The organism is Sandaracinobacter neustonicus (genome assembly GCF_006385875.1).
In the GTDB taxonomy this organism is placed as follows: domain Bacteria; phylum Pseudomonadota; class Alphaproteobacteria; order Sphingomonadales; family Sphingomonadaceae; genus Sandaracinobacteroides; species Sandaracinobacteroides neustonicus.
Window position 1 is genome coordinate 55,704 of sequence record NZ_VFSU01000030.1, and the last position, 56,247, is coordinate 111,950.

Below are 56,247 nucleotides of genomic sequence, written 5' to 3' on the forward strand. Positions count from 1 at the left end.
GCACGGCGATCTGCCCGCCGCCGCAGACATAAGCTTCGAAACGCATCGCGCGGTGCACGAAGGGCCGCATTGCTTCGTGGAGGGGCGGCTGCTGGCCGATGGCGCGCTCGTCGCCACGGGAACGGGGCGCTTCCTGATCGGCGCACTGCCCGGCGGCCGCATCGCCGAGCGGCAGGGCACGGCGATTTCCCTGCCGCTCTCCACCGCTGCCGCCTTCGATGATCTGCTGGCGATGCAGCCCGATGGAGAGGGCTGGCGGATCGAATCAGACCTGTCGCTGGTCGGCGCGCGGGCGCTGCCCGCCTATCATGGCGGCTTCGTCGCCGCGGTGCTGGAAGCGGCCACCGCCCGCCTCGCCGCCGGGCATCGCGCCGTCGATATCGACGTGCGCTACCTGCGGCCCGCCCGCGCCGATCTGCCGATGCACATCATCGCCCGCCCGGTGCGCGCCGGGCAGCTGGCCAGCGTGCTGGATGCGGAAATCCGGCAGGGCGACGCCCTGGTCGCAGTCGCCCGCGCCCTGTTTTCCGGTGCCCCGGCGGAACGCGGCATAACGCATCGCTTCGATCAGAGTGATGAGCTTTGCTGATTGGACAGCCTATCACCGAAATGCAAACCTCCCGTGCAATTGTTCCAAGGAAGCGAGGGAGAACGCCATGAACGCCGAAGCCAAATGCCCGATGGGCAGTAAGGCCAGCCGCACCGCGATTGTGCGCAGCATGAGCAACGGCATGTGGTGGCCGGATCGGCTCGATCTTTCGATCCTGAACATGAATTCGCCGCTGATCGATCCGATGGGGCCGGGCTTCGATTACGCTGCCGAATTCGCGAAACTCGATCTGAAATCGGTGAAGGCCGACATCTTCGCGCTGATGACCGATTCGCAGGATTGGTGGCCGGCGGATTGGGGCCATTACGGCCCGCTGTTCATCCGCATGGCGTGGCACAGCGCCGGCACCTACCGCATTTCCGATGGCCGCGGCGGCGCAGGCGCGGGCACCCAGCGCTTCGCCCCGCTGAACGCATGGCCGGACAACGTCAATCTGGACAAGGCCCGGCTGCTGCTGTGGCCGGTGAAGGAAAAATATGGCCGCGCGCTGTCATGGGCGGACTTGCTGATTCTCGCCGGCAATTGCGCGCTGGAATCCATGGGCCTGCAAACCGCAGGTTTCGGCGGCGGCCGGGCCGACGTTTGGGAGCCTGAGAATGACGTTTACTGGGGGCCCGAAGGCGAATGGCTCGCCACCAGCGAAAAGCCCGGCGGCCGCTATTCCGGGGAGCGCGATCTGGAAGACCCGCTCGCCGCCGTGCAGATGGGCCTTATCTATGTGAACCCCGAAGGCCCGGATGGAAACCCGGACCCGATCGCGGCCGCGCATGATATCCGCGAAACCTTCGCCCGCATGGCCATGAATGACGAAGAAACCGTCGCCCTGATCGCGGGCGGCCACACGTTCGGCAAAACCCATGGCGCAGGCGATCCGGCCCATGTCGGCGCAGACCCGGAAGCCGCCCCCATCGAGGCGCTGGGCCTCGGCTGGGCCAGCAGTTCAACAGCGGCGTCGGCACAGACGCCATCACCTCCGGCCTTGAAGTGGTGTGGACGCAAACGCCCACGAAATGGTCCAACCATTTCTTCCGCAACCTGTTCGAAAATGAGTGGACGCTCACCAAAAGCCCCGGCGGCGCGCACCAGTGGGAGGCGGTGAACGCCCCGGCAGATATCCCGGACCCGTTCCTGCCCGGCACATTCCGCAAGCCCACCATGCTCACCACCGATCTCTCGCTGAAGGCGGACCCGGCCTATGAGAAAATCTCGCGCCACTTCTACGAGAATCCGGATGCGTTCGCCAAAGCCTTCGCCGAAGCCTGGTACAAACTGACCCACCGCGACATGGGGCCGTTCTCGCGCTACCTCGGCGCGGAAGTCCCGGCGGAACCGCGCATCTGGCAGGATCCGGTGCCGCCGCTCGATCACCCGCTGGTGAACGCAGGCGACATCGCCGCGCTGAAGGCCGATATCCTCGCCTCCGGCCTCACCACGCAGCAGCTGGTGAAGGCCGCATGGGCCTCGGCTTCCACCTTCCGTGGTTCAGACAAACGCGGCGGTGCCAACGGCGCGCGTGTCCGCTTGTCTCCGCAGAAAGACTGGGCCGCGAATGAGCCAGCCGAACTGGCCGCCACGCTCAGCAAGCTGGAAGCCATCGCCGCCGCCTTCAACGCCAAGGCCCCCGGTGGCCGCAAAATCTCCATCGCCGATCTGATCGTACTGGGCGGCGCAGCCGCCATCGAAGAGGCCGCCAAACGCGGCGGCTTCACCATCAGCGTCCCCTTCAACCCCGGCCGCACAGACGCGAGCGACGCGCAGACGGACGCCCACAGCTTCGCCGTGCTGGAACCCCGCACAGACGGCTTCCGCAACTACGCCGCCGCCTCCAGCCGCACGCCGGAGGAACTGCTGGTGGATAAAGCCCAGTTGCTCACCCTCACCGCTCCGGAAATGACAGCTCTTGTCGGCGGCCTGCGCGTGCTGGGTGCGAACCATGGCAGCTCGAAACACGGCCAGTTCACCGATCGCGTCGGCACCCTCTCCAACGATTTCTTCAAAAACCTGCTGCGTTCCAGCTTCACCCACAGCTGGTCGCAAACAGACGACGGTGCCTATGTCGCCAAAGACCGCAAGACAGGCCAGCCGGGCTGGACAGCCACCCGCACAGACCTGATCTTCGCCTCCAACGCCCAACTCCGCGCTATCGCCGAAACCTACGCCACCGACGATGCCGCCGGGCATTTCGTAGACAGTTTCGTGGCAGCATGGGCCAAGGTGATGGACGCTGATCGCTATGATTTGAACTGAGGGCTGGGCCGGCGGGGGCAGAGCTTCTCTGCCCCCGCCGGCTTTTCGGCTTTTGCCGCTGCCCCCTCCCCCGCTCAGGCTGAGCTTGTCGAAGCCCCATGGGGTCACCCCCTACCTGCTCAGCCGTTGAGCATTCCACGTCCGGGGCTTCGACAAGCTCAGCCTGAGCGGGACGGAAGACAGGCAGGCGATGCCGGTTTGCAAAAGATAGAATCGCCTTTTTTGCCTCCGGCGGGCAGGGAAATGATTTCCCTGCACCCTCAACATTTGCGTTGTGGTCCAACTCCCGCGCCGTGGGGGTGATCAGCTTCGATTGCCTGCGGCGCTACCTTACTCTCTCCCCCTGCAAGGGGGAGAGTTGGAGAGGGGGTGTCACCGCCGGGGCTGATCCGCTGACATCACAACAAGCGCAACAGAAGCGCCGCAGGCCATAACCCCAACCCTCCCCACAACCACATCGTCATCCCGGCTTGATCCGGGGTTCAGCTGCCCTTCGGCAACGCTGGAGCAGAACAGCGGGGCCCCGGATCAAGTCCGGGGCAACGGGTGGAGAACGCAGGGCGCTCCCCAAAGCGCCGCAGGCAATCAAACTCCCAACCTCGCACAAAGCGGAGAGCCCCCACCCCAACCCCTCCCCTGGAAGCGAAGCTGGCGCGAAGCGTCAACGGGAGGGGCTACAAAAAAGTCCGGGGGTGCGAGCGGCGTCACGCCCCTGCCGGGTCCCGGGCAGCGCCCGGGCCGCCGGAGGCCTCCAGCGCCAACGCCCCCCCACTCAATCCGGATCAATAATATGGTTCTCCAGATCCACGCTCGCATCCACTTCGGAGATCGTCCACCCCCGCACCGATGCGCCGACTTCGTGCACCGCTTCGCGGTCCCCGCTGATCAGATAGTGCCAGGCGGGCAGGGGGCGGCCTTCGTCCACCCGGCGATAGGCGCAGGTGCCGGGCAGCCAGTCCAGCTGGCCCACCAGTTCGGGGCGCAGTTGTACGCAATCGGGCACAAAGGCCCGCCGGTTGCGATAGTCGGAGCAGCGGCCTGAGTGGCGGTCCAGCAGGCGGCAGGCGACATTGGTGCGATAGATTCGCCCGCTTTCCTCGTCTTCCAGCTTGTGCAGGCAGCATTTGCCGCAACCGTCGCACAACGCTTCCCATTCGGCGCGGTTCATTTCGCGAAGGGAGTAACGCTCCCAGAATTTCTCGCGCAGCCGGTCAGCCAACGAACCGTTCCAGCATCTGGGCGATGGCTTCCGGCGTGGCGGTGGACCCGGCGATGAACTCCACCGGCCGCCCTTCGGGGTCCATCAGATAGATGATGGCGAGGTGATCGAAGGTATAGGCGTCCGGCACCGCGCCCGGCACTTTGGAGGCATAAACGCGAAATTCCTTCAGCACGGCGTCGATCTGTTCGCGCGTGCCTGTCAGCCCCACGAGTCGCGGGTGGAACTGCGCGGTGAATTCCGCCAGCGCCGCCGGGGTATCCCGCTCCGGGTCCACGGTGATGAACAGCGGCTGCACCTTGGCGGCGGCGGCCGGGTTTTTCGCTTCGAACAGTTTCAGCCCGGCGGCCAGTTTCGCGGTATCCGTCGGGCAGACGTCCGGGCAATAGGTAAAGCCGAAATACATCAGCCGCCACAAACCCTTGTAACTGTCGGAGGTTACCGTCGCGCCGCTCTCGTCGGTCAGCGTGAACGGCCCGCCCACGGCCGATCCGCTCAGATTGCCCTTGGGCGCATCCGCCCCGCCGCGCGGCATCAGGAACAGGGCGATGGCCGCCACCGCCGCCAGTGCGAGCAGGATCAGCGGCAGGGCGCGGAGTTTGGCGGGTGCAGGTGTCGGTTGCTGGCTGTTCATCGGGGGCACATATCCGCTATCCAATCGGGATGCGAGCAGCGCGCGACATCGAGGAAGCAAGATGAACGGAATCAAGGGCAGGTCTGGGCTGGTGATGGCGGCGATTGCGCTCGCACTGGCGGCACCGGCTGCCGCGCAATTTTCCGACGGCTACAATTTTCTGAAAGCCGTGCGAGACAAGGATGTGATGAAGGCCAAGGGCTTCATCGACAAACCCGGCTCCACCATTATCAACGCCCGCGATGGCGACAGCGGCGAAACCGCGCTGATGATCGCCATCAAGCGCCGCGACACGCCATGGATGGGCTTCCTGTTGCAAAACGGCGCCGATCCGAACCTTAGGGATCGCGACGGCAACACCCCGCTGGGCGTCGCGGCGATGAATGCCTTCCCCGATGGTGTGCGGGTGATGCTCGCGTCGCGCGCGCAGGTGGATGGCGCGAACAACCGCGGCGAAACGCCGCTGATCAAGGCGGTGCACATGCGCGACGCCACATCCGTGCAATATCTGCTGAACGCCGGGGCCGATCCGGATCGCACGGACAATCTGGCCGGCATGTCTGCCCGCGATTACGCCGCGCGCGACATCCGATCCGGCCCGATCGGCAAGGCGCTGTCCGAAGCGCCGAAGAAGGGCGAGAAAAAGTCGATGGGTCCCAGTCTGTAAGGCTGAAGCGATGACACCCCCGCGCCCGCTGCCGGAGCTGGACCGCCCCGGCGTGCGGGTGCAGACGCTGGTGCTGCTGCGCTGGGCGGCCATCGGCGGCCAGCTGCTGGCGCTGCTGATCGTCGGGCTGGGCCTTGGCTATCCGGTGCCGTGGATGCCTGCGCTCACGGCCATCGCCGCGTCTGTCGCGCTCAATATCTCGCTGTCCGCCCGTTACCGCTGGGGGGACAGGTTGGATGGCAGGGGCACGCTCGTCCACCTCGGCTATGATCTGGTGCAGCTGTCGGTGCTGCTCTACCTCACGGGCGGGCTGAACAACCCCTTCGCGCTGCTGCTGCTGGTGCCCGTCACCATTTCCGCCACGCTGCTGTCCGCCCAGTCCACGGTGGCGCTGCTGCTGTTCGCGCTGGCACTGCTCGCGGCGCTGTGGCGCTGGCACCTGCCGCTGCCATGGCCCGATGGCGAAGCGATGGAGCTGCCCGCGCTCTACAGCCTTGGCGTGGTCGCTGCGATCGCGCTGGGCATGGTGTTCCTCGCCTTCTACGCCTGGCAGGTCTCGGCCGAAGCCCGCCGCAGGCAGGCCGCCCTCGTCGCCACGCAAACCGCGCTCGATCGGGAGGCGCGGATGGGCGCACTCGGCTCGCTCGCGGCAGCCGCCGCGCATGAACTGGGCGGCCCGCTCGGCACCATCACCCTCATCGCCAGAGACCTGCACGACGGCCTCGCCAACGATCCCGATCTCGGCCCGGATGTCGATCTGCTGCAGCAAGAGGTCCGGCGCTGCCGCGACATCCTCACCGGCATTTCCGAACGCGCCGAAGCCGAAGACCCATTCCCCATCCTGCCCCTTCCGGTGCTGCTGCGCGAGGTGGCCGACACGTTTGAGCCCGCCCGCGTACCGATTGAGATCATCTCCGGCTGGCCGCAGGGGCAGGTGCCCATCGTGCGGCGCGGCCCGGAACTGCTGCATGGCCTCGCCAACCTCATTTCGAACGCGCTGCGCCACGCGGGCAGCGTCGTCCGGTTGGAGGCGGGCAGCACGGCCAGCGAACTGTGGCTTCGCGTTTCGGATGATGGCCCCGGCTTCCCGCCGGATTTGTTGCCGAAGCTGGGCGCGCCCTTCCTCGGCCCCAGCCTGTCCGGCTCAGGCTCCACCGGCTTGGGCATCTTCATCGCCACCACCCTGCTGGAACGCACCGGCGCGCGGCTGGCCTTTTCCAACGCCCCGGAAGGCGGCGCGCGGGTAGACATCCGCTGGCATCGCGCCGATATCGAACTGCCACCAGCGGCCCCCGCCGCCCCCACGGAGCCGAACCCCCATGGCTGAATCCGGCGTTGCCCCCTTGCATGATCCGGAAACCCCGCCCGCCCACGGAATCCTGCTGCTCGCGGATGATGACAACAGCTTCCGCCAGCGCCTTGCCCTCACGCTCAGCCGTCGCGGTTTCGATGTCCGCGCCGCCGCCTCTGCCGCAGAGGCGCGCCAGCTGATGCAGCAGGTGGTGCCCGCCTATGCCGTGCTGGATTTGCGGCTGGGCGACGGCAACGGCCTCGATCTGGTGGCGGAACTCAGGGCGCTGCACCCGCTCACCCGCGTGGTGATCCTCACCGGCTATGGCAATCTGGCAACGGCAGTCGCCGCCGTGAAGGAAGGCGCAATCGATTATCTCGCCAAGCCGGTGGACCCGGAAGACCTGATCAACGCCCTCATCACCACCGGCAGCGAACGCCCCGAACCCCCGGAAGACCCGATGTCCGCAGACCGGGTCCGCTGGGAACATATCCAGCGAGTCTATGAACTCTGTGATCGCAACGTCAGCGAAACCGCCCGCCGCCTGAAAATGCACCGCCGCACCTTGCAACGGATTTTGGCGAAGCGTTCGCCGAAGTAGCGGCTTTGGCGATCAGAGGGCGGGGCGGCTGCGTCCGAAGCGGCGCTGACAGAGAATTGAGTATGCTGTCTGCAAAACTCCTCTATTGTGCGATCTCAAGGAGTCATTATTCTCAATGAGAACTCGAAGATGACCAATCCATTTGATCCCCACAACAACAGCAAGAACGATATCTTTCGGCCTGCATACAAGGATCTCACGCCGGTCCTGCGCATCGCGAAAGTCGAGCTGGCAGTAAGTAGTGTCATCACTTTGATCGCCCTCACCCCCTTGGTCGTGGGTGGGACAAGAATTCCGAGCACAAGTTGCCTTAATTCCGCGGAGCAGAGCTTGTTCGGCGCTGTTCAAAAGGCCAAAATATATTTGTGCTCAAACACAGATAATATAAATTTATTCAATGCATATTTTTTTGCAATGTTAATAATATTTATAATTTCAACAATATTTTATCTAAAATTGGCAAATAATTTTCGAATAAGAATAAAATTTCCTCTAATATTGTTTTATATTATTGGAATTTTTTGTTTTTGGCTTTGGCTCTCCGGTCCGCTATTGGACTTGAGGTCGAAAGATATATTCTACTGGATCCTATTTCCCATCATGATGTCCGTTTGGCATCCAGTTGCGATGGACATATTGTTTCCGGGAATAAGCGAAATCGATCAAACTTAGCAGGGGTGCGTAACATGAGGAATTTTGGGGACAATGTGCTAGTTTCCCTGATCATGCCGTGTTAGCAAGCAGCCCATGCGCCCTGTAGCGGAGCATCACCTCGCCGGCGCTCTCCCCGGCAGGTCGTGCAACCCCTTACGGGCGTGACTTTCACGACCTTTCGCACCAACCTCGCCCCAAACAATCGGGGTGCAGGGGTCCAAAGACCCCTGCCGGGTGAAGGGTGTAGTACCCCTTCCGAAGAGTTCCTTCCCAATCCTAAAACACTAGCGTTTCTGCGGGTTTACGGATAATCCGGCTCCCGGCGGTTCCGATAGGGTCCTGCCGAAACCGGGGTGTTTCGCTACCCCGGGGCTACCCCGGAAGGAGAAACGTGATATGGCGACAGTTATGGAAGAGGAGAGGGTCGAGGAACAACGGGGCCGGGAGCGGCTGACTGACAAGCGGCTCGAAAAGCTGGTTGCGCCACGCGGCGGTCGCCTCGAGATCGCGGACGCTCTCGTCCGGGAGCTTCGTGTCCGAGTGGGCAAGACCGGCAAGAAGAGCTGGTCGATGCTGTACCGTGTCGCCCACGCGGACGGGTCGCGCGGGAAGATGAAGCGGATGAACCTCGGGGTCTATCCGACACTGTCCCTGAGCGATGCCCGCGACAAGGCGCGGGAGGCCCTCGAGGCCGCCGACAAGGGCATCGACCCGGCGGTGGTCCGCGCGAAGGAGATTGACCAGCGGCAGACGCGTACCTTCGAGGTTGTCCTCGAGCGGTACGTCGAATTGCACGTTAAGATGACTACCCGTGACGGCCAGCGCGCTAAGGCGGCGGAGGAGCTCGCCCGAAAAGAGGCCGAGGAGACGGGCACGAAGCCGCGCAAGGTGGGCCGTTGCCCGGCCGAGCGTTTGCTTACTGACCTCGTGGAGCCCAAGTGGCGGGGGCGATTGATCGAGAGCATCCGCCGGGCCGAGGTTATCGAGCTGATTGACGACATCGTATTGGACCGGGGAGCAAATGTCGCCCGTGAGGTCCGCAAGCACCTCGTTGGCCTGTTTAGTTGGGCAATCGACCGGGACCTGCTCGACATTAGCCCGGCGGCAGGGATTAAGCGCAAAGACCTGAAGTACGTTGCCCGGGATCGCGAGTTGTCGATGGATGAGCTTCGCCGTGTGTGGGACGCCGCCGGGGAGGTCGCCTATCCGTTCGGGGACCTAGTGCGGCTATTGATCCTGACCGGCCAGCGCCGCTCGGAGATCGCTGAGCTCGAGCGGGATTGGTTCGAGCCCGATGAGGAGCGAATGTTCGTGATTCCCGCCGACAAGTATAAGACGGGCATCAAGCACGCCGTCCCACTCTCCGCCCCCGCGTGGCGGATTATCGAAAGCCTTCCCCGGTGGAATGAAGGGGAGTTCCTCCTGTCCGGCTCCGGCGGCCGCCGTCCTTTTAGCGGCTTCTCGAAGGCGAAGGCCGCGCTGGACAAGAAGATTGCGAAGCGGGCCGAAAAGGAGGGGCTGGCCCCCTTGAAGCCTTGGACCTTGCATGACATTCGCCGGTCCGTGACCACGCGAATGATCGCCATGGGCATCCGGGAGGAGCACGTCGAGCGGGTGATGGGACACCTAATTCCCGGGGTGGCGCGGACCTATAACCACCACAGCTACCTGCCCGAGAAGCGAGCCGCGCTCGAGAAGTGGGGCAAGCTGTGGAGCTGACCCCCGAAGAGCGCGCGCGCATCGAGGCAATCCGCGACGAGATCGGTCCGGCGCACCCCTACGTGGTGGATGGCTTCCGTGCCCAGATAGGCGGCAAGGTCGATGTGAAGGCGGAGCGCAAGCTAATTGCCCGCGCGCGCGATGTTTGGGCATCGCTCGACCCGGTGACGCAAGACTATGTCCGCTGGATGACCGCCGCGCGCGTGATCGAATTGCTGGCGGCCAGCTCGAACAGCGCCGTTGCTGATGTCGTGCGCGCATTGTCGGACGACGAGCTGGCCCGGTTGACCGGCGAGCTATCGGAGGGCGCTCGTTTCGAGGACAAGGGAAATGGCTTCGAGGAGAGTCCGGGGCCGCTCGACCTCCCCCCAATGCTCGACGAGGCAGAAAACGCACTAAGATTGCCCAGCGGGCGAGCGGAGGAATTGCCCAACCTGCGCAAGGTCGTGGACGCGCTGTGGGACGTTTGGCGACGGGACGTGCCTGTCCGCGCGCCGAAGGTGACAGCCGAGGCAGTCGAGGCCATCGCCGGGGAGATCGGGCCGATGTACGGCCTATCGCTCGCGGAGGCCCGCCGCCGCGTGAGGGTGAGCTTGCGCGAGATAGACGCAAGCTCGGAGCGAGGCTTGCTCCGGTAAGGGGCGGGGATAAGCACCCCTTACCGGATGCCCGCATACCGATAATCGCCTGCCAGTTAGGAAGCCTTCGTACCGGCCCGGAAGCGGCCCAATCGAAGGACGAAGGCGATGGCCCAGACCGAAGAATTTAAGGCTGCTGTCGAGCGTGTGAGTCGGACCTCCGACAAGATCGTGCTCGACATAAAGGGCGTGGTCGAGCTGACCACCTACTCCCAATCCGTGATCTATGACCTCGTGAAGCGGGGCGAGTTCCCGAAGCAAAAGCGCATCGGCCCGAACAGGGTGGTGTGGCTGCGTTCCGAGGTGGTCGATTGGCTCGAGGCGAAGCTGGCGCAGGCCGAGGCCGCATAACCAACAACACCGCCAGTCCCGGAAGGAAAGCGGGCCGCCCGGCCTGAGGAAGCAAACCGGACGGCCCTATCCACCGATTGGATTGGAAAGGGAGACTTTCCGTGAATGAGTATAGCGATGCCGGCTCCGGGGGCGAAGGCTCGAGCGTTGAGCCTAGGCCCTTCGACGAGACCCTGCGCTTCCTTCGCGCGATGCGCCACGATGGGCGCTGCGTGGTCTCCGCCATTGCCCCGGACGGCGGGGGAATAGAGACGCGGACCTTCGAGCTCGACCCGCCGGAGCGGCTCCGCGCGTGGCTCGAGCGCTGGAACGGCAAGCGGAACCTATACTGGACCCCCAACACCGTGAAGGCGACGGCGGACCCGAACAACAAGCCCAGCGAGGCGGACATTGAGCAGCTCGATATGCTGCACGTCGATATCGACCCGGAGCCGGAGGCCGATTGGTCCGAGGAGCGCCAGCGCATCCTCCGAAGCCTCGAGGCCTTCGTTCCCCCGCCGTCCGCTATCGTGGACAGTGGGAACGGGTATCAAGGCTTCTGGCTCCTCGTCCCGGAGGACCGATTGTATGTCGGAGACGGTCCCGACGCGGTGGCGTCCGCGAAGCTCTATAATGTCGGACTCCGCGACAAGCTCGGAGGCGACAACTGCCAGTCGCTCGACCACCTTATGCGCCTGCCAGGCACCCTGAATCTACCGAACGATAAGAAGCGCAAGGCGGGCCGCATCGAACGCAGCTCCTCGGTCGAGCGGGGGCCGGACCAATGATGTACCGGCTTGCGGAATTTGAGGTTGCGAAGCCGGAGCCGAGCGCGGTCTCCGATGCTCCGGGCCGCATCGCCCTCGAGCGCGGTGATGTTGTCCGGCTGACCGAAACCGAAGAGCTCGACCAGTGGAATGTCCCCGGCTGGGCCAAGGCAGTTATCGCGCAGGGACACAATCCGCTCGAGCCCGATAAGTGGGGCGGCGATAGATCGCGCGCGGTCTATGCCGTAGCCTGTGAGCTAGTGGCCCGGGAGGTGCCGCCCGAGCTTGTCGTGGGTATCCTGACAGACCGGGACCTCGGCATCTCCGCGCACATTCTCGCACAGAAGCGGCCGGTCGAATATGCGTGGTACCAAGTGGAGCGAGCGACCGCAGCCGTGGCGCAACGCGGGGAAGCCTTCGCCACCAACGAGGACGGCAAGGTCTACCGCGACCACCAAGGCAACATTCGGCTGGCGCTGCGCAAGCTCGGGGTCGAGCTCCGCCACGACACTTTCGCGGACCGCTCAGTGATCGAGGGGCTCGACGGCCACGGCCCGCATCTCGACGATGCGGCGCTGACCCGGCTGTGGCTCGAGATAGACGAGCGCTTCCGCTTCCGGCCGCAAATCGAGTTCTTTACGAAGGTGATAATGGACACGGCGCGCAATGCGCCCTTCCATCCGGTGTGCGACTACCTCGACGGCTTGCAATGGGACGGCGTGCCCCGGCTAGACCGATGGCTGGTGACTTACGGCGGGGCCGAGGACAACGAATATACCCGCGCTGTCGGAGCACTGCCGCTAATCGCCGCCGCGCGCCGCGTGAGGGAGCCGGGCGCCAAGTTCGACGAGATGCTAATTCTCGAGAGCGAGCAAGGCACGGACAAGTCCTCGGCCCTCCGGGTGCTTGCGGTCCGGGACGAGCGGTTCGCTGACGACCTTCCGCTTAATTCGGACGGCAAGAAGGTGATCGAACAGACCGCCGGCAAGTGGATAATCGAGGCTGGTGAATTGAAGGGAATGCGCAAGGGCGAGGTCGAACACCTGAAGTCCTTCCTCTCCCGGCAGGACGATACGGCCCGGCTGTCCTATGCCCGGCTCCCGGTGATCGTGCCTCGCCAGTTCGTGGTGATTGGTACGACCAACAGCGAGCGCTATCTGCGCGACCTTACCGGCAACCGGCGCTTCTGGCCGGTGCGGGTGGGGCGCTTCGACCTCGAGGCCCTCCGGCGCGACCGGGACCAGATATGGGCGGAGGCGGCCGCGCGTGAGACGGAGGGGGCCAGCATCCGGCTGGATCCATCGCTGTACGCGGCCGCCGGGGTCGAACAGGAAGCGCGGAAGATGGATGACCCATTCGTTGACTCGCTCGCGGCTGCACTCGGAGATCGGACCGGGAAGATACGCGCGGCCGATGTTTGGAAGCTGCTGGGCATCCCCGCAGGGCAGCAAACGCAGGAACAGAACGGCCGACTTGGCGACGCAATGCGCGAAATCGGCTGGGAGCGGGCCCGGCGACGTTTCGGCGGGAAGGGTCTCGAGTACTGTTATACCCGGGGAAACCGTACGCAGACGGAGCGCCGGATAGAGGTCGCCCTCGGCACGGCAGGCTGGTTCGTCGATGACGCGGCCAGCGACCGCGAGGGTGAGGGCGATGAGTTGCCCTACTAGTCCGTTCCCCCAACCGTTCCGGCCCTTGTGGCGAAGAGGGGGAACGGCATTTGGCCAGCTTTCCTTGGCGTTTGCGTGGGGGCGTTCCCCCCGTTCTGGCCGTTCCCCACACCGCCCTATAACCCCCTACGGAGGCCCAAGGCGGAGCCCTCTCTCGCTCTCCTCTCTGTACCTTTTATCGAAGAGAGGGAGAACGGGGGGAACGGCACTCGAAACCGGCGGAAAAGCTGGCGCGAAGGCGTTCCCCCCGGGGAGTACGGGGTGGGGGAACGGGGAGGGTACGCCTCCTCTGTTCGACCTGTTTGGGCTCCCGCCATCCGCCGTTTGCTGCGTTTGTCCCCGCGCGCGCGGGCGCGAGATCGCCCGGCCGCCGGGCGGACCCCGCCCTCTATCGGGGCCAGCTCGATTGCCAGCGCGCCACGTTTCCTGTGCCTGTCCGGCAACCAGCCCCTGCCGGGGGTACGCCGGGGGTAGCGGCCGCCTATTTCTTGTCGCGGTCCGGCTTGGGCTTCGGCGGGTCCGCTGGCTTCTCCCGGTCCCGGGGCGGCTGCGGCTTGACCCCGGGAGAGCGGGGTCCTTCCTGCGGCGTGAATGTTCTCTTCTCGTAATCGTCGGCCATAAGCATCCTTCGTCCGTTGTCCCGGGGCACCGCAAGGGAAGCTCGAGCGCCCGGCCGAACAGTGCCATCGCCACTGTCTCTGCGCAATGGTTCGCCGTTCGTTCCGTTGGCCTCGCCAGCTATCGTTCCGCAATGAAGCTGACCGACCGCCGCAAGAAAGCCTTTCTGGACGAGCTCCGCCTGCACGGCATCCTCGTCCGCGCCGCGCGCGCCGCCAGCCCGCGCGCATCTTCCCGGTACGGGGCTGTCCAGACATTCAAGGACGAGCGCGACCGCGACCCCGAATTTGCCGCGCAGTGGCAGGAAGCAATCGAAGCGGCCGAGGCGAGCATCGAGGCCGAGATTTACCGCCGCGCGCAAATCGGTTGGGAGGAGCCCATCTTCGGCGGCCGCCACCGTGAAAAGATCGTCGGCACCGTCCGCAAGTATTCGGACCGCCTGCTCGAGCTTCGTGCGCGGGCGATGCTGCCCGCCTATCGGGAGACGCACGGCATAGCGGTGAACAAGCAGGTGACGCATACCGTCGATGCTGGTCTCTTGGGCGATGCTGTCGCGAAGGTCGCCTTGCAGATGGTCGACAATCTCCGCCCGCAGCTCCCGGCTCCGGCACGGATAATCGACAATGAGTAGGGACAGCGCCCTCGACCTCCTCGCCTTCGCCGTGGGTTATCGCTTGATGACCCCGGCCGAGCGCCGCGCCCTGCGCATCTCGGTCCTGTACGAGATGGGCGAGGCTGCGCCTGCGACCCCCGAATTGGCCGTCCTTTGGCATGAGGACCGGCTGATTCGGGGCGAGCGGGAGCCCACCACAACTTATGACCGCTGGACGCTGATGCGCGCCCGGGACGAAGCCGCGCGGCCTGCCTTCGACGAACAATTCTGGCGACAGCGCCGGTCCGACCTCGAGGCCGCAGGCTTCGACCCGAAGGAGGCGCGCGACGTGGTCGCCTCGCTGCGCACTTCCTTGGGCAACACCACCACCACCGGAAGAGAAGGAGACGACAATGGGAATTTGGAACAAGCAGCGGCCTGACGGCGCGCAGCCGGACCGCCTGCGCGAGATCGCCGCAGAGAAGGTCGAGGCGGCCGCCCGCTTCTCCGCCGCCATCGCGGCCGCTGGGGAGGCGATGAACGCCCTCTTCGATGCGGACCGGGCATTCCTCGCTGAGTATCGCCAGCGCCACGGCTCCGAAGCGCACTCCGCCTCCCGCCTGACGCACCAGTTCCGGGGTACTCTGTTGGGCGAGCTCGAACTTTCCGCGCCGGACCTCCTCCGCCACCTGAACCAGCCTCGCCAGTCGCGCGCGAAGGCCCAGACGGTGGCCGCCCTGATAGCCCGGCAGGTCGAGAATGACCTGTCCTCTCTCCCCGCTGAAAAGGAACCCGCACAATGACCCTGCCCAAGAAGATGGTCGTGACCGACCTGACCGTGAACGAAATTTCGAGCGTGGACGTGCCCGCCGTGAAGGGCGCAACCGCCGTGCTGTTGAAGAGCGGCTCGGTCGCCATCCGCAAGAACGCGGCCGAGATCGCCGCTGGACAGGCGGAGCCGCTGTATAAGGCCGCTGACTATGCCGACGCCATTATGGTGCGAGCCGGGGAGATCGCGCAACAGACCGGAACCACGGTGAGCAAGGCGCTCCTCGACCACTCCGGCACTGACCCGGTGATTATCGAGCTGGCGAAGGGCGAACGCGCGGCCGAGATGGCAGCGATGCGCTCGAGGCAATCCGCTGTCTTCGAGAAGAGCGCCCAATGGACCTGACCGAAGAGGGCCTATTGGGCTACTACCTGGCCAGCTTTGATGATCGGACCCGGGCGGCGCATTACGCCACGCTGGCCTTCGCCGCCGCGACCGAGCCGACGCGCTGGCCGACAATCCCGATGGTGCGCCGTTTCGCCCGCCTCTTCGGGGTGTCGATGTCCGAGCTCGGGGCTTGGTTTGGGCTGATGTGTCGCATCGACCGGGGCAAGGAGCTCTGGGTGGACGTGCTGCGCAATGCGCCGGGGACGGACGACGCGAAGCGGTTGATGACGAGGAAGCAATCGCGCGCCTTCGGCACAATGCTGGCGATGCTCGAGGTTGCGTGACTGATGGGGTGGCCGAGCTATATCCCGTCCCCCAATCGCCGCCGCGACGTGCACGGGGAGCCGCTCGAGACCGAGACCCGGCCCTGCCTCCGTTGCCGCAAGCCCTTCGAGAGCGAGGGGAAGCACAATCGGCTGTGCGGTCCTTGCGGCAAGCTCGATGTGAGCCCCTACGCGGTCTAGAAGAAGGCCTTGACCAGTGCTGTCCCTACCGTCGCAGCCAAGACCGGAGGAACGGCGTTGCCGACCTGAGTGAACTGGCGAGCCGTTGGGCCAACAAACACGTAATCGTCGGGGAAGGTCTGTAGGCGAGCGCACTCCCGGACTGATAAGGTGCGAGGAATTTCGTGGTGGAGGTGAGACCTTCCGCCACCGTTGGTGCCCCCGGCGATGACGGTCTTAGACGGGCGTGTCGGATCGAGCCTATCGACCCGGCCAAGCTGGTCCCGCTGTCCGTAGCCGAGTACCATATATCTCTGGAGAGACCCCGCCTTGTGTTTCCGGGTTTCGTGGTTCGGCACGTTGTGGCCGGGCAAAACATCGAGGACGCTTCCGCACCCGACGTGCTCTTGGGCTTCGGGGATTACGAACTTGCCGCCAGTACGAGACCCGACAACGAACATCCGTTGCCGATATTGCGGCACTCCGTAGTCCGCTGCCTCGAAGACAGACGGTTCGGCTACCTCGTAACCAGCATCCTCGAGTTGCTTGATTGCCACCGACAATTGTTCCCCGCCGTCGATATCCCTAAGTCCCGGGACGTTTTCGATGAGGAATGCGGCTGGCCTAAACTCCTTGATGAGCGCCACGAAGTCGAAGAGGAGGTTGCCGTTCTTCGCGTGATCGAAGCCCACCCGCTTGAAGTTATCTCCCCATTTCGCGAACCTCTGATTGGCAGCAATCGAGAACGGTTGGCACGGCGGGCCGCCGACAAACAATCCTTCGAACGGCTTCTGAATGAGCGGCTCGAGCGTCGCGATTACGTCCTCGACCTTCGAAACGTCTCCGTCGTGGAACGGCGGCCCGAAGACATTCCACTGCGGCCGGTTCTTGCGCAACGTCCGGCAAAATATCTCGTTGTGCTCGAAGGCGGCCACGTTCTCGAAGCCCAGCGCCTCGAGGCCCAAATCCATGCCGCCACAACCCGTGAAGAAGCTGACGACGGGGATGCCCTTGCCGACCTTCTCGAATGACCGGAGATCGACAGGAGCACCGCCACTCCAGGTACGGGTGCGACTGTCCGAATAAGTGAGATCGTCAAGGCTGAGACCTTCGGCCTCGAGTAGATCGTAAAGATCGACCTCCTCCTTGAGGGCTCTGGCAATGAGGCGCTCCTGTTCTGCGTATGACAGAGCGACGAGCTCCTTAGCGAATTTTCTAGCCAGCATAGCTACCCCACATATTTCCCTTTTGCCTCCTCGTAGACCGCCCGGGCTTCTGCCGCGTCGGAGAAGTCCTTCTTGCCTTGGGCTTTGAGCCATCGCCCGTAATATCGGTGAACAGCTCTGTGACACGTCGGGCAGTTGGCCACGAGGTCGTCTAGAGCGGTCCCCTCTTTAGTCGTACGCGTTCCGGAACAAAGTGGCAACACGTGATGTATATCTAGCACACGTTCTACCCACGGATATTCGTCCGAGGTGTCTTTTTCGCAGAAATCGCACACAGCGGAGGGATAGGCTTCGAAGAAGGCATCGCGCAGCTTTGAGTTGCGTTCGATTTTGAGGTGCGTCCTCTCGACCCGGTTGCCTTCCGCGAAGCCGGCCTCGACCGCATCGCTGACGACGGTGTTGCTATAATCGAGGTGTAGATCGGCGGTTGCCGACGGGAACAGGGCCGCTAGCCGGGCAATCTCTTTGTTACCATCCGGGTCCCTCGGCCCTCCGACCGGATCGAGTTGGTCGAAAACCTCGTGCGCGTCGCTCTTCTCGAGGGAGACGGTGAGCGTGTTCGCCGTCGAGCTTAGATAGGATATTTGCGCGAGCACCCGGCGCAGGCTCTCGATAGCTTGCCGCTTGTTCGTAATGACGGGGTAAGTCTTGTCGATGATGCCGAGAAATGCAGTTTGGTCCTCGCCCCCGACGAAGCCAGACCCGGCATACGCGTCGATGATTTTGCCGAAGGCCGTTGCTTGTTCGCCTACGGCGGCTCGGGCCAAAACGTACTTGAGGCTGAACAAGAGGGGATAGCGCATCTCGGCCGTTGCGTCCCATCCCTGTAAGGCAGGAGAGGGGTCGGTCGTGGCCTCGGCAAGAAAGTGGAAGTATTCGTCGCTTGTGACTTTGCCGTCGTCGGCAAGCAGCTTTGCCAAGGCGGTAGGGCGACCTATCCCGCCGTCGTCGAACGCCAGCAGGCTGAGCTTAAAGACGCGCTGATAATTTCGCCAAGGCCGCTCGTAGCCGGGGGTGTTTGGCGAAAACGGGAGACCAACGGCTGCCACGAGATCGGCGTTTAGTGCCGCCTTGATGTCGGCAGACGTAGCGAACTTGGCAATCTTGCGAAGCGCATCGAACTGAAAATAGTCGAGCCTACCTTGATCCCAATGCCACATGAAAACTCCGCCAAATGCCGAGTTGTATTGCTAGCTCGTGGAGATCGGATTTGCCAGTCGAGAACGCGGACATTCCCCGCCCAACTTGTGGATTGGATGTGGCGAAGGGGAGGGCGGGAAGTTTTTTCCGAAACTACCCCTATCGTACCCCGGAAGGAATTGAAGGGGATTTTAGGGGCCATCTTGCCAGCTAAGTATCTGAAAAGATGGTGGGCGCGGCAAGGATTGAACTTGCGACCCCACCCGGGTGAAGGGCGGAGCCCTTCGCGCCGCAGGCCTCCCACGCCACAACGAACGCCGCGCACACGAAAAGGGCGGCGCGGGTCTCCCCGCGCCGCCCTGTCCGTGAATGGGGCCGTGGCTCAGGCCGCGATGGCTTCGGCTTCGGGTTCCGGCAGGCGGATCATGTAATCGAAGGCGGAGAGCGCCGCTTTCGAGCCTTCGCCCATGGCGATGATGATCTGCTTGTAGGGAACCGTGGTGCAGTCCCCGGCGGCGAACACGCCGGGCAGGCTGGTTTCGCCGCGCGCGTTGGTGACGATCTCGCCATATTTGGAGAGTTCCAGCGTGCCCTTCAGCCATTCGGTGTTGGGCACCAGACCGATCTGCACGAACACGCCTTCCAGATCGACGGCGTGCAGGCTGTCGTCGGTGCGGCTCTTGTAAACGAGGCCGTTCACCTTTTCGCCGTCGCCCTTGATCTCGGTGGTTTGCGCCGAGGTGAGGATGGTGACGTTGGGCAGGCTGCGCAGCTTGGCTTGCAGCACGGCGTCGGCGCGGAGCTGGGCGTCGAACTCCACCAGCGTGACATGGGCGACGAGGCCGGCGAGGTCGATTGCCGCTTCCACGCCGGAGTTGCCGCCCCCCACCACGGCGACGCGCTTGCCCTTGAACAGCGGCCCGTCGCAGTGCGGGCAGAAGGCCACGCCCTTCGTCAGATACTGCTCCTCGCCGGGCACGCCCAGCTTGCGCCAGCGCGCGCCGGTGGAGAGGATCACGGTGCGGCTGTGCAGCGAGGCGCCATTTTCCAGCTTCACCTCGATCAGCCCGCCGGGGGTGGCCGCCGGGATCAGCGCCGTCGCCTTTTGCAGCGACATGATATCCACGCCGTTCGACTTAACATGCGCTTCAAGGCTGGCGGCCAGCTTGGGGCCTTCGGTGTATTCGACGGAGATGAAATTCTCGATCCCGAGCGTGTCATGCAGCTGCCCGCCGAAGCGTTCGGCGGCCACGCCGGTGCGGATGCCCTTGCGCGCGGAGTAGATGGCCGCCGCAGACCCGGCCGGGCCGCCGCCCACGACCAGCACGTCGAACGCGGATTTCTGCGCGATCTTGGCGGCAGCGCGGGCAGAGGCGTTGCTGTCCAGCTTCGCCACGATCTGCGCCAAGTCCATCCGCCCGTTGGCGAAGGGTTCGCCGTTCAGGAACACGGTGGGCACAGCCATGATCTTGCGCTCGTCCACTTCCGTCTGGAACAGCGCGCCGTCGATGGCGGTGTGGCGGATGCGCGGGTTCAGCACGCTGGCAAGGTTCAGCGCCTGCACCACATCCGGGCAGTTCTGGCATGACAGCGAGAAATAGGTTTCGAATGTGAAGTCGCCGTCCAGCTCCTTCACCTGATCCAGCAGATCCTGCGCTTCACGGCTGGGGTGGCCGCCGACTTGCAGCAGGGCGAGCACGAGGCTGGTGAATTCATGCCCCATCGGGATGCCCGCGAAGCGCACGGCGATGTCCGTTCCGGTGCGGCGGATTTCGAAGCTGGGCTTGCGCGCATCGTCATCGGTGCGGGCATAGGAAACCTTGTCGGAGAGCGTCGCGATGTCCTGCAACAGGCCTTCCAGCTCAACCGATTTCGGCGACGTGTCGAGCGAGGCGCGCAGCTGAATCGGGTGCACGACCTTTTCAAGATAGGCCTTCAGTTGGGCCTTCAGATTTTGATCGAGCATGGCGGCTACTCCTTATGCAAACTGGGGGTGCATGCCGCCCCGCGGGGGCGAGGCGGCATGTCTTGAACGGGCTTAGATCTTGCCGACGAGGTCGAGCGAGGGCGCCAGCGTCTTTTCGCCTTCTTCCCACTTGGCCGGGCAGACTTCGCCGGGGTGCGAGCGGACATAGGCGGCCGCCTTCACCTTGCGCAGCAGTTCGGCAGCGTTGCGGCCGACGCCTTCGGACGTGATTTCCACATATTGGATCACACCGTCCGGATCGACGAGGAAGGTGCCGCGATCGGCAAGGCCGACGCCTTCGCGCATCACGCCGAAATTGTTGGTGATCTGGCCGGACGGATCGCCCAGCATGAAGTAGTTGATCTTGCCGATGGCGGGCGAGCTGTCATGCCAGGCCTTGTGGCTGAAGTGCGTGTCGGTGGAGACCGAGTAGATTTCCACGCCAAGCTTCTGGAATTCGCCATAGAGGTTGGCCATGTCTTCCAGTTCCGTCGGGCAGACGAAGGTGAAATCGGCCGGATAGAAGAAGAAGATCGCCCACTTGCCGGCGACATCGGCTTCCGTCACCTGAACAAATTTTCCGCCCTTGTAAGCCTGCGACGTGAACGGCTTCAGCGTGCTTCCGATGATGGGCATTCGAATCTCCTCTTGGGTTGATTGGTTCGGACAGGGGAGGAGATATGGGCGCGTTCGCGATTGCACAAATTGATATTGTGCAAGGCGGCAATCGATAAAAACGATCAGCGGGCGGGGGTTGGATCGATCCAGTCGGCAAGATTCGTCACGCGGATGCCCGTGTTGCGGTGCTGCACCAGCGTGGCGAGCCGCTCGTCGGCCGTGACAAGCTCGGCGTCATGTGCAGCCGCACAGGCAAGGAACAGGCAATCATAGACCGGATGTTCCAGCGCTACGGCGAGACTGAGTGCAGTCTGGAGGTAGGGTTGTGATGGCTGGAGCAGGACGGTTTCCGGCAGGATCGCCAAGGCCTGTTCAGCCTGATCTGCGCCGATGTCCCGGCGCAACTGGCGCTTCCACAAGACATTTGCGAACTCGATGGCGAGCAGATCCGGCGCCATCAGACCATGCGCAAGCAATGCAAGCGCCTGTTCAGTGCCCGCCTCCCGCGTTGTGGAGGCTTCGGAGATGACCCATTTAACCGCGACGCTGGTGTCCACCACGAGCATCAGCGATCACGATCCTCTCGCAGCAGATCAATGGTCGAGCCTGCGGGAACGTCTCCCCCCAGCGAGCGGATGGCGGCGAGACGGGCTGCCAGCGCATCGCGGCGCCGAAGGCTGACAGGGCGCGCGGCTTCAAGCGCGAGGCGAAGCTCCGCCTCGAGCGAGCGGTGATTGGCTGCCGCGGCCTGCCGATAATCCTCGACAAGTTCGGGATCGAGATTTCGGATCAGAAGCTGGCCCATGCCGCGATGATAGCATTTTGCTATCATCGCGGCAACGGTTGCCTTACGCCTTCTTCAGGTGCCGCCGGCCCAGCAGTTCGGCGATCTGCACGGCGTTCAGCGCCGCGCCCTTGCGGAGATTGTCTGACACGCACCAGAGCGTCAGGCCGTTTTCCACCGTCGGGTCCTTGCGCACCCGGCTGATGTACGTGGCGCTGTCGCCCACACATTCGATGGGCGTCACATATCCGCCGTCCTCGCGCTTATCCACCAGCATGATGCCCGGTGCCTCACGCAGGATGGATTGCGCCTTCGCCGCCGAAATCGGCCGCTCGAACTCGATGGAAATCGCTTCGGAATGGCCCACGAACACCGGCACCCGCACGCAGGTGGCGGAAACCTTGATGTCGGGGGAGAGAATCTTGTTCGTCTCCTGCGCCATCTTCAGCTCTTCCTTGGTGTAGCCGTCATAGCCGGTGTCCGCGCCCACGAAGACGTCGATGTGCGGGATCACGTTGAAGGCGATCTGCTTGGTGAATTTCTCCACCGTCTTGTCTTCGCCCACGAACACGGAACGGGTCTGGCTGAACAGCTCGTCCATCCCCGCCTTCCCCGCGCCGGAGACGGACTGGTAGGTGGATACCACAACCCGCGTGATGCCAGCCGCATCGTGCAGCGGCTTCAGCGCCACCACCATCTGCGCGGTGGAGCAATTGGGGTTGGCGATGATGTTGCGCTTCTTATAGCCGTCGATGGCGTCCGGGTTCACTTCCGGCACGATCAGCGGCACGTCCGGCTCCATGCGGTAGAGCGACGAATTGTCGATCACCACGCAACCGGCGGCGGCGGCCTTAGGCGCGTAGATTTTCGTCGGGCCGGAGCCGGCAGCGAACAGGGCGATATCCCAGCCGGTGAAATCGAAATGCTCGATGGATTGCACTTTCAGCGTGCGGTCGGTGTCGCCGAATTCAATGATGTCGCCCTGGCTGCGCGGGGAGGCGACAGCGGCGATCTCGGCGATGGGGAATTCCCGTTCCGCCAGAATGTTCAGCATTTCGCGGCCCACATTGCCCGTGGCCCCGACGACGACAACCTTGTATCCCACAGTCATTCTCCGAATTCATGCTGCTGCCACATGACTGCGCCAATAGGCAGCGCGGCGGATTGCCTTGGCGCGGCCCGCCCGTCAATGTCGCAATTTCCGTGTGCGCAGGAGAATCTATGCGTTGGCTTGTTATGCTGGGTCTGGCTGCGCTGGCGCTGTTGATCCTGTTTTTCCCGCTTTCGGCCGCCACCTCCTACCTTGCGCCGGGGCTGGAGGCAGACAGCGTCTCCGGCTCCATCTGGAACGGTCGGCTGCGCAACGCCCACTATGCGGGCCTCCCGCTGGGGGATGTGGACGTGGGGCTTGATCCTGCCCGGCTGCTGAAGGGGGAGGCCAGCCTGCGCTTCCAGCGGCTGGGGCCGCGCCTGCAAGGCCGGGCCGGGGGCAGTCGCCAGCTGCGTCAGCTCGAAGAGTTGAGCGGTGAGCTTCCGCTGCAGGTGCTGCCCGCGCCTGCGCCGGCGCTGACGATCCGCTTCGAGGATGTGCATGTGGCGATGACACCGCGTGGCGCCTGCCGGTCTGCGGGCGGGCATGTCTCCACCAGCCTCACCGGAATTCCCTTCCTTGGCGAAACGCCGCCGCTCAGCGGCGCGCCCGCCTGCGATGGAGACCGGCTGTTCGCGCCGCTCAGGCTGGCGGGGGATCGCGCCGGGATGGACCTGTGGCTGGCAGCCGACGGCAGCTGGGAGGGCCGGTTGCGGCTGCGGCCGGACAATCGGCTGGTGCTGGCGGGGCTGTCGGCAGCTGGCTTCACCATCGAATCCGGCGACGCGACCCTTACCGCGAAGGGGCGGCTGCAACAGGGTGACGTGCAGTTGTCGCCGGAAGTTGAAACCATCGCCGATCCCGCTTGACGGCATCCTTTGACTGGTTCTGAATCTGAAGGGGGCCTGATGCCCCTTGCCGGGAGAACGACATGGCGAGCTCGATAGTCTATTCAAACCTGCTGGAACTGTTGGAAGATCGCTGGTGGCTGATCGCCCTGCGCGGCTTTGCCGGTGTTCTGTTCGGGATTCTCTGCTTTGTCAGTCCGCAGATCGCGGGCTTCTCGCTGCTGTTCGTCTATGCGCTCTGGTCCATCGTCGATGGCGGCTTCGGGCTGGCGGCGGCCTTTGGGCAGGCGCGGCGTGGCGAGCGCTGGGTGTGGCTGCTGGTGGAAGCCGTGATCAACATCGCCATCGGCGTGATGATGTTCGCGGTGCCGGGCTTCGCGGTGGCCTTTATCTTTATCCTGATTGCCATCCGCTCGCTGGTCTCGGGCCTGTTCCTGCTGTTCGCGGCGTTCCGGCTGGATGAGGCGCACGGGCGCGGCTTGCTGCTGCTGGCGGCGCTGGTAAATCTGGGCTTTGCCGCCGTGTTGTTCTTTGCGCCGATGACGGGCCTGAAGATCGTGATCTGGTGGATCGGTGTCTGGGCCTTCGCCTTCGGCCTGCTGCTGATGGTGCTTGGCTTCAAGATCCGGTCGGCGGCGAAGCGGCTTCGTCGCTGAGCACCGGAACCTCGGTGGTGGGATGGGCGGGATAGACGACCAGCTGCTTGATCAGCGTCTGCGCGACGACGGTCAGCGGCACGGCAAGGATCACGCCCATCGGCCCCAGGATCACGCCCGCCGCGATCAATGAGAAGATCGTCAGCGCGGGCGGCAGTTCCGCCATGCTGGACTGGATCAGCGGGGTGACGATGTTGCCCTGCACCTGCTGCACCACCACGATGGCGACAATGGCCCACACGCCCGTTTCCGGGCTGATGGAAAAGCCGATCAGGATGGTGGGGATGGCGACAACGATGGTCCCCAGATAGGGCACGAACTCGCACAGCCCCGCCACCAGCCCGATGGCGGGCGCGGCAGGGATACCCACCAGAGACAGCGCGATTCCGGTGAACGCGCCGACGAAGATCATGCTGACCCCCTGCGCCTTCAGCCAGTTGGAGATGGCGTCTGCCACCGCGCGCACCACCTCCACCGTCTTGTGGCGGGCATGCGGCGGCACCAGATGCAGCACGCCCCGGCCATACAGCCGTGGTTGTGCGGCCAGATAGATGCCCGCCACGATCACCACCACAAGGCTGGTGACAACGGTGCCAAGGCTGGAAAACACCGTCTGCGCGATGGCGACGATGCGGCTGCCTTCCGGCACGAAACTGCCCGCGCTCGCCATCACTTCGCGGCCGATGGAGCTGGTCTGCATCCAGATTTGCAAATCGGCCCAGGCTTCAGGAAGCTGGGCGAACAGGATGGCGAACTGATCCGCCATCATGTTGCCGAACATGGCAAAGGCGAACAGAAGGAACAGCGTGGGCAGGATGATCGCCAGCGCCAGCGCCGGTGGGAAGGGCAGGCGCAGCTTGCGCTGCAGGAAGCCCGCGAACTTGTAGAAGATGAACGCCACCAGCGCAGAGGCCAGCAGCAGCAGGATCAGGTCCGTCAGCCGCCACATCAGCACGGCGAAGCCGATTCCCGCCGCCACCACCAACGTGCGGCGAAAGATGGTCAGATCCGTCACGGGTGCCCCTTGTTCTGCCATTTTTCAACTCCTTACCACGCCCCCATAGCCGCGTTAACGCGCTTGACCAACCGCCCGCGTGCGGCTTCTGTCGCCCGGTGCAACCGCCCGCGCCCCATGCCCCCCGAACCCGCCCCGAATGGATCGGCCAGTCGCTGCGCTTCGGGCTGGTCGCGCCGCTGGTGTTCGGGGTGGATTGGGGCGTGCTCACCTTGTTGGCAAAGGCAGGGGTGCCGCCGCTGGCGGGGCGGCTGCTGTCGCTGTCCGCCTCGGTCTGCGTGGGATTCCTCGCCAACCGCTTCTTCACCTTCCGCGCCGCCGGACGGCCGAACTGGCCGGAATTTCGCCGTTATGTGCTGGCCGCCGCGCTGGGCATGGCGGTGAACTATGGCATGTTCGCGCTGATCCACCGCGCGGGCGCGCCCAACGCCGCCGCCATCGCCGGCGGTATGGGGGCCGCAGCGGTCGTGACTTTCACGCGGTTCCGGGCGATCTTTGCGCGGTAAGCGGGGGTTTTTTTTGCGCGCCGCGCGGGCAGGGAAATGATTTCCCTGCACCCTCTAAGTTGGCGTTGTGTGTTCCGCTGATGTCGCGCGCGTGGTTTGAATTGATTGCCTGCGGCGCTGGGGCAGCCTAGCGTCGCAGGCAATCAATTCACCCGTCAGCGCAACCTGACCGGCTGGCCTGCTATAATGTGGGTGCAGGGAAATCATTTCCCTGCTGGGGGAGTTTGAGGGGGCAAAGCCCCCTCAACCGCAACGCCTCTCGCTCAACCCCGGTCGCGCTGCCCCAGCAGCCGCAGGCGCAGCGCGTTCAGCTTGATGAAGCCCTTGGCGTCGCGCTGGTCATAGGCACCGGCGTCGTCCTCGAACGTCACGATCTTCGGGCTGTAGAGGCTGTAGGGCGATTTGCGGCCCACGACATTCACGCTGCCCTTGTACAGCTTCAGCCGCACCGTGCCCGTCACCTTCGCCTGCGTATAATCGATGGCGGCTTGCAGCATCTCGCGCTCGGGCGCGAACCAGAAGCCGTTGTAGATCATTTCCGCATAGCGGACGGCGAGTTCGTCTTTCAGATGTGCAGCACCCCGATCCAGCGTGATGGATTCGATGCCGCGATGCGCCGCGTGCCAGATGGTGCCGCCCGGCGTTTCATACATGCCGCGCGACTTCATGCCGACGAAGCGGTTTTCCACCAGATCGAGCCGCCCGATGCCGTGCAGCTTGCCCAGATCGTTCAGCTTCTTCAGCAGCGTCGCGGGGGACAGCCCTTCGCCGTTCACCGCGACCGGGTCGCCCCGCTCGAAATCGATGGTGATATATTCGGGCACGTCCGGCGCGGTTTCCGGGTTGTCGGTGCGGGAATAGACATAGTCCGGCACTTCTTCCCACGGATCTTCCAGCACCTTGCCCTCGCTGGAGGTGTGCAGCAGGTTCGCATCGGTGCTGAACGGGCTTTCGCCGCGCTTGTCACGCGGGATCGGAATCTGGTGCGCCTCGGCAAAGGCGATCAGCGCCTCGCGGCTGGTCAGATCCCATTCGCGCCAGGGGGCGATGATGCGGATATCGGGCGCCAGCGCATAATAGCCCAGCTCGAAGCGCACCTGATCATTGCCCTTGCCGGTGGCACCGTGGCTGACCGCATCCGCGCCGACCTGCTTCGCGATCTCGATCTGCCGCTTGGCGATCAGCGGCCGGGCAATGGAGGTGCCCAGCAGATATTGCCCTTCATACAGCGCGTTGGAGCGCATCATCGGCGCGACGAAATCCTTCACGAATTCCTCGCGCAGATCGTCGATGAAAATCTGCTTCACGCCCATCAGCTCGGCCTTGTGGCGCGCCGGTTCCAGCTCCTCGCCCTGCCCCAGATCGGCGGTGAAGGTGACGACTTCGCAATTGTAGGTGGATTGCAGCCACTTCAGGATCACGCTGGTATCAAGGCCGCCCGAATAGGCCAGCACAACCTTCTTCACCGAATCGCTCATCTTTTCGCCCGTGCTTGTGTGTGGAGGGAACGCGGCTGCGCATAGGGGCCGCGCGCTGGGCGCGCAATCTATGCTTGCCACATGGGGGCTATCCGCCGCACGCTGCCGCCCGTGCTGACCGGGGGGACGAGCATGAGCACTCTTACAAAATCCATCCTGATTTCCATCGGGCTGACGGTGGCGCTGAACGCGATCCTGTGGATGAGCGGCTGTTCCGTTATCACGCTGAAGATATAGTCGCAGCTGCGGCAGGCGGTGCCGCGCCTGCCTTGTGGCGGCCACAAAGCGCGCCTATCACCCAAGGCTGCCGATGCACGCCCCCAACCCCAATCCGAAGCGAAAGCCTGCGAAAAAGCGGCGGTCCGCCTTTTCCCGCTTCCTCACCGGCCTGATCGGCTGGGGGGCGGCGCTCGCGCTGCTGGCGGCGCTGGGGCTGGCGCTGGCGGTGGCGCTGACGATGTCGTCTCTGCCTTCGTATCAGGAACTGATGAAAAGCCCGCAGGGGCAATCGGTGGTGATCCGCGCGGCAGACGGCACCGAACTGGTCACGGTGGGGCCAAGCTATGGCCGCTGGCTGACTTACAGGGAAATCCCGACGGACATGGTGGAAGCCATGAAGGCCGTGGAGGATCGCCGGTTCGATTGGCACCCCGGCGTCGATCCCATCGGCATGATGCGCGCCTTCGTGGTGAATCTGAAGGCGGGCAACACCCGGCAGGGCGCCTCCACCATCACCCAGCAGCTGGCGCGCAACCTGTTCCTCACGCGCGATCAAACGTTCATCCGCAAGATTCGCGAGCAGGTCGTCGCGCTGGCGATGGAGCGCAAGTTCAGCAAGCAGCAGATCATGGAGCTGTATCTGAACCGCGTCTATTTCGGCGGCGGGGCCTATGGCATCGATGCGGCGAGCCGCAAATTCTATGGCCACCCGGCGACAGAGTTGGATCTGGCGCAATCGGCGATCATCGCCGGGCTGGTGAAGGCCCCCAGCCGCTATGCCCCCACCGCAGACCCGGAACGCGCGCGCGGCCGGGCGAAGATCGTGATCGCCACCATGGTCGATTCCGGCGCGATCGGCCCGGCGGAGGCGCAGGCCGCCAATGTCGATCTCGTCCGCTTCGTGGTGGATAAGGATCAGGGCGACGTCCGTTATTTCACCGATTGGGTGCTGACCCAGCTGGAAACGCTGACAGACGAGGCGGTGGAGCCGCTGGACGTGACGACCAGCCTGAACCCGCGGCATCAGGCGGCGGCAGAGGCTGCCGCCGCCGCGCAGCAGATCGAAGGCACGCAGCTGGGCATCATCGCCATGCGCAGCGATGGCGCGGTGACGGCGATGGTGGGCGGCCGCGATTACGCCAAGAGCATCTACAACCGCGCCGTCACCGCGCGGCGGCAGCCCGGCTCCAGTTGGAAGCTGTTCGATTATCTGGTGGCGCTGGAAGAAGGCATGAAGCCCGACAGCGGCGTGGTGGATCAGCCCGTTCGCATCAACGGCTGGAGCCCGCGCAACTCCAACGGCCGCTATCTGGGGGCGATGACGCTGAAGCAGGCGTTCGCGCTTTCCGTGAACACGGTGGCGGTGCAACTGGGCCAGCGCTTCGGCTTCGACAGCGTGGCGGCGATGGCCCGGCGCTTCGGCATCACCACGCCGATTTCCACCCAGCCCGCGATGGCGCTCGGCTCGTCCGAAGTGACGCTGCTGCAGATGACGTCTGCCTATGCCTCCATCGCGGGCGGCGGGGTGGAGGCGCGGCCATGGGCGATCCAGTCCGTCACCACCGCCTCCGGCCATACGCTGTACAACCGCGAGCCGGACAATCCCCGCATCCTCGTCGCCCCCTTCGTGGCGCAATATATGACGGAGATGATGCGCGCCGCCGTGGAAACCGGCACCGGCCGCGCCGCGCAGATCGGCCGCCCGCTGGCCGGGAAAACCGGAACCACCAGCTCCAACAAAGACGGCTGGTTCATCGGCTTCACCCCCGAACTGGTGGCCGGCGTGTGGATGGGCCGCGACGACGCGAAAACCGTGCGCGGCCTCGCCGGCGGGCAGGCCCCGGCGCGCGTGTTCGCCGCCTTCATGAGCCGGGCGCTGACGGGCGTCGCCCCCACGCCGCTGAACGATCAGGTGGAACTGCCCGAATATGCCAGCGAGCCAGACGCCGAAGCCTATGGGCTGGCCCCGGGCAGCGAATTCGGCTCGGAAACCGCCCACCCCGATCCGGGCCGACTCGACCCAAGCCTCGTGCCCGATTCCGCCCCGCCGCCGGTGAAGGAAGATCCGCAAGTGCTGACCGACGGCTGGATCGAAGACGCGACATCGGGCGCGCCGAAGCAGTAGCGGAGGCCTCCAGCGGCTCGGGCTCTGCCCGAGGCCCGGCAGGGGCGTGACGCCCCTGCACCCCCGGACTTTTAGCCCCTCCCCTGCAGGGGAGGGGTTGGGGTGGGGGCTAACCGCTTGGCGCGAGGTTGGGGCTTATGGCCTGCGGCGCTTTGGGGAATGTCCCACCCCACCTCTCCCCACCTCACCCCGGACTTGATCCGGGATGACGTGGGGAGGCGGGTGAGTTTGTTCAGGGGCCTTCGACAAGCTCAGGCTGAACGGGTGGGGATGTTGGTGGATCAGGCCAACCGCTGACACCCCCTCTCCAACTCTCCCCCTTGCAGGGGGAGAGAGCCGCGTAGCGCCGCAGGCAATCAAAGCTGATCACGCGAACGGCACTGGAGCTTCGGCGCAACGCCAATTTTGAGGGTGCAGGGAAATCATTTCCCTGCCCGCCGGAGGCAGAAGATGGCGGGGAAGGGGAGGCCGATTCCAAGCGCAAAGCCCCTGCCCGCGCGGCGCGCAAAAACCCCCGCTTCCCCCCAAACTTGCCGTTTGGCATTTGCCCCGCCGCCGCTCTACTGTGGTGGAAACCATTCAAAGGGGATTGCATTCGATGACACGTCTGGCCTTCGTTGCCCTTCTGCTCGCGTCTGCGCCGGTTGCGGCTCAGGTGACGGTGATTCAGGCGGACAGGGTGCTGGCGGAGCCGGGGAAGGCGCCGTTGGGGCCGACGTCCATCGTGATTGAGAAGGGGCGGATCACCGCCCTGCTGCCCGGTCGGCAGGCACCGGCGGGGGCGACGGTGATCGATCTGGGGGCGAAGTTCGTGCTGCCGGGCCTGATCGACAGCCATGTGCATCTGGACAGCGATGCCGGTGGAGAGGCGGCGCTGGTGGAGGGGATGACCTCGTCTGCTGGTCTGTCTGCGCTGAGGGCGCAGTGGAACGGGTTGAAGACGCTGAACGCGGGTTTCACCACCGTGCGCAATCTGGGCGACGGTTCGGGTGCGACGCTGGCGTTGCGCGATGCGATTGCCAATGGCTGGACGCAGGGGCCGCGCATCATCGACGCGGGGCGGTCCATTTCCGTCACGTCGGGCCATATGGACGCCACCAATTCGCTGGCGGAGGATCTGCACGGCGCGATCAATCAGGAAAATCTGTGCGACGGGGTGGATGCCTGCCGCCATGCTGTGCGCATGCAGGTGCGGCGCGGGGTGGATGTGATCAAGATCGCCACCACGGGCGGGGTGAACAGCCGCATCGGCGCGGGGCTGGGGCAGCAGATGTTTGCCGATGAAGCGAAGGCGGTGGTGGAAACCGCGCATCTGCACGGCAAGAAGGTGGCGGTGCACGCGCATGGCACCGGCGGCATCAACGTGGCGCTGGCGGCGGGCGCGGACAGCATCGAGCATGGCACCATGCCGGATGCGGACACGCTGAAGCTGTTCAAATCCTCGGGCGCTTATTACGTCCCGACGCTCTCCACCATCAACGGCTACAAGGAGCGGCTGGCGGCGAACCCGAACGCCTATCCGCCCGAAGTGCTGGAAAAGGTGAAATGGCGGCTGGAGATCACCGGCAAGGCGCTGGAAAAGGCGGTTCCGGCTGGCGTGAAGATCGCCTTCGGCACCGACGCCGGGGTGTCCAAGCACGGTCGCAACGCCGACGAGTTCGAGTTGATGGTGGAGCATGGCATGACCCCCACGACGGCGATCGTGGCAGCCACCACCAACGCAGCGGACCTGCTGGGCGTGAAGGACATCGGCGCGCTCAGGCCCGGCTATCAGGCCGATCTGATCGCGGTGGCGGGCGATCCGCTGGCGGATGTGAAGGTGCTGAAGGCGGTGGATTTCGTGATGAAGGGCGGCACGGTGGTGAAGGCGGAATAGGGGCGGTTGCTTTCAGGCAAAATGCGCATATTATATGCGCATGAATCTCGCCCTTGCCCGCAAGCCGACCAATCTGTCCCTGCCTGCCGAGCTGGTCGCGGAAGCGCGGGCGCTGGAAGTGAATATCTCCCGCGCCTGCGAGGAAGGGCTGGAACGACAGGTGGCCGCGGCCCGCCGTGCCCGCTGGCTGGCGGAGAATCGCGCGGCGCTGGACAGTTCCAACGACTGGGCTGACGCCAACGGTCTTCCGCTCGCCGCGCAACGCCTGTTCTGATTTGCCCCGTTTCGACGTTCATCGCCGCGCCATGGGCAGCGGCCTGCTGCTGGATTGTCAGGCGGACCTGCTGGCGCATCTGAACAGCCGCTTCGTGGTGCCGTTGCTGCCGCAAGCCGACGCGCCGAAACCCGCCAAGCGGTTGAACCCGCTGTTCGAGATCGACGGTCAGCCGTTCGTCATGGTCACGCAATTCGCCGCCGCCGTGCATGTGCGCGAACTTGGGCCTGTGGTTACGTCGCTGGCGACGGACGACACCGCGATCATCAATGCGCTGGACATGCTACTGACGGGCATCTGAATTCCCTTCACCCCACTTTCCCTTCGCGCTTGCAGCAACAATCGGCTACGGGCGCGGCCATCATGTTGAACATCTCCGGCATCACCGTGCGGCTTGGCGGCCGCACCATCATCGACAAGGCGACCGCCGCCCTTCCCGGCCGCAGCCGCATCGGCCTGATCGGCCGCAACGGCGCGGGCAAATCCACGCTGATGAAGGTGATGATGGGCCATATCGATCCGGACGAAGGCCGGCTGGAAATGCCCAGGGGCCTGCGCATCGGCTATATCGCGCAGGAAGCGCCCGATGGGGCCACTACCCCCGTCGAACTGGTGCTGGCCGCCGACACCGAACGCGCCGCGCTGCTGCTGGAATCCGAAACCTGCGAGGATATGGACCGCTTCGGCGAAATCCACGAGCGGCTGATGGCGATCGACGCCTATGCCGCGCCCAGCCGCGCCGCCCGCATCCTCGTCGGCCTCGGCTTCGATGAGGAGATGCAGAACCGCCCGCTCTCCAGCTACTCCGGCGGCTGGAAGATGCGCGCCGCGCTCGCCGCGCTGCTGTTCTCCGAACCCGATCTGCTGCTGCTGGACGAACCTTCGAACCACCTCGATCTCGAAGCGACGATGTGGCTGGAGAATTTCCTGAAAAACTATCCCGCGATGATGGTGGTGATCAGCCACGAGCGCGACCTGCTGAACAATGTGGTGGACAATATCCTCCACATCGAAGGCGGCAAGGCGACGCTCTACGCCGGCGGCTATGACAGTTTCGAACGCCAGCGGGCCGAACGCCTCGCCCAGCAGGCCGCCGCCAAGGCCTCGCAGGATGCGCAGCGCGCCAAGCTGCAGGATTATATCGCCCGCAACTCCGCCCGCGCCTCCACCGCGAAGCAGGCGCAGTCGCGCCAGAAGGCGCTGGCAAAAATGCAGCCCATCGCCGCCGTCACGGAAGATCCGACGCTCAGCTTCGATTTCCCCAGCCCCGATGAAATGAAGCCGCCGCTGATCACCATGGACATGGCGGCCGTGGGCTATGAGGCCGACAAGCCCATCCTGACCAAGCTGAACGTCCGCGTGGACCCGGATGACAGGCTCGCCCTGCTGGGCCGCAACGGCAACGGCAAAACGACGCTCGCCCGCCTGCTCGCCGCGCAACTGCCGCCGATGCAGGGCGAACTGCACGCGCCCGGCAAGCTGAAGGTGGGTTACTTCACCCAGTATCAAGTGGAGGAACTGGACGGCGCAGACAGCCCGCTGGAGCATATGACCCGTGCCATGCAGGGCATGTCCCCCGGCGCCGTGCGCGCGCAACTGGGCCGCTTCGGCTTCTCCGGCCCGCGCGCCACGCAGAAAGTCGGTGAACTGTCGGGCGGCGAGCGCGCCCGCCTCGCGCTGGCGCTGATCACGCGGGACGCACCGCACCTGCTCATCCTCGACGAACCCACCAACCACCTGGACGTCGACACCCGCGAAGCCCTTGTGCAGGCGCTGAACGGCTATGGCGGGGCCGTCGTGCTTGTCTCCCACGATCGCCACATGCTGGAACTGGCGGCCGACCGGTTGGTGCTGGTCGATTCCGGCACCGCCACCGAGTTTTCAGGTTCGCTGGACGACTACACCGACTTCATCCTCGGCCGGAAACCGAAGGGCGCAGACAAGCCGAAACAGCCGAACGCCCCGCCGCCGAAGCCAGCGAAGAAGCAGAAGGGGGTTCGCTGGTAGGGTAGCGCGTTGGCGGGGCGTTTTTTTGCCTCCGGCGGGCAGGGAAATGATTTCCCTGCACCCTCAACATTGGGGTTGCGGCCAAACTGTAACGCCGTGCGTGTGATCAAATTTCGTTGCCTGCGGCGCTACGAAGCGCTCTCCCCCTGCAAGGGGGAGAGATGGAGAGGGGGTGTAACCGCCGAGCCTGATCCACACCATCACAACAAGCACAACAAACGCGCCGCAGGCTATAAATCCCTAACCTCGCGCCCAGCGGATGGCCCCCTCCCCAACCCCTCCCCTAAAGGAGGAGGGGCTTATAAACGTCGGGGGTGCGAGCGGCGTCACGCCCCTGCCGGGTGGTGGGCAGAGCCCGCCCCGCCGGAGGCCTCCAACCTCACCGCCCCCCACCATCAAATCACCCAAAGGTCCGCTTCAGCGTCAAAGATGGCGTGATATGATCCTGCCGCTGCCGGAATTCGCGCATCACCGGGGTAGTGCTGGAGCGATCCGGGCTGAAGAAGGTGCGCTCGCGGTAATATCGCACGTCCAGCAGGTTTTCCGCGCGCAGTGTCAGCGTGGTTCGGCTGTCTGGCCGGTATTCCGCGAAGGCTGTCACATAGGGGTTGTCGCGGAAGTTCCGGTCTTCCTCGTTGCGGCGATATTGGGTGGAGCCGGAGTTGCTGTAGGTATCGAAGCCCCAGGCGAAGCGGCCCAGATCCTGCCGGAAGCCGATGTTCAGCACCCACAGCGTGTAGTTGGTGAAGTGGCGCTTCTGCAGCGTGTAAGGGTCCCGCACGTCGGTATCGATCACGGACAGCAGCACCGTCGCCCGCCCGCCGATGATGCCAAGGCCGGACAGCGGCGCGTCCATGTTCAGCCGGGCGATCTTCATCCGGCCCGAGCCAAGGTTGCCGGGCGCGTCCAGCCCGTCTTCCACGGGCACGCGATCCTGCACCTGCTGCACGAAGTTCATCCCCAGTTCGGCGCGGATCACGCCGCTGCCAAGCAAGGGATGCTCGGCGGTGGCGAGGAACTCCCACGCCGTCTGCGGCACCAGATCGGCGTTGCCGCCGTTCACCCGATCGTTCCCCAGCTCGGCGACGCTGATGAAATCGCCGAAATCCAGCTGGTTCACCGTGCGCTCGGCCTTCGCCTGAAACTGCCATCGGCCGGTGCGCCAGTCGAGGCTGGCGCGGGGCTTCAGGTAAGACAATGTGCGCTCGGCCTCTGCGTCGCCGCTCACTGTCAGGCGCGAGCGTTCGAAGGTAAGGCCGAAATCGGCGCGCAGCCCGGGTGCCAGCTGGCGGCCAAGGTTCACGAACGGCTCCAGCCGGATTTCCCGCACCACGGCATTGGCCAGTGGCAGTTCGATGGGGCTGTGGCCGCCGTCTGCCGCAATGCTGTTCAGGTCCACGGCGCTGTCCAGCCGGTTCAGCACCGCCTCCCCCCCGGCCTCGATGGACCAGCCCTCCTTCGACGGGCGGGACCATACGAGCCGCGCCACGCTTTCAGCGTCCGTGCTCTCTTGCAGCTGGGAGAATCCGCCCAGCAGCTGGTCGTTGGCGCGGTTCAGCACCACATCCTCCCGGTCGCGGGTGGTGCGGGTGGCCAGCAGGATCAGCTTCAGGCTGCCCGCCCCCAGCGGCCGGGTGACGTCGCCGCCCAGCTCGAACTGGTGATAACGGTAATCCTGCTTCATCCAATCGTCGCGCGGGATTCCGCTCACGGGCATCACATGATTGTCCTGCCACAGCTGGAAGCGCCCCCTGGCATAGCGCAGGTTCAGGTTGGCACGCCGGTTCTCGCCATCCTCATGCGACCAGCCCAGCGACACATTGCCTTCCGGATCGTCGGTGCCGTTGTGCTTTTCCCGCCGCTCGATCAGCTCTCCGCCGGGGAGGGCGGTCAGGCTATCGAAGCCGAAATTGGTCAGATCGTCATTGTTGTAATCGGCGGCGATGCGAAAGCTGGATTGCCCGCGCTTCAGCAGCGCAGAGGCCTTGCCGTCTGCCCGCACCCGGCTGGCGAAGGGTTTGCGCAGGCGGAATTCGGCCGTTCCGGCCACGCCGGTGTCGTCCGTCAGCACAAGGTTCAACACTTGCGGCCGCCCGGCGAACTCAGCGCCGAAGCCGTCGCCCGGCCCCACTTCCACCCGCAGCACGCGGGCGGCGGGAATCTGCGCCAGCAGCGTTTCCAGATTGTCGCTCTTGGAGCTGGGGCGTTCGCCGTTGATCACCACATTGCCGGCCGCCTGCCCGAAGCCGCGCACATCCTGATCGATATCCTGCAGCCGGAATCCGGGCACACGTTCCACCACCTGCAACGCCGTGGAGGGCGCGAACTGCTGAAAGAACGAGGCCGGATAGACGGTGCGCCCACCCACCCGCTCCTGCGCATAGGCCGCGACGGGCGCAAGGATCAGGGCAAGAGGCAGCAGCCCCCCGCAGGTGGCAAAAACGGACATGCGGTGAAAATCCCCCAAGGAACGGATTGGCTTGTTGCCCGCCTTCAACCCGCAATCGGCCGCCGGGGCAACGGCCGTTCGACAAAGGGCGTTGGTCGGATGCGGAAGGCGTGTGCGGTCGCGTCAGGCCGGGGTGGCGGCGATCCGTTCGTGCAGATGGGCCAGGCAGGTGCGGGAAAACAGCAGCATGTTGTGCAGCCGGTCCGCGTCTCCGGTTTCCAGCGTGCGGGCGGTGCTGCCGTCCGGCCCGGCGACGGCGTGGCAGCAATGGCCCGGCGCGTCGCCATAGGGGTTGCCGGCGGGGCCGGTCGCCCCGGTTTCGCCGATGGCCCAGCGGGCCTTGAAGCGGCTTTGCGCGCGGTCCGCCAGCACGATGGCATAGGCCTCGGTCGCGCCGCGCAGGCCGCGCACCTCCTCGCGCTTCAGGTCCAGCAGGCGGTGGCGGGCGCGCGGCGTGTAGATCACCCCGCCGCCCAGATAGAAGGCGGATGCGCCCGGCACTGCCAGCAGGGCCGCCGAAATCAGCCCGCCCGTGCTGCTTTCGGCAACGGCCAGGCTTTGGCGGCGCGCCATCAGCAGCACGGCGACGGCGCGCGCATCTTGCAGAAGATCGTCGAAGGTCAGGGGATGTCGCCTTGCCACTGGTCGCGCAGTTCGCGCTTCAGAATCTTGCCGATGGCGCTGCGCGGCAGTTCATCGGCCAGTTGCACCGCGGCGAGGCGCTGCACCTTGCCGACGCGGGCATTGGTGAAGGTGCGCAATTCCTCAGGGTCCGCCCCCGGCGCGACGACGAAGGCGACCGGGCTTTCCCCCCACGCGCGCGACGGGATGGCGACGACGGCAACGTCTTTCACGGCCGGATGCTCGGCCAGCACCTGCTCGATGTCGATGGGGTAGATGTTGAAGCCGCCGGAAATGATCATGTCTTTCGCCCGGCCCATCAGTTCCACGAAACCGTCCGCGTCGCGGCGGGCGAGGTCTCCGGTGCGGATGAAAATCCGCCCGTCCGGGTGCTGCCATTGCGTGGCGAGCGTGGCTTCGGGGCGATTGGCATAGCCCATCATCGTCGCTTCGGACCAGCCGACGATCTCGCCGATCTCCCCGGTGGCGGCCTCGCTGCCGTCTTCCAGCACGATGCGCAGTTCGGAATTGGGGAAGGGCTGGCCCACCGTGTGCAGCTTATCCGGGTGGGCATGAGCGACCAGCACGGTGCCGCCGCCGCCTTCCGTCATGCTCCAATATTCCACCAGCCCGCCGGGCCAGCGCTTCAGCACATCGGCCTTCAGATCGGCCGGGAAGGGGGCCGACGTGCAGAATTTCAGCTGGTAGCTGGAAAGGTCGAAGCTGTCGAAATCGGGCAGGTCCATGATGCGGCGATATTGCACCGGCACCAGCATGGAATGGGTGGCGCGCACCTGCTGCGCCAGCTCCACGAAGCGCCGCGCATCGAACTTCGGCATCATCACCAGATGCCCGCCCCACGCCAGCGCCGGCAGCGCGGAGGCAAGGGTGGTGTTGGAATAGAGCGGCGTGCCCAGCAGGGTGACGGAGTCCCGATTGTAACCCGCCGCCGCGCCGCCCGCGAGGTGATGCCAGCGCATATCCCAGCTGTGCATGATGCCCTTGGGAACGCCGGTGGTGCCGGAGGAATAGATGATGTTGAAGGGCAGCTTGCGCAGCTGATCGTGCGGGATGTCCAGAGGTTCGGCGGGGGAGGCCTCCAGCCAGTCATCCAGCGCCTCGATGCGGATTTCGCGGGCCGGGAACTCGATATGGGCCAGCGCCTGCGCGTTGGCGGCATCCAGAAACAGCAGCGGTGCACCGGAATCGCCCACCATCGCCTGCAGCTGTTCGGGCGTGGCCGAAGGCGGCATTGGTGCCACCGCCACGCCCGCCAGCAACGCGCCCAGATACAGCGCGACATAATCGGTGTTGGTATAGCTGATGATGGCGATGGAGCCGCCCACTGGCACGCCTTCGCGCTGCAAGGTGGCGGCCACCCGGCCCGCGCGGGCCACCAGCTGTGCCCAGCTCAGCGTGTTGCCCTCCACCGTGATGGCGGGGGCATCCGGCTTCGCGGCGGCATGGCCGCGCAGCAGGTCTGCCATAGACTGGAATTCGCTCAAAGCCTCTCTCCCCGGGAACAGGCGCTGCTGTTCATCGTTAACCCTGTGTGGCGGTGCGCTGGCGCGCCCGCAAGCTGCGAAAGTGCCCCATGCTGATTCACGCCGGATTCCATATCGAGATCGACTGCCCGGCCGACACGCCGCTGGTGCTGATGCTGAACGTGCACCCGGACAGGCGCGGCGCGCTGCACACGCCGGATCAGATCCGCGCCACGCCGGGCGTGCGGATGCGCAGCTATCGCGACAGTTTCGGCAACATCTGCCGTCGCCTTGTCGCGCCCGCCGGGCGGCTGCTGCTGCAATCCGATTTCCTGATCCGCGACAGCGGCGCGCCCGATCATGTGCGTCCACACGGACGGCAGCAGGCCGTGGCGGACCTGCCGGACGACGTGCTGCAATTCCTGCTGCCCAGCCGTTATTGCGAGACGGAGGCGCTGATGCCCTTCGCATGGGCACAGTTCGGCGATGTGCCCGAAGGCTGGGTGCGGGCGCAGGCGGTGGTGGATTTCGTGCACGGCCATATCGAGTTCGGCTACCCGCACGCATGGGCGCAGCGCACGGCGCTGGGGGCCTTCAACGACAGGCGAGGTGTCTGCCGGGATTTTGCCCATCTGGCGGTGGCACTGTGCCGCTGCCTGAACATTCCGGCGCGCTATGTGAACGGCTATCTGGGGGATATCGGCGTGCCGCCGGTGGATGCGCCGATGGATTTCAGCGCATGGTTCCAAGTCTGGCTGGATGGCGAGTGGCATGATTTCGACGCGCGCCACAACCGCCCCCGTATCGGCCGCATCCTGATCGCGGCGGGCCGGGACGCCGCCGACGTGGCGATGCTGACGGCGTTCGGTCAGCACAGCCTCGCCCGGTTCGAGGTGACCACGGTGGAAGTGCCACCCCGTCTGCACCTCCCGCAGCCGCATCAGGCCAGATGCGCTCTCAGCGCCGAGACGAGCGCCAGCGGCTGGTCTGCCATGACATGATGGTAAGCCTGCGGAATGGGGATCAGTGGCGTGCCCGCGGGCAGGCGCCGCGCCATGTCCTCAACAAGGCCACCATGCACCAGCGCGGACAATTCGCCCCACATCAGCGTGACGGGGCATTGTGGGGCCAGCAACGGATCTTTCCCCGGCGGCTGTTCGAACTCGCTCCACAGGAAGGGGTCGAACTTCCAGCTGAAGCCGCCGTCCTGAGGCCGGATGGACAGGCGGGCGATGAAATCGGCGATATACTCATGCGTGGTCGGCTGCGGCGGGGCCCATCGGAAGCGGGCCAGCGCCTGGGCCTGCGTTGCATAAACGGTGTGCGGCCGGGCGTCTCCGCCGGAGCCGCGCGGGCGGCGTCGCTGGTCGAGATCGAAGGGCGAATCCAATATGATCGCCCGCCCCATCGGCTGTCCCTCGCGGTTGGCGAGCGCCATCATCGGGAAGCCGCCGAAGCTGTGGCCCACGGTGGTAAACGGCCCGGCGTCTGACAATCCGGCGGCCTCGGCCACGGCCAGCAACTCCTCAACGAACAGCTCCATGCGGTAGTGCGGGCGATGATCGCTGTTGCCCATGCCCCCCCAGCTGAGCGTGGCGACGCGGTGGGTTTCGGCAAAGAAGGGGGCGATGAAGCGCCACCAGTCCGCATGCGCGCCATTGCCGTGCAGCAACAGCAGGCCGGGCTTGCCGCGCTGCCCCCACGCCAGCCATTCAATGCCCGCGCCCGCCACTTGCAGCCGGTGCCGCTCGTGCGGGGCGTCCACCGCATCGCGGAACCAGCCGGGCGCGGGCGGCGCGGCCCCGCGCAGATGCGCCAGTGGCGGCTCGGGTGCCGGATCGGCGTCACTCATAGGGGCGTTCGGCCCACCATGGCACGAAATCGGGCATGTCGGTGGAAACCTTGTCCGGGTAAACCGCCGGGCGCTTTTCAAGGAAGCTCATCACCCCCTCCTTCGCATCGCCCTGCCGCCCGCGCGCATAGATGGCGCGGCTATCGATCTTGTGCGCTTCCATCGGATGATCCGCGCCCAGCATCCGCCACAGCATCTGCCGCGTCAGCGCGACGGAAACAGGAGCAGTGTTGTCCACGATCTCCCGCGCGAGCGCGATGGCCGTGGGCATCAACTCGTCGGGTTCTACAACCTGCCGCACAAGGCCGCCTTCCAGCGCCTCCTGCGCGCCGAACACGCGGCCGGTCGCGCACCATTCCATCGCCCGGCTGATCCCCACAAGGCGCGGCAAGAACCAGCTGGAGCAGGCCTCCGGCACAATGCCGCGCCGGGCGAACACGAAGCCGAACTTCGCGTTTGTGCTGGCGATGCGGATGTCCATCGGCAGCTGCATCGTCACGCCGATGCCCACGGCGGGGCCGTTGATCGCGCCGATCACGGGCTTCAGGCTTTCGAAGATGCGCAGGGTGCAGCGGCCGCCGCCATCGCGCACGGCCTCATGCGTGTAATCCACGCTGCCGTCCGCGCGCACCGGCGAGGATTGCGGAGTATCCCCCCCGGCATCTTCGGAGCGCGAATCATAATCGAACGTCTGCGCTCCAGCAGACAGGTCAGCGCCTGCGCAATAGGCGCGGCCCGCGCCCGTCATGATCACCACCTTCACATCGTCGTTCGCGTCCGTCTCGTCGAACGCGGCGATGATCTCGTGCATCATCCGCCCGGTGAAGGCGTTCAGCTTGTCGGGCCGGTAGAGCGTCAGGATGGCGATGCCGTCTGCGATCTCCAGCTTGGTTTCCAGCCGTTCCATCACAGCGCCTCCAAGATCGTCACATTGGCCAGTCCGCCGCCTTCGCACATCGTCTGCAGGCCATATTTGCCGCCGCGCGCCTTCAGCGCGTGGATCAGCGTGGACATCAGCTTGGTGCCCGAAGCGCCCAGCGGATGCCCCAGCGCGATCGCCCCGCCGTTCACGTTCAGCTTCGCCGGGTCCGCGCCCAATTCCTTCAGCCAGGCCATCGGTACAGAGGCGAAGGCCTCGTTCACTTCATACAGGTCGATATCGTCGATCTTCATGCCGGCCTTTTTCAGGGCGATCTTCGTGGCGTTGATGGGCGCTTCCAGCATCACCACCGGATCTTCGCCGATCACCGTCAGGCTGTGCACGCGGGCGATGGGATCAAGCCCCAGCTTCTTCAGCCCGGCCTCGTTCACCACCAGCACGCCAGAGGCGCCGTCGCAGATTTGCGACGAGGTCGCCGCCGTCAGCCGCCCCCCATCCATCAGCAACTTCACCGATTTCGTCGCGTCCAGCGTCGCTTCGAAGCGGATGCCTTCATCCACCAGATGCTCAACCGCGTTGTTCTCCGCATCCAGCCCCGTCACCGGCACGATCTCGTTGGCGAAGGCATTGGCCTTGGCCGCAGCCGCGCCGCGCTGCTGGCTTTCGAAACCGAACTCGTCCAGCGCGTCTTTGGAAAGGTCATATTTTGCGGCGATCATCTCCGCGCCCGCGAACTGGCTGAACTGGATGCCCGGATAACGCGCCTGCATTGCCGGGCTGACATAGGTGCCGGCCCCCGCATCCATCGCCGCCTTGAAGGGCAGCGCCATCGGCACGCGGGTCATGCTTTCCACGCCCGCCGCGATCACCACGTCCATCACGCCGGACATCACCGTGGCGGCGGCAAAGTGCAGCGCCTGCTGCGACGATCCGCACTGCCGGTCTACAGAGGTGCCGGGCACCGATTCGGGCAGTTTCGAGGCCAGCACCGCGTTGCGCGCCACGTTCGTGCTCTGCTGCCCGAACTGGTTCACGCAGCCCATGATCACATCCTCGAACAGGGCGGGATCATGCTCCCCCACCAGATCGTTCAGCACCTGCGCCGCCAGATCGGCGGGATGCCAGTCCCTCAGGCGGCCGCCCTTGCGTCCGCCTGCTGTCCGTCGCGCCTTCACGATATAGGCCGTTCCCATCTTCACTGCTCCCTTGAATCCATCTGTCCGGCCCAGCATTGCGCCGCCGCCCGGCTGCTGTCCCCTCGCTTTCTTGGGAAGGCGGCGGCTCTTGCGTTCGGCGGCGAAGGGCGCAAGGTGGGCGAAAGAGACTGGCGGGGAGGATGCGGGCGTGAAGAAGCTGCTGATCGTGTTGCTGCTGGTGGCGGCGCTGTTGGGCGCGGGCTGGATGTGGCTGCGCACGCCCATCGCCGAAACCAGCGAGGCCGCGCTGGCGGCCTTCCCCGTCTACAGCATCGTGCGCGCCCGCAACGAACAGCTGTTGCGCATCGCCCACCGGGGGGAGAATGGATCGAACCTGCTGATTCACCGAAGCACGCTGTCCGGCCCGCGCGACCGCACCATCACCACCCCCAACAATGACACGCTCTATTCCACCGCCTTTCTCGACCTTTCCGCCGGGCCGGTGCTGCTGACCATTCCGAAGCTGAATGGCCGCTATGCCAGCGCCGTGGTGATGGATTCCCGCACGGACAATGTGATCCTGCTGCGCGAGACGGACGAGGGCCGGCATGAGATCGCGTTCGGCAACGGCAAGACGGGCACGATCCCCGGCGTGGATGGTGCGCCGCCACGCCATCTGGTGCCCTCGAAGGAGGGCTGGCTGCTGATCCGCACGCTGGTGGATGGCCCGGCCGATCTGGAGGCCGCGCGCGCCGCGCAGGCGGGCTTCACGCTGGAGGTGCCGGAAGCCAGCCGCCGCCCGCAGCGCGAAGCCGTGGTGCTGCCGGTGCTGCCCGATCCGGCGATGCTGCTGCGCCGCGCCAACCCGGTGATCGCGGAAAACCCCTATCTGGCCCGCCCGGCGCTGGCCGCCACCGGCTATGGGCAGGGCGGGGAGGCGTTCGAGGCGCTGCCGGTGTGGCGGCAATGGCTGTGGCGCTTCATCCTGCCGCGCGCCTTCGACAAGCTGAAGGCCGGGCTGAACGCGGGCGCGCGCAGCACGGATGACGGCTGGTCCAACCCGCCGCCGGGGATCGGCACGGCTTCGGCGACAGATGCGGTCCGCTCTGCGGTGGCGCTGGGCGGGCTGGCGGCGTTGCCCAAGGAAGAAGCCACCTACTGGATGGCCGTGCTGGATTCAGATCGGCAGGATTTCGACGGCGCGCACCATTACCGGCTGACGATCCCCGCCAATGTGCCGGTCGGCGCGTTCTGGAGCCTGTCGCTCTATGAACGGCTGCCGGACGGGCGGCTGTTCTTCGTGGAAAACCCGATCCAGCGCTATGCAGTGGGTGATCGCACACAGGGCCTGAAGCGCAACGCAGACGGCAGCCTGACGATCACGATCCAGCCGACCGATCCGGGGCCGGAGGCGAACTGGCTGCCATCGCCTGCCAGCGGGCCGTTCAACCTCGCCTTCCGCGCCTATCGCCCGGGTGAGCCGATCCGCAACGGCAGCTGGCGGCTGCCGCCGGTGGAACGGGTGGAGCAGGCAAAGCCGCCGGGGCAGTAGGCAAACGGCCCCCGCCATTCTAAGGCTGGGCCATGGCAGACTCGCTGAAGATCGCCGCCGCGCAGTTGAACCCTTCGATGGGCGATCTTGCAGGCAATGCCACCGCCATCCTGCGCGCGCGTGCGTCCGCTGCGGAGGCGGACCTGATCGTCACGCCGGAACTGTCGCTGATCGGCTACCCGCCGGAAGATCTGGTGCTGAAGCCCGCGCTGCACGCCGCCTGCATGGTGCAGCTGCAACGCCTCGCCGCCGCCACCGCCGATGGCGGCCCGGCCCTGCTGGTGGGCACCACGGCCGAAACCGCAGACGGGCTGCACAATGGCTATGCCCTGCTGGACGGCGGCCGCATCGTCGCCACCGCGCTGAAATATGATCTGCCCAACTATGGCGTGTTCGATGAAAAGCGCGTGTTCCGCCCCGGCCCGCTGCCCGATCCGATCCCCTTCCGCGGTGTGCAGCTGGGCCTGCCCATCTGCGAGGATATGTGGACACCCACAGTCTGCGCGCATCTGAAATCGCGTGGGGCCGAACTGCTGATCGTGCCCAACGGCAGCCCGTACGAGATCGGCAAGGAAGACCGGCGGCTGGCGCTGGCCCGCGCCCGCGCAAGCGAAACCGGCCTGCCGCTTCTCTATGTGAACCGCACCGGCGGGCAGGATGAAATCGTCTTTGATGGCGGCAGCTTCGCCGTGAATCCGAACGGCGAGCTGATGGCCCGCTTGCCCGACTGGGACGAAGCCACCGTCACCCTGAACTGGCATCGCGACACCGGCTTCGCCCCCGGCACCCGCCACATGCCGGACGTGTATGACGAGGAAATCTATCACGCCATGCTGGTGGGCCTGCGCGATTATGTCGGCCGCAACCGCTTCCCCGGCGTGGTGCTGGGGCTTTCCGGCGGCATCGACAGCGCCCTTTCCGCCGCCGTCGCGGTGGATGCGCTGGGGGCGGACAAGGTCTGGTGCGTGATGCTGCCCAGCCGCTTCACCGGCCGCGAAAGCCTGGATGACGCCGCCATGTGCGCCCGGTTGCTGGGCGTGAAGCTGGACAATATCCCCATCGAACCTGCCGTCGCCGCGATGGAGATGATGCTTGCCGGCCAGTTCGCTGGCCGCCCGCGCGACACGTCGGAGGAAAACGCCCAGTCCCGCCTGCGCATGGTGACGCTGATGGGCCTTTCCAACAAGTTCGGCCATATGCTGCTGACAACAGGCAATAAAAGCGAGATGTCCGTCGGCTACGCCACCATCTATGGCGACATGGCAGGCGGCTACAATGTGCTGAAAGACGCCTATAAAACCACCGTCTTCCGCCTCTCCCGCTGGCGCAACGCCCAGCGCCCCCGCCTCGGCCTGGGGCCGGATGGCGCGGTGATGCCCGAGCGCGTCATCACCAAGCCGCCCACCGCCGAACTGCGCGAAAACCAGCGCGACGATGACAGCCTGCCCCCCTATGACGTGCTGGACCCGATCCTGCACGGACTGGTGGAAGAGGAACTCGCCGCCGCCGACATCGTCGCGCGCGGGATCGCCGACCTCGAAACGGTGAAACGCATCGAACGGCTGCTCTACATCGCGGAATACAAGCGGCGGCAGGCCCCCCCGGGCGTGAAGATCGGCCCGCGCAATTTCGGCCGCGACCGGCGCTACCCGATCACCAACGCCTTCCGCACCGGGGGGTAGGTTCGCGACGGGTTGGTTTTGCGCACCGCGCGACCAAGGGCTCTGCCCTTGGAACCCGGCAGGGAAATGATTTCCCTGCACCCTCAAAATTGACGTCGTGCCCCAACTCCAACGTCGTGCGGCTGATCAGATTCGATTGCCTGCGGCGCACCGCGACTCTCTCCCCCTGTAAGGGGGAGAGTTGGAGAGGGGGTGTCAACGGTTGGCCAAACCCGCCAACCTCCCCACACCCACAACCGTCACCCCGGACTTGATCCGGGTTGAGGAAGAAAGAGGCCGGGGGGCAGGCCCCCCCAACCAAACCTCAGAAATCCACCGTCGCAGACAGCCACAGCCGCCGCCCGTCCTGATTGATGGAATAGGCAGGCGTGTAAACCGTGCTGTTGCCGCTCTGATACGGCACGTAAACGGCGTAATCGGTGTCCAGAATATTGTAGATAGCCGCTGCAAAACGCAGGTTCGGCCCCATCTGCACCGTGCCGCCAAGGTGGAACAGCTCATAGGCGCGGAAATCGCCCACGGCGGTCTGCTGCACGGTCTGCCCGCGCCAGCGGCTGGAACGGGCCTCCCCCCGCACCCACAGGCTGGCGGCGTCGCTGACGGCCCAGCGCAGATTGCCGTTCACCATATGCTTGGGCGTGCCGATCAGCGGCAGGCCTTCCTGTGGGCCGCTTTTTTGTTCGCTGTGCGTGTAGGTGTAATTCACGCTCAGGCTCAGCGCGGAGGTGAACTGCAGGCGGGTGCTCACTTCCGCGCCGCGGGTCACCGCCTCGTCGATGTTCACTGTTTGCGCGAACAGGTCCACGTTCGGGAAATTGCCCACGTCCACGCAGCCCGGGCGGTTGGGGTTGCCGGCGAACTGGCAGTTCGGCACGCCTTCGCCGGTTGCGATCTTGTCCTTGAACTTGTTGTGGAACAGCGTGGCGCTGCCGCTGAAGAAGCCGTTGGCGTCATAATAGACACCGGCTTCGAACGTGGTGCTCTTTTCCGGCATCAGCCCCGGCGTGCCCAGCAGCGGGATGGTGCCCTGCCCGCCGAAGCCGACAATGCCTTCGGCTGTCTGCTCAAGCCGCGGCGTCTTGAAGCCGCTGGAAACGCCGCCCTTCACCGTCAGATCGTCGTTCACGTTCCACACCGCATAGACGCGCGGCGACCAGTGGTCGCCGAAGCTGGAGTGGTTGTCGTAGCGCACGCCGCCCGTCAGGCGGAATTGCTCCACGATGGCCCATGTCGCTTCGCCGAAGCCCGCCCATTGGGTGAATTTGAACGGCGCGGGGGCAACGCCGTCGACCATGCGCGCCTTCCAATATTGCCCGCCCACGGTGAAGCCGATCGGCCCCTGCTCGCCTGCGAAGCGGCTGTCGATGATGTCATTGCGGGCTTCCAGCGTGCGCGGATCGCCCGCCGTCTTGCCCGGCGTGCCGCGCGGCAGGGTGCGGCCGATGGTTTCGGTATCGCCCCGGCTCAGCGTGGTATCCAGCGTGCCGAGCCCGGTGCGCCAGCTGTGCGCCAGCACGTAAGAGGTGCGGTTGAAGCGCTGCTCGTCGGTATAACCGCCGGAAATGCCCAGCGTGCCCAGCTGGCCCCGGCTGTTGTCATAACGCTGCTGGTTGCGATCATATTCGAACCAGATGTCATGATCCTTGTGCGGCGTGAGAGAGATGCGTCCGCCATAGCTGCCGATGTCGGATTGCACCGGGTTGCGGCCCAGCGACAGCGCCGGGTTGCCGGGAATCTCGATGTGAGAGGCCGCGCGGTGGAAGATGCTGCCGCGCACGGTCAGGCCCAGCAAATCCTTCACCACCGGCCCCTGCGCAAAGCCGTTGAGCGACTGGATGTTGCCGAAGCGCTCATCGAACTGGATGGTGCTTTCGCCGCTGACGGTGCCGACCCAGCTGTCCCCCACCTTGCGGGTGATGATGTTCACCACCCCGCCCATCGCATCCGAGCCATAGAGGGTGGACATCGGCCCGCGCACCACTTCGATCCGCTCGATGGCGGCCATCGGCGGCATGAAGCTGGACGAGGTTTCGCCAAATCCGTTGGGCGTCACGCTGCCGGGCGTGTTCTGGCGGCGGCCGTCGATCAGCGTCAGCGTGTAATCGCTGGACATGCCACGAATGGAGATGTTGAGGCCGCCCGTCTTACCCGCTTCGCCGCCGACATCGACGCCGGGCACATGCTGCAGCGCCTCGGCAAGGCTGCCGAAGCGGATTTCGGACAGATCCTCGCGGGTAATCACGCTGATGCTGGCCGGGGCCTGGCTGATCTTTTGCTCAAAGCCCGCTGCGGTGACGACGATGGTATCCGCCGGGGCTTCGATGTCGGCATCGGCAGCCTGCGCGGGCACCGCCAGCGCCAGAAGCGCAACCCCTGCAAGGGTTGAGCCGATGGTGGAGGCCGACAGGCGGCGGGCAGACAGGATCATTGTTTCTCCAATTTTATATTGAGACGAATTAGCAATAGCAATTCGCCCGCGCCTATTGGCGGCGGCAGCGGCGGGTGTCAACAGTCAGCTGACGTTCATCTTGTCACAGCGGAAAAGCAGCCCGATGCCCTGCGCGCTGGCCCGGAACGCCCATGTCGATGCTGCAACAAGCCGCTTCCGCCAGCCGCCGGATCAGCTCTCACCGTTCACCTCCCCTCAATCCGGGAGGGCCTATTGTGCAGTTGAGGCAAGCCGCCGGGCGCAGATATGTCCGGGCGGTCAGATCGAAACGCTCCGATGAACTTCCATAGGGTTGGAAGCTGGCGGGGTCTGACGCATCCCCCCGCGTCAGGCCCCGCCGTTGCGTTTGCGCCAAATGGCCGGGTGATCGCGGCCAGATGCGGTGTCCGACCTGGTTTCATGATCTGGCACAAGCAAAACGCAAAAGAACGGCGCTACAATTCGGTTCAACAGCAACGAAGCGAAAGAGCACCCATGTTCCTGCACGTCGATATCCCGGCCCAGTCAGACCTTCTCGCGCTGGCAGAGGCGCGCAATCCGGCCAGCGTCTCCATCTTCCTGCCCACCACGCCGGTGTCCGGCGAAATCTCCGGCGACCGCACGGTGCTGAAGAATCTGGCGGGAGAGGTGGACGCGCAGCTGGAAGCGGCAGGCCACCCGAAGAAAGAGCGCGAGGCCATCGCCGAGGCCCTGCACGAACTGGTGGAGGATGATGAATTCTGGCGCTTTCAGGCGAACAGCCTCGCCATCTATGCCACGCCGGACAGTCTGCGCACCTTCCGCGTGCCCAACGCGCTGACGCCCGCCTTCGACGTATCCGACCGCTTTCACCTGAAGCCGCTGCTGCGCGCCGTGACGTTCGGGCAGGCGGCTTATGTGCTGGCGCTGGCGGAAGGCCATGTGCGGCTGCTGCAACTGACGGCGGATCAGGCCGCGACAGAAGTGCGCGTGGCCGATCTGCCGAAAAGCGCGACGGACGCGCTGGGCATTTCCTCCATGGGCGTGAAGACGGAAAGCCGCCGCACAGATACGGCGTCCGGCCGTCGCGGCCTGATCGGCCAGTTCTGCCGTTCGGTGGATCGCGCGCTGCGCCCCTATCTGGCGGGCAAGCATGTGCCGCTGTTCCTCGTGGCAGACACGGCGCTGGGCGGCATCTATCGCAGCATCTCCAGCTATCCGCATCTGGCCCCCTTCGGCATCGATGCCACCCCGGAATCGCTGACGGACAGCGAGCTGTCAGAGGCCGCGCGTCGTCTGCTGGACCGGCTGAACGCGGAGGAAGTGGCGGCGCTGAACGCGCAGTTCCATGATCGCAAGGGTCAGGGCCGCGCGACGGCGGATATCGATCAGGCCGCGCGCGCCGCGACGCAGGGTGCGGTGCAGACGCTGCTGGTGGATATCGACCGCATCGTCCCCGGCTTTGTGGACGAGGAAACCGGCGCGGTGACGTTCGCCGAGGTGGACGATGCCAAGGCCTATGGCGTGGTGGACGAAGTGGCGCGCCGCGCGCTGCAATCGGGTGCGCGGGTGCTGGCCGTCCGCACGGACGATCTGCCTACGGACAGTCCCGTCGCGGCGATCCTGCGCTGGGCCGCCTGACGTAGGGCCATCGAACTGCTAGGGAAGGGGGCGGCCCATGTTCGCCGCCCCTTTTCCAGCCAAGCGGAGCCAGCGATGCAGATACCCCCGGTCCAGCTGTCCGACCGTTCCGACAGCCTGTCGATGGACCTCGCGCTCAGCGATACCCGCTACCTGTTCGAAGCGCCGGAGATCGACCCGCTGGCGGGCAGCCATCTCGGCCAGTCCGGCGTGGAGATGGTGCTGCAACGGCTGAAGCGCGCGAAACTGCCGAAGGAGGGGCATCTGCAACTGCGCATCAGCGCCCCGGCCGATCAGGTCAGCCCGGCCGCGCAGGCACAACTTGCCAGCACGCTGAAAGCTCACGCCGCCGCCCGCATCGCCGGCGAGGAGGAGGCGCTGTTCTTCCTCCGCCGCGAAACCCGCCAGTCGCTGCGCATGGGCGGCCTGTTTCTGGCGGCCTGCCTGATCCTCGCCGCGCTGGTCGATCTGCTGACGATCCTGCCGCCCTTTCTGCAGGCGCTGCTGCGCGAAAGCCTGATCATCGCAGGTTGGGTCGGCCTGTGGCACCCGCTGGACCTGCTGCTCTATTCCTGGTGGCCCAGCCGCTACCGCATCGGCCTGCTGAAACGCCTGAAGACAGCGGAGGTGCAACTGCACCCCGCGCGGGGCTGAGCGGCGATGATCGGATGGCCGCCGCTTACGCCCAGGTCACCCGCACCGGCAGTGTCTTCAGCCCGTTCACGAAGTTGCCGGTGGAGATTTTCGGCTCTGCCGTGAGTTCCAGCGTGTCGATCAGCGGCAGCAGTTCCTCGAACAGGATTTTCAGTTCCAGCCGGGCGAGATGCATGCCCAGGCACAGATGCGCGCCATGGCCGAAAGCGATGTGCTTGTTGGGGTTGCGATCCGCCTTGAACAGGTCCGGCTCGTCGAACACCGCTTCGTCGCGGTTTCCAGACATGTAGAACAGCGCGAGTGCGTCGCCTTTGCGGATGGTCTTGCCGCCCAGCTCGGTGTCCTGCGTGGCGGTGCGCATGAAATGCTTCACCGGCGTGGTCCAGCGGATGGCTTCTTCCACGAACAGCGGAATCAGCGAGGGGTCCGCCTTCAGCTTGGCGAGTTCGGCAGGGTTGCGCGCCAGTTCGCAGAAGCCGCCCGCCGCCGAGGTGCTGGTGGTGTCATGCCCGGCGGTCGCGGTGATGACATAGTAGGACAGCGCCTCCCGCTCGGGGATGGGCTGGCCGTCGATCAGGCCGTTGGCGATCACGGTCGCCACATCGTCGCGCGGGTTGGCGCGGCGGTCCGCGATGACGGCACCGAAATATTGGAAGAACACCTGCGCCAGCTGGAACAGGTCCACCTGCTTGTTGCCGCTGGAACCGCCCCAGAAGCTGGCACCTTCCGTCAGCATCTGCGAGCGGGCGATCACGTCCGGGTCCAGTGAGCCGAAGGTCTCCTGCGTCAGCTTCAGCATCATCGGCTCGTCCTCGCGCGGGACGCCCAGGATTTCCATGATAACGCGCAAGGGGTAGAACAGCGCGACTTCGTTGACGAAATCCAGTGTCTCGCCGCGCGATTTCATCAGCTCGATATGCTCGCGGGCAATTGCGCGCACCTTGGGTTCAAGGTTGCTTTTCACCGCGCCCGGCTGGAACCAGCTGTGGGTGATCTGCCTGAGTTTGCGATGTTCCGGATCGTCCAGATCGACCAGCGTGCGGAACAAATGGGTGTCGCCCGTCGTCTGCAGAATCCACTGCTCGCCCTCGATGGGGGAGAGGTAGGTGCGCTCGCGGTTGATGAAGAGGTCGTTCGCCTTGGAGACGCTGGTGATGTCGGCATGGCGGGTGATGGCCCAGAAGGGGCGGTAACCTTTGGGTTCAGTCCAGTGCACCGGATCGTCGCGCCTCAGCGTGGCGTAATCGGCCAGCAATGCGGCCGTGTCGGTATAGACTTCGGGGTTCACGATCCGATCGTCGATCGTCTCGCGGCTCCAGCTGAATGCCTGTGTCGCCATGTCTGTCTCGCCTCCCAGCGGTTTTATGGGATTGCTAGGGCGGGGAGGGGCGGGCTGGCTAGCTATTCAAAGGCGAGGGTGTCAGCCGGTATCAGGCGGCCCGCCGGGCCTGCCACAGGCAGGCGCCGCCGATGATGATGGCCCCGGCCCATGTGCGGGTGGAAACCGGCTCTGCGAAGAAGATCCAGCCATAAAGCGCAGCCCACAGCAGCGCGCTATATTCGAACGGGGCGAGCAGTTGCGCCTCTGCCATGGCATAGGCGCGCGCCAGCAGTTGCAGCGCTACCGCCCCCGTCAGCCCGGCGATCAGCACCAGCAGCCATTCCTCGCCGTGCGGCAGCAGGCCTTCGGGCGGCACCAGCAGCAGCATGGGGCCCGCCAGCACCAGCGCGGGAATGCCTGCGCCCAGCAGGCTGACGATCGCCGCGCCATCCTTCGCGGCGCGCATCCGCATCAGCACCACGGTGATGGCGTAGGTGAGCGCGGAAAACAGCACAGCCCCCACGCCCAGCAACTGGTCCGGCGACCATTGATCCGGGTTGAGGCCCACCGCCACGATCACGCCCACAAAGCCGATCAGGCCCGCCGTGATGCTGCCGCCCTGCATCCGTTCCTTCAGCAACACAGAGGCGATGGGCGGAATCAGCAACGGGGCGATAAAGGCAAGGGTGATCGCCTGCGCCAGCGGCAGGCTCTTCAGAGACCAGAAGAAGGCGAAGGCAGACAAAGCGAGGACCGCCCCGCGCAGCAGGTGCACGGGCAGCATCTCCGCTGTCACGCGCGGACGCCCGGCGCGCAGCCAGAAGGGGATGGCGAAGATCGTGGCCGCCAGATAGCGCCAGAAGGTGGCCATCACCGCCGGGTTGGTTTCCACCAGCTTCTTCATGGCCGCGTCCATCGCGCAGAAGATCGCGACCCCGATGATATAGAGGAGAATGGGGCGTGCGGGCATGGCGGCCCCGCGTTGGCGGCTTTGCGAAATGATTGCAACCGCTTCCCGGCGCTGGCATGGTTTCCACCACGAGCCGCGCGCAAGCGGCCCCGGCTGAGGCCGGAGATTTCAGGGCCCCGGCGAATGCCGGAAATCAGGGATGAGAGGGGACAAACGATGGCAAAGCTTCTGGGCAATCTCTCCACCGCACTGCTGCTGAGCGTGGCGTTGCTGCTGGTGGTGCTGTTCGGCTTCCACGGCTCGCTGATCAGCGAGGGCAGCCATTTCGTGAACGGCGTATTCCGCTTCCTGCACGTGCTGTGCGGCATCATGTGGATCGGTTTGCTCTATTATTTCAACTTCGTGCAGATCCCCACCATGCCCAAGGTGCCTGCCGAGCTGAAGCCGGGCGTTTCCAAATATATCGCGCCCGAAGCGCTGTTCTGGTTCCGCTGGGCCGCTGCCTTCACCGTGCTGACGGGGCTGATCGTGGCGATGCTGAGCGGCTATCTGCACGAAGCGCTGATGCTGAAGCCGGGCTTCCGGGTGATCGGGCTGGGCATGTGGCTGGCGCTGATCATGGCGTTCAACGTGTGGTTCGTGATCTGGCCGAACCAGAAAAAGGCGCTGGGGCTGGTGGAGGCAGATGCCGACACCAAGGCGAAGGCGGCCACCACGGCGATGATCTTCAGCCGCACCAATACGGTTCTGTCGCTGCCGATGCTTTATTGCATGGTGACGCAGGGCTGGCTCGGCGGCGTCTGATTTCGGGCGGCGGTGACCGATGGCGGGCACCGCCCCGATTTCCTTTGATGAGGCACTCGCGCGGCTGCTGTTGCTGGGCGCGCCATTGCCCGCCGAGCGGCTGCCGATCACAGACGCGGGGGGGCGATTTCTGGCCGCCGAGGCCGTCGCCCGACTGACGCAGCCGCCCGCCGATGTCAGCGCGATGGATGGCTATGCGATCCGCTTTGGCGGCCTGCCGGGGCCGTTCCGGCTGGCGGGTGAATCCGCCGCCGGGCGGCCGTTCGAAGGGGCTATGCGCGATGGAGAGGCGGTGCGCATCTTCACCGGCGCGCAGGTGCCTGCGGGGGCAGATACGGTCGCGGTGCAGGAAGATGCGGTGCTGACGGGCGGGGAATTGCGCTTTCCGCATGATGGCCCGCCACGCGAGGGCGCGCATATCCGGCGGCGCGGGCAGGATTTCGCGGCCGGGCAACCCGTGGCGTTGGTGGGGGAGCGGCTTGGCCCGGCGCGGCTGGGCCTGCTGGCTGCGGCGGGGCTGGCGGAACTGGCTGTTCACCGGCGTGCGCGCGTGGCGCTGCTCTCCACCGGGGACGAGCTGGTGCCGCCCGGCGTGATGCCCGGCCATTCGCAGATCGTCGCTTCGAACGCGCTGATGCTGCACGAATTGCTGCACCCTTATGCCGATGTGCGGGATCTGGGGATCGCGGCGGACCGGGCCGATTCGCTGGCCACTGCGCTGGCGTCGGCCGAGGGGTTCGACCTGCTGGTGACGGTGGGCGGGGCGTCTGTTGGCGATCATGATCTGGTGCGCCCGGCGCTGTTGGCGGCAGGGGCGGAATTGGATTTCTGGCGGGTGGCGATGCAACCCGGCAAGCCGCTGATGGCCGGGCGGATGGGGGACATGCTGGTGGTGGGTCTGCCTGGAAATCCGGTGTCCGCCTTCGTGTGCGGCTGGTTGTTCCTGCTACCTCTGCTGAAGCGGATGGCGGGCGATCCGGCGCCGCAGCATGTGGTTCGGCAGGTGCCGACGCTGGTCGATCTGCCTGCCAATGGCGCGCGCCGCCAGTTCCTTCGCGCCCGGCTTTCGGGAGAGGGCGTTACCCCGGCGGGGCGGCAGGACAGCAGCCTGCTGGGCGTGCTTGCGGGGGCCGATGCGCTGCTGGTCAGGCCCGAACATGGCCCGGCGCTGAAGGCGGGAACATCCGTTCCGGTGCTAACCCTCTGAGAGGTCCAACAAAGTGCTTGACCTGTTCCGCTTGGTTCCCTTAATGTTCCTTGCATGTTCCATATCGGACGAGGCGCAAGATGCTGACCGCGAAGCAACATGAACTGCTGCTGTTCATTCACGAACGTCTGGCGGAAACCGGTGTGTCGCCCTCGTTCGAGGAGATGAAGGAAGCGCTGGATCTGAAATCCAAATCCGGCGTGCACCGGCTGATCGGCGCGCTGGAGGAACGGCAGTTCCTGCGCCGCCTGCCCAACCGCGCCCGTGCGCTGGAGGTGATGCGCCTGCCCGGCGGGCAGGCTGTGGCCGGGGCGTCGTCCTCTCCTGTGGCAGGCTCTCCTGTGACAGGCTCCGCGCCGGTGGCGGATCTTGCTGCGGCCCGCGCCCGCAAGGCCGAAGCGGACCGGGCGCAGCCGCACGACGCGCCCTCCATCGCTGTGCCGCTGGTGGGCAAGATCGCCGCCGGCCTGCCGATTGAGGCGATCGAGGATCATGAGCAACTGGCCGTGCCGCAGGCGCTGCTGGGGCCGGGCGAACATTATGCGCTGCAGGTTTCGGGCGATTCCATGATCGAAGCGGGCATCTTCGACGGCGACTTCGCGCTGATCCGAAAGGCAGAGGAAGCGCGCGACGGCGAGATCGTGGTGGCACTGATCGACAATGCCGAAGCGACGCTTAAATATCTGCATCGGGAAAAGGGCATGATCCGGCTCGATCCGGCCAACAGCCTGTACGACCCGCAATATTATCTACCCTCCCGCGTGAAGATCCAGGGCAAGCTGGCGGGGCTGCTGCGGCGCTATTGAGCGGGAGACCGTGCGTTGGCCGGGACAGGCCCTCTGTTGACCGAAGGGATACTGGGCGGCACCATTGCACTATGAGAGCCCGGAGTGCCGCGTGGAGATGTCTGCTCGTCAGCTTGGGGGTTTATGCTGCGGCGCTCATCTTTGCTCGGCTCGGCTTTGGTTCAGCCGAGTTTTGGTTCCTGATCTCCATTGCAGCGGTTTTCGGCATTGCACTCAGCGCAGCGGTTTGCGTCGTGCTTCAGGTAGCCAGTGTCTTGAGAAGCGACATTTGAAAAGGCCGACAGTGTAGCCGCTGTTTCCCGTTGCGGTGAGGAGTCGCTCGGGATCAGCATAAGTCATTATGATCTGGCAAATTCTTGGCGATCATGTTTCCTGCTAACGCATCGGATTTTCTGCCTTCACCGTGACCCTCTCCCTCCGCTCAGGCTGAGCCTGTCGAAGCCCATGGAACAGCCCCCGGCGCGGCCATTGTACTTTCACGTCCGGGGCTTCGACAGGCTCAGCCTGAGCGGGACAGAGGACAGACAAGGGATGCGCGTTTGCAAAGGATGCAGTCGCCCAATTATGAGTTGGGCGCCATCGAACCGATGCTGCCCATTCAGCTTTCGTCTGTTGCAGTGCGCCAATCGCCGGATTTGCCGCCGCGCTTTTCCAATAGCCTTATGCCTTCGATGCGCATGCTGCGGTCCATTGCCTTGGCCATGTCGTAGAGTGTGAGAAGGGCTACGGAGACGGCGGTGAGGGCTTCCATTTCCACGCCGGTTGGCCCGGTGGTGGTGGCGGTGGCCGTGGCTGTGATGCCGGTTTCGCTGAGAGCGAGGTCGATAGAGACACTGCCGAGAGGCAGTGGGTGGCAGAGCGGGATCAGCTCGGCCGTGCGCTTGGCGGCCATGATTCCGGCGATGCGGGCGGTGGCCAGCACGTCTCCCTTTTTCGCGGTGCCCTCGCGAATGACGGCGAGCGCAGGGGCGGCGATCAGGATGCGGCCTTCGGCGACGGCGATGCGGGTGGTGGCGGGCTTGTGCCCCACGTCCACCATGCGGGCCGCGCCGGAGTCGTCCAAATGGGTGAGCCTGCTCTCCGGCAGATGGGTAGGC

General features: G+C 65.2%; 52 protein-coding genes, 1 tRNA gene and 1 pseudogene (1 of these 54 cut by a window edge). 31 read left to right on the forward strand and 23 right to left on the reverse strand.

What is annotated here, in order from left to right:
• Both FJQ54_RS13305 and katG read left to right on the forward strand, forming a co-directional pair.
• A protein-coding gene (locus FJQ54_RS13305; protein WP_140928907.1) for a PaaI family thioesterase crosses the window boundary here: on the forward strand, positions 1-589 show its 3' portion. Its footprint begins 281 nt before the window's first position; only the last 589 of its 870 coding nucleotides appear in the window; the start codon falls outside the window, past its left edge; its stop codon occupies positions 587-589.
• Positions 590-656: 67 nt separating this feature from the next.
• Positions 657-2,857, forward strand: a pseudogene (gene katG / locus FJQ54_RS17975) (catalase/peroxidase HPI).
• Between the two features lie 772 nt (positions 2,858-3,629).
• On the opposite strand, the gene FJQ54_RS13315 reads toward katG, so the two are convergent.
• Both FJQ54_RS13315 and FJQ54_RS13320 read right to left on the reverse strand, forming a co-directional pair.
• The gene (locus FJQ54_RS13315; RefSeq protein WP_268920584.1) at positions 3,630-4,076 is read right to left on the reverse strand and encodes a YcgN family cysteine cluster protein; all 447 of its coding nucleotides are present in this window, start codon (positions 4,074-4,076) and stop codon (positions 3,630-3,632) included.
• Positions 4,069-4,710 carry an SCO family protein gene (locus tag FJQ54_RS13320; protein ID WP_140928908.1) on the reverse strand — a complete coding sequence of 214 codons (642 nt, stop codon included), beginning with the start codon at positions 4,708-4,710 and terminating at the stop codon, positions 4,069-4,071. The genes FJQ54_RS13315 and FJQ54_RS13320 overlap by 8 nt, the downstream gene beginning before the upstream one ends.
• Before the next feature lie 61 nt (positions 4,711-4,771).
• Here FJQ54_RS13320 and FJQ54_RS13325 point away from each other — a divergent pair, with 61 nt between their 5' ends.
• The 8 genes from FJQ54_RS13325 (at position 4,772) to FJQ54_RS13360 (ending at position 13,047) form a co-directional block, all read left to right on the forward strand.
• The gene (locus FJQ54_RS13325) at positions 4,772-5,377 is read left to right on the forward strand and encodes an ankyrin repeat domain-containing protein (protein ID WP_140928909.1); all 606 of its coding nucleotides are present in this window, start codon (positions 4,772-4,774) and stop codon (positions 5,375-5,377) included.
• Positions 5,378-5,387: 10 nt separating this feature from the next.
• Positions 5,388-6,704, forward strand: coding sequence for an ActS/PrrB/RegB family redox-sensitive histidine kinase (locus tag FJQ54_RS13330; RefSeq protein WP_140928910.1), 1,317 nt, complete (start codon positions 5,388-5,390; stop codon positions 6,702-6,704).
• On the forward strand, positions 6,697-7,269 hold the full coding sequence (locus tag FJQ54_RS13335; RefSeq protein ID WP_140928911.1) for an ActR/PrrA/RegA family redox response regulator transcription factor: 573 nt from the start codon (positions 6,697-6,699) through the stop codon (positions 7,267-7,269). The genes FJQ54_RS13330 and FJQ54_RS13335 overlap by 8 nt, the downstream gene beginning before the upstream one ends.
• 1,050 nt (positions 7,270-8,319) lie before the next feature.
• The gene (locus tag FJQ54_RS13340; RefSeq protein ID WP_140928912.1) at positions 8,320-9,642 is read left to right on the forward strand and encodes a tyrosine-type recombinase/integrase; all 1,323 of its coding nucleotides are present in this window, start codon (positions 8,320-8,322) and stop codon (positions 9,640-9,642) included.
• Positions 9,633-10,280, forward strand: coding sequence for a hypothetical protein (locus tag FJQ54_RS13345; protein WP_140928913.1), 648 nt, complete (start codon positions 9,633-9,635; stop codon positions 10,278-10,280). The genes FJQ54_RS13340 and FJQ54_RS13345 overlap by 10 nt, the downstream gene beginning before the upstream one ends.
• Positions 10,281-10,388: 108 nt before the next feature.
• Positions 10,389-10,631: a helix-turn-helix transcriptional regulator gene (locus tag FJQ54_RS13350; RefSeq protein WP_140928914.1), complete on the forward strand. Its 243-nt coding sequence runs from the start codon at positions 10,389-10,391 to the stop codon at positions 10,629-10,631.
• Positions 10,632-10,732: 101 nt separating this feature from the next.
• A complete protein-coding gene (locus FJQ54_RS13355; protein ID WP_140928915.1) occupies positions 10,733-11,398 on the forward strand; it encodes a hypothetical protein in 666 nt (221 codons plus the stop codon).
• A complete protein-coding gene (locus FJQ54_RS13360) occupies positions 11,395-13,047 on the forward strand; it encodes a virulence-associated E family protein (RefSeq protein WP_140928916.1) in 1,653 nt (550 codons plus the stop codon). Before FJQ54_RS13355 ends, FJQ54_RS13360 begins: the two co-directional genes overlap by 4 nt.
• Before the next feature lie 481 nt (positions 13,048-13,528).
• Here the strand turns inward: FJQ54_RS13360 and FJQ54_RS17630 are convergent, their stop codons facing one another.
• Entirely contained in the window at positions 13,529-13,666 is a 138-nt protein-coding gene (locus FJQ54_RS17630; protein ID WP_207790431.1) for a hypothetical protein, read from the reverse strand.
• A 132-nt stretch (positions 13,667-13,798) separates the two neighbouring features.
• On the opposite strand from FJQ54_RS17630, the gene FJQ54_RS13365 reads away from it, so the two are divergent.
• From FJQ54_RS13365 to FJQ54_RS13385, 5 genes are read left to right on the forward strand one after another with little or no spacing between them, the layout of a single operon-like run.
• Positions 13,799-14,296, forward strand: coding sequence for a hypothetical protein (locus FJQ54_RS13365; protein ID WP_140928917.1), 498 nt, complete (start codon positions 13,799-13,801; stop codon positions 14,294-14,296).
• Complete coding sequence (locus FJQ54_RS13370) at positions 14,289-14,699, forward strand: hypothetical protein (protein WP_140928918.1); 411 nt, start codon at positions 14,289-14,291, stop codon at positions 14,697-14,699. The genes FJQ54_RS13365 and FJQ54_RS13370 overlap by 8 nt, the downstream gene beginning before the upstream one ends.
• Positions 14,671-15,060, forward strand: a complete 390-nt coding sequence (locus tag FJQ54_RS13375; protein WP_140928919.1) for a hypothetical protein — start codon at positions 14,671-14,673, stop codon at positions 15,058-15,060. Before FJQ54_RS13370 ends, FJQ54_RS13375 begins: the two co-directional genes overlap by 29 nt.
• Entirely contained in the window at positions 15,057-15,431 is a 375-nt protein-coding gene (locus tag FJQ54_RS13380; RefSeq protein WP_140928920.1) for a hypothetical protein, read from the forward strand. The genes FJQ54_RS13375 and FJQ54_RS13380 overlap by 4 nt, the downstream gene beginning before the upstream one ends.
• On the forward strand, positions 15,422-15,757 hold the full coding sequence (locus FJQ54_RS13385) for a hypothetical protein (protein WP_140928921.1): 336 nt from the start codon (positions 15,422-15,424) through the stop codon (positions 15,755-15,757). Before FJQ54_RS13380 ends, FJQ54_RS13385 begins: the two co-directional genes overlap by 10 nt.
• A gap of 176 nt (positions 15,758-15,933) precedes the next feature.
• On the opposite strand, the gene FJQ54_RS13390 is transcribed toward FJQ54_RS13385, so the two are convergent.
• The 8 genes from FJQ54_RS13390 to FJQ54_RS13420 all read right to left on the reverse strand — a co-directional run bounded on the left by FJQ54_RS13390 (position 15,934) and on the right by FJQ54_RS13420 (position 22,755).
• Positions 15,934-17,142: a DNA cytosine methyltransferase gene (locus FJQ54_RS13390; RefSeq protein ID WP_140928922.1), complete on the reverse strand. Its 1,209-nt coding sequence runs from the start codon at positions 17,140-17,142 to the stop codon at positions 15,934-15,936.
• A 2-nt stretch (positions 17,143-17,144) separates the two neighbouring features.
• A complete protein-coding gene (locus tag FJQ54_RS13395; protein WP_140928923.1) occupies positions 17,145-18,302 on the reverse strand; it encodes an HNH endonuclease in 1,158 nt (385 codons plus the stop codon).
• Positions 18,303-18,509: 207 nt separating this feature from the next.
• Positions 18,510-18,584 (reverse strand) — tRNA-Val (locus tag FJQ54_RS17550).
• An 80-nt stretch (positions 18,585-18,664) separates the two neighbouring features.
• Complete coding sequence (ahpF, locus tag FJQ54_RS13400) at positions 18,665-20,248, reverse strand: alkyl hydroperoxide reductase subunit F (RefSeq protein WP_140928924.1); 1,584 nt, start codon at positions 20,246-20,248, stop codon at positions 18,665-18,667.
• A gap of 72 nt (positions 20,249-20,320) precedes the next feature.
• Positions 20,321-20,884, reverse strand: coding sequence for an alkyl hydroperoxide reductase subunit C (ahpC, locus tag FJQ54_RS13405; RefSeq protein WP_140928925.1), 564 nt, complete (start codon positions 20,882-20,884; stop codon positions 20,321-20,323).
• A 104-nt stretch (positions 20,885-20,988) separates the two neighbouring features.
• Positions 20,989-21,432 (reverse strand): type II toxin-antitoxin system VapC family toxin, encoded by a 444-nt coding sequence (locus FJQ54_RS13410; protein ID WP_140928926.1) that lies wholly within the window; start codon positions 21,430-21,432, stop codon positions 20,989-20,991.
• Positions 21,432-21,671, reverse strand: coding sequence for a FitA-like ribbon-helix-helix domain-containing protein (locus FJQ54_RS13415; protein WP_140928927.1), 240 nt, complete (start codon positions 21,669-21,671; stop codon positions 21,432-21,434). The genes FJQ54_RS13410 and FJQ54_RS13415 overlap by 1 nt, the downstream gene beginning before the upstream one ends.
• Before the next feature lie 43 nt (positions 21,672-21,714).
• Positions 21,715-22,755, reverse strand: coding sequence for an aspartate-semialdehyde dehydrogenase (locus tag FJQ54_RS13420; protein ID WP_140929033.1), 1,041 nt, complete (start codon positions 22,753-22,755; stop codon positions 21,715-21,717).
• 116 nt (positions 22,756-22,871) lie between these two features.
• Here FJQ54_RS13420 and gspN point away from each other — a divergent pair, with 116 nt between their 5' ends.
• Both gspN and FJQ54_RS13430 read left to right on the forward strand, forming a co-directional pair.
• Complete coding sequence (gene gspN, locus FJQ54_RS13425) at positions 22,872-23,609, forward strand: type II secretion system protein N (RefSeq protein WP_181160165.1); 738 nt, start codon at positions 22,872-22,874, stop codon at positions 23,607-23,609.
• 62 nt (positions 23,610-23,671) lie between these two features.
• Positions 23,672-24,244, forward strand: a complete 573-nt coding sequence (locus FJQ54_RS13430; RefSeq protein WP_140928929.1) for an HdeD family acid-resistance protein — start codon at positions 23,672-23,674, stop codon at positions 24,242-24,244.
• Here FJQ54_RS13430 and FJQ54_RS13435 read toward each other — a convergent pair.
• Complete coding sequence (locus FJQ54_RS13435) at positions 24,207-25,280, reverse strand: AI-2E family transporter (RefSeq protein ID WP_140928930.1); 1,074 nt, start codon at positions 25,278-25,280, stop codon at positions 24,207-24,209. The two genes, FJQ54_RS13430 and FJQ54_RS13435, sit on opposite strands and share 38 nt — an antisense overlap.
• 77 nt (positions 25,281-25,357) lie before the next feature.
• Between FJQ54_RS13435 and FJQ54_RS13440 the strand changes: the two genes are divergently transcribed.
• Complete coding sequence (locus FJQ54_RS13440; RefSeq protein ID WP_181160166.1) at positions 25,358-25,765, forward strand: GtrA family protein; 408 nt, start codon at positions 25,358-25,360, stop codon at positions 25,763-25,765.
• A 263-nt stretch (positions 25,766-26,028) separates the two neighbouring features.
• On the opposite strand, the gene FJQ54_RS13445 is transcribed toward FJQ54_RS13440, so the two are convergent.
• Entirely contained in the window at positions 26,029-27,243 is a 1,215-nt protein-coding gene (locus FJQ54_RS13445; RefSeq protein WP_140928932.1) for an argininosuccinate synthase, read from the reverse strand.
• Positions 27,244-27,514: 271 nt separating this feature from the next.
• Here FJQ54_RS13445 and FJQ54_RS13450 point away from each other — a divergent pair, with 271 nt between their 5' ends.
• From FJQ54_RS13450 to FJQ54_RS13470, 5 genes are all read left to right on the forward strand, one after another.
• On the forward strand, positions 27,515-29,587 hold the full coding sequence (locus FJQ54_RS13450) for a transglycosylase domain-containing protein (RefSeq protein ID WP_235890459.1): 2,073 nt from the start codon (positions 27,515-27,517) through the stop codon (positions 29,585-29,587).
• A 598-nt stretch (positions 29,588-30,185) separates the two neighbouring features.
• On the forward strand, positions 30,186-31,463 hold the full coding sequence (locus FJQ54_RS13455) for a metal-dependent hydrolase family protein (protein ID WP_140928933.1): 1,278 nt from the start codon (positions 30,186-30,188) through the stop codon (positions 31,461-31,463).
• A gap of 40 nt (positions 31,464-31,503) precedes the next feature.
• Positions 31,504-31,737 carry a type II toxin-antitoxin system CcdA family antitoxin gene (locus tag FJQ54_RS13460; protein WP_140928934.1) on the forward strand — a complete coding sequence of 78 codons (234 nt, stop codon included), beginning with the start codon at positions 31,504-31,506 and terminating at the stop codon, positions 31,735-31,737.
• Position 31,738: 1 nt separating this feature from the next.
• Complete coding sequence (locus FJQ54_RS13465; protein ID WP_140928935.1) at positions 31,739-32,038, forward strand: CcdB family protein; 300 nt, start codon at positions 31,739-31,741, stop codon at positions 32,036-32,038.
• A gap of 62 nt (positions 32,039-32,100) precedes the next feature.
• The gene (locus FJQ54_RS13470) at positions 32,101-33,744 is read left to right on the forward strand and encodes an ABC-F family ATP-binding cassette domain-containing protein (protein WP_235890461.1); all 1,644 of its coding nucleotides are present in this window, start codon (positions 32,101-32,103) and stop codon (positions 33,742-33,744) included.
• 400 nt (positions 33,745-34,144) lie between these two features.
• On the opposite strand, the gene FJQ54_RS13475 is transcribed toward FJQ54_RS13470, so the two are convergent.
• The 3 genes from FJQ54_RS13475 to FJQ54_RS13485 all read right to left on the reverse strand — a co-directional run bounded on the left by FJQ54_RS13475 (position 34,145) and on the right by FJQ54_RS13485 (position 38,301).
• Positions 34,145-36,193, reverse strand: a complete 2,049-nt coding sequence (locus FJQ54_RS13475; protein ID WP_140928936.1) for a TonB-dependent receptor — start codon at positions 36,191-36,193, stop codon at positions 34,145-34,147.
• Positions 36,194-36,316: 123 nt separating this feature from the next.
• On the reverse strand, positions 36,317-36,835 hold the full coding sequence (locus tag FJQ54_RS13480) for a CinA family protein (protein ID WP_235890462.1): 519 nt from the start codon (positions 36,833-36,835) through the stop codon (positions 36,317-36,319).
• On the reverse strand, positions 36,814-38,301 hold the full coding sequence (locus FJQ54_RS13485; RefSeq protein WP_140928937.1) for a class I adenylate-forming enzyme family protein: 1,488 nt from the start codon (positions 38,299-38,301) through the stop codon (positions 36,814-36,816). The genes FJQ54_RS13480 and FJQ54_RS13485 overlap by 22 nt, the downstream gene beginning before the upstream one ends.
• A gap of 107 nt (positions 38,302-38,408) precedes the next feature.
• On the opposite strand from FJQ54_RS13485, the gene FJQ54_RS13490 reads away from it, so the two are divergent.
• Positions 38,409-39,299: a transglutaminase-like domain-containing protein gene (locus FJQ54_RS13490; RefSeq protein WP_140928938.1), complete on the forward strand. Its 891-nt coding sequence runs from the start codon at positions 38,409-38,411 to the stop codon at positions 39,297-39,299.
• Here the strand turns inward: FJQ54_RS13490 and FJQ54_RS13495 are convergent.
• Genes FJQ54_RS13495 through FJQ54_RS13505 form a run of 3 tightly spaced genes read right to left on the reverse strand, consistent with a single transcriptional unit; the run spans position 39,239 to position 42,223 of the window.
• Positions 39,239-40,150, reverse strand: a complete 912-nt coding sequence (locus tag FJQ54_RS13495; RefSeq protein ID WP_140928939.1) for an alpha/beta fold hydrolase — start codon at positions 40,148-40,150, stop codon at positions 39,239-39,241. The two genes, FJQ54_RS13490 and FJQ54_RS13495, sit on opposite strands and share 61 nt — an antisense overlap.
• Positions 40,143-41,057, reverse strand: coding sequence for a crotonase/enoyl-CoA hydratase family protein (locus tag FJQ54_RS13500; RefSeq protein ID WP_140928940.1), 915 nt, complete (start codon positions 41,055-41,057; stop codon positions 40,143-40,145). Before FJQ54_RS13500 ends, FJQ54_RS13495 begins: the two co-directional genes overlap by 8 nt.
• The gene (locus FJQ54_RS13505) at positions 41,057-42,223 is read right to left on the reverse strand and encodes an acetyl-CoA C-acetyltransferase (RefSeq protein WP_140928941.1); all 1,167 of its coding nucleotides are present in this window, start codon (positions 42,221-42,223) and stop codon (positions 41,057-41,059) included. Before FJQ54_RS13505 ends, FJQ54_RS13500 begins: the two co-directional genes overlap by 1 nt.
• A 151-nt stretch (positions 42,224-42,374) precedes the next feature.
• On the opposite strand from FJQ54_RS13505, the gene FJQ54_RS13510 reads away from it, so the two are divergent.
• The gene (locus tag FJQ54_RS13510) at positions 42,375-43,718 is read left to right on the forward strand and encodes a DUF1254 domain-containing protein (RefSeq protein WP_140928942.1); all 1,344 of its coding nucleotides are present in this window, start codon (positions 42,375-42,377) and stop codon (positions 43,716-43,718) included.
• A 32-nt stretch (positions 43,719-43,750) separates the two neighbouring features.
• Positions 43,751-45,400 (forward strand): NAD+ synthase, encoded by a 1,650-nt coding sequence (locus FJQ54_RS13515; RefSeq protein WP_140928943.1) that lies wholly within the window; start codon positions 43,751-43,753, stop codon positions 45,398-45,400.
• A gap of 304 nt (positions 45,401-45,704) precedes the next feature.
• On the opposite strand, the gene FJQ54_RS13520 is transcribed toward FJQ54_RS13515, so the two are convergent.
• Positions 45,705-47,828: a TonB-dependent receptor domain-containing protein gene (locus FJQ54_RS13520; RefSeq protein ID WP_140928944.1), complete on the reverse strand. Its 2,124-nt coding sequence runs from the start codon at positions 47,826-47,828 to the stop codon at positions 45,705-45,707.
• A gap of 495 nt (positions 47,829-48,323) precedes the next feature.
• Here FJQ54_RS13520 and FJQ54_RS13525 point away from each other — a divergent pair, with 495 nt between their 5' ends.
• Complete coding sequence (locus FJQ54_RS13525; protein WP_140928945.1) at positions 48,324-49,448, forward strand: baeRF11 domain-containing protein; 1,125 nt, start codon at positions 48,324-48,326, stop codon at positions 49,446-49,448.
• A gap of 75 nt (positions 49,449-49,523) precedes the next feature.
• Positions 49,524-50,102, forward strand: coding sequence for a hypothetical protein (locus tag FJQ54_RS13530; RefSeq protein ID WP_140928946.1), 579 nt, complete (start codon positions 49,524-49,526; stop codon positions 50,100-50,102).
• 25 nt (positions 50,103-50,127) lie between these two features.
• On the opposite strand, the gene FJQ54_RS13535 is transcribed toward FJQ54_RS13530, so the two are convergent.
• Entirely contained in the window at positions 50,128-51,441 is a 1,314-nt protein-coding gene (locus FJQ54_RS13535) for a cytochrome P450 (protein WP_140928947.1), read from the reverse strand.
• 91 nt (positions 51,442-51,532) lie between these two features.
• The gene (locus tag FJQ54_RS13540) at positions 51,533-52,393 is read right to left on the reverse strand and encodes a DMT family transporter (protein WP_140928948.1); all 861 of its coding nucleotides are present in this window, start codon (positions 52,391-52,393) and stop codon (positions 51,533-51,535) included.
• Positions 52,394-52,549: 156 nt separating this feature from the next.
• On the opposite strand from FJQ54_RS13540, the gene FJQ54_RS13545 reads away from it, so the two are divergent.
• The 3 genes from FJQ54_RS13545 (at position 52,550) to lexA (ending at position 55,150) form a co-directional block, all read left to right on the forward strand.
• Positions 52,550-53,137, forward strand: coding sequence for a urate hydroxylase PuuD (locus FJQ54_RS13545; RefSeq protein ID WP_140928949.1), 588 nt, complete (start codon positions 52,550-52,552; stop codon positions 53,135-53,137).
• 19 nt (positions 53,138-53,156) lie between these two features.
• Positions 53,157-54,344: a molybdopterin molybdotransferase MoeA gene (locus FJQ54_RS13550; RefSeq protein ID WP_140928950.1), complete on the forward strand. Its 1,188-nt coding sequence runs from the start codon at positions 53,157-53,159 to the stop codon at positions 54,342-54,344.
• Between the two features lie 80 nt (positions 54,345-54,424).
• Entirely contained in the window at positions 54,425-55,150 is a 726-nt protein-coding gene (gene lexA / locus FJQ54_RS13555; RefSeq protein WP_140928951.1) for a transcriptional repressor LexA, read from the forward strand.
• Positions 55,151-55,748: 598 nt separating this feature from the next.
• On the opposite strand, the gene moaC is transcribed toward lexA, so the two are convergent.
• Complete coding sequence (gene moaC / locus FJQ54_RS13560; protein WP_140929036.1) at positions 55,749-56,237, reverse strand: cyclic pyranopterin monophosphate synthase MoaC; 489 nt, start codon at positions 56,235-56,237, stop codon at positions 55,749-55,751.
• Positions 56,238-56,247 lie beyond the last annotated feature (10 nt).

Coding starts and splice junctions, on each gene's coding strand:
- FJQ54_RS13485 (WP_140928937.1), bottom strand. CDS start 38,301: ATGGCAGACCTGCTGCGCGGCCATGCCGCCGCGAAGCCGGATGCCCCC.
- FJQ54_RS13530 (WP_140928946.1), top strand. CDS start 49,524: ATGCAGATACCCCCGGTCCAGCTGTCCGACCGTTCCGACAGCCTGTCG.
- FJQ54_RS13460 (WP_140928934.1), top strand. CDS start 31,504: ATGAATCTCGCCCTTGCCCGCAAGCCGACCAATCTGTCCCTGCCTGCC.
- FJQ54_RS13490 (WP_140928938.1), top strand. CDS start 38,409: ATGCTGATTCACGCCGGATTCCATATCGAGATCGACTGCCCGGCCGAC.
- FJQ54_RS13320 (WP_140928908.1), bottom strand. CDS start 4,710: ATGAACAGCCAGCAACCGACACCTGCACCCGCCAAACTCCGCGCCCTG.
- FJQ54_RS13360 (WP_140928916.1), top strand. CDS start 11,395: ATGATGTACCGGCTTGCGGAATTTGAGGTTGCGAAGCCGGAGCCGAGC.
- FJQ54_RS13340 (WP_140928912.1), top strand. CDS start 8,320: ATGGCGACAGTTATGGAAGAGGAGAGGGTCGAGGAACAACGGGGCCGG.
- FJQ54_RS13430 (WP_140928929.1), top strand. CDS start 23,672: ATGGCGAGCTCGATAGTCTATTCAAACCTGCTGGAACTGTTGGAAGAT.
- FJQ54_RS13375 (WP_140928919.1), top strand. CDS start 14,671: ATGGGAATTTGGAACAAGCAGCGGCCTGACGGCGCGCAGCCGGACCGC.
- FJQ54_RS13390 (WP_140928922.1), bottom strand. CDS start 17,142: ATGCTGGCTAGAAAATTCGCTAAGGAGCTCGTCGCTCTGTCATACGCA.
- FJQ54_RS17630 (WP_207790431.1), bottom strand. CDS start 13,666: ATGGCCGACGATTACGAGAAGAGAACATTCACGCCGCAGGAAGGACCC.
- FJQ54_RS13415 (WP_140928927.1), bottom strand. CDS start 21,671: ATGGGCCAGCTTCTGATCCGAAATCTCGATCCCGAACTTGTCGAGGAT.
- FJQ54_RS13520 (WP_140928944.1), bottom strand. CDS start 47,828: ATGATCCTGTCTGCCCGCCGCCTGTCGGCCTCCACCATCGGCTCAACC.
- FJQ54_RS13500 (WP_140928940.1), bottom strand. CDS start 41,057: ATGGAACGGCTGGAAACCAAGCTGGAGATCGCAGACGGCATCGCCATC.
- FJQ54_RS13335 (WP_140928911.1), top strand. CDS start 6,697: ATGGCTGAATCCGGCGTTGCCCCCTTGCATGATCCGGAAACCCCGCCC.
- lexA (WP_140928951.1), top strand. CDS start 54,425: ATGCTGACCGCGAAGCAACATGAACTGCTGCTGTTCATTCACGAACGT.
- ahpC (WP_140928925.1), bottom strand. CDS start 20,884: ATGCCCATCATCGGAAGCACGCTGAAGCCGTTCACGTCGCAGGCTTAC.
- FJQ54_RS13385 (WP_140928921.1), top strand. CDS start 15,422: ATGGACCTGACCGAAGAGGGCCTATTGGGCTACTACCTGGCCAGCTTT.
- FJQ54_RS13475 (WP_140928936.1), bottom strand. CDS start 36,193: ATGTCCGTTTTTGCCACCTGCGGGGGGCTGCTGCCTCTTGCCCTGATC.
- FJQ54_RS13365 (WP_140928917.1), top strand. CDS start 13,799: ATGAAGCTGACCGACCGCCGCAAGAAAGCCTTTCTGGACGAGCTCCGC.
- FJQ54_RS13330 (WP_140928910.1), top strand. CDS start 5,388: ATGACACCCCCGCGCCCGCTGCCGGAGCTGGACCGCCCCGGCGTGCGG.
- FJQ54_RS13435 (WP_140928930.1), bottom strand. CDS start 25,280: ATGGCAGAACAAGGGGCACCCGTGACGGATCTGACCATCTTTCGCCGC.
- FJQ54_RS13410 (WP_140928926.1), bottom strand. CDS start 21,432: ATGCTCGTGGTGGACACCAGCGTCGCGGTTAAATGGGTCATCTCCGAA.
- FJQ54_RS13370 (WP_140928918.1), top strand. CDS start 14,289: ATGAGTAGGGACAGCGCCCTCGACCTCCTCGCCTTCGCCGTGGGTTAT.
- FJQ54_RS13380 (WP_140928920.1), top strand. CDS start 15,057: ATGACCCTGCCCAAGAAGATGGTCGTGACCGACCTGACCGTGAACGAA.
- gspN (WP_181160165.1), top strand. CDS start 22,872: ATGCGTTGGCTTGTTATGCTGGGTCTGGCTGCGCTGGCGCTGTTGATC.
- FJQ54_RS13495 (WP_140928939.1), bottom strand. CDS start 40,150: ATGAGTGACGCCGATCCGGCACCCGAGCCGCCACTGGCGCATCTGCGC.
- FJQ54_RS13470 (WP_235890461.1), top strand. CDS start 32,101: ATGTTGAACATCTCCGGCATCACCGTGCGGCTTGGCGGCCGCACCATC.
- FJQ54_RS13350 (WP_140928914.1), top strand. CDS start 10,389: ATGGCCCAGACCGAAGAATTTAAGGCTGCTGTCGAGCGTGTGAGTCGG.
- FJQ54_RS13325 (WP_140928909.1), top strand. CDS start 4,772: ATGAACGGAATCAAGGGCAGGTCTGGGCTGGTGATGGCGGCGATTGCG.
- ahpF (WP_140928924.1), bottom strand. CDS start 20,248: ATGCTCGATCAAAATCTGAAGGCCCAACTGAAGGCCTATCTTGAAAAG.
- FJQ54_RS13540 (WP_140928948.1), bottom strand. CDS start 52,393: ATGCCCGCACGCCCCATTCTCCTCTATATCATCGGGGTCGCGATCTTC.
- FJQ54_RS13455 (WP_140928933.1), top strand. CDS start 30,186: ATGACACGTCTGGCCTTCGTTGCCCTTCTGCTCGCGTCTGCGCCGGTT.
- FJQ54_RS13445 (WP_140928932.1), bottom strand. CDS start 27,243: ATGAGCGATTCGGTGAAGAAGGTTGTGCTGGCCTATTCGGGCGGCCTT.
- FJQ54_RS13535 (WP_140928947.1), bottom strand. CDS start 51,441: ATGGCGACACAGGCATTCAGCTGGAGCCGCGAGACGATCGACGATCGG.
- FJQ54_RS13505 (WP_140928941.1), bottom strand. CDS start 42,223: ATGGGAACGGCCTATATCGTGAAGGCGCGACGGACAGCAGGCGGACGC.
- FJQ54_RS13545 (WP_140928949.1), top strand. CDS start 52,550: ATGGCAAAGCTTCTGGGCAATCTCTCCACCGCACTGCTGCTGAGCGTG.
- FJQ54_RS13395 (WP_140928923.1), bottom strand. CDS start 18,302: ATGTGGCATTGGGATCAAGGTAGGCTCGACTATTTTCAGTTCGATGCG.
- FJQ54_RS13515 (WP_140928943.1), top strand. CDS start 43,751: ATGGCAGACTCGCTGAAGATCGCCGCCGCGCAGTTGAACCCTTCGATG.
- FJQ54_RS13525 (WP_140928945.1), top strand. CDS start 48,324: ATGTTCCTGCACGTCGATATCCCGGCCCAGTCAGACCTTCTCGCGCTG.
- FJQ54_RS13550 (WP_140928950.1), top strand. CDS start 53,157: ATGGCGGGCACCGCCCCGATTTCCTTTGATGAGGCACTCGCGCGGCTG.